General features: G+C 58.1%; 43 protein-coding genes and 4 pseudogenes (1 of these 47 running past the window's edge). 20 read left to right on the top strand and 27 right to left on the bottom strand.

Annotated features, from left to right (window positions below):
* From IB277_RS36440 to IB277_RS36420, 5 genes are all read left to right on the top strand, one after another.
* Window positions 1-718, top strand: the 3' portion of a protein-coding gene (locus tag IB277_RS36440; protein ID WP_192373217.1) for a phosphotransferase family protein. The gene continues 311 nt to the left of window position 1, outside the view; the window shows 718 of its 1,029 coding nt (coding positions 312-1,029); its start codon lies off the left edge, out of view; its stop codon occupies window positions 716-718.
* 17 nt (window positions 719-735) lie between these two features.
* Entirely contained in the window at window positions 736-1,965 is a 1,230-nt protein-coding gene (locus tag IB277_RS36435) for an acyl-CoA dehydrogenase family protein (RefSeq protein ID WP_192373215.1), read from the top strand.
* A 17-nt stretch (window positions 1,966-1,982) separates the two neighbouring features.
* Window positions 1,983-2,822, top strand: a complete 840-nt coding sequence (locus tag IB277_RS36430) for an enoyl-CoA hydratase-related protein (protein WP_192373213.1) — start codon at window positions 1,983-1,985, stop codon at window positions 2,820-2,822.
* Window positions 2,819-3,703, top strand: a complete 885-nt coding sequence (locus tag IB277_RS36425; protein WP_192373211.1) for a crotonase/enoyl-CoA hydratase family protein — start codon at window positions 2,819-2,821, stop codon at window positions 3,701-3,703. Before IB277_RS36430 ends, IB277_RS36425 begins: the two co-directional genes overlap by 4 nt.
* 95 nt (window positions 3,704-3,798) lie before the next feature.
* Window positions 3,799-4,710 carry a LysR family transcriptional regulator gene (locus IB277_RS36420; protein WP_192373209.1) on the top strand — a complete coding sequence of 304 codons (912 nt, stop codon included), beginning with the start codon at window positions 3,799-3,801 and terminating at the stop codon, window positions 4,708-4,710.
* 201 nt (window positions 4,711-4,911) lie between these two features.
* On the opposite strand, the gene IB277_RS36415 is transcribed toward IB277_RS36420, so the two are convergent.
* Window positions 4,912-6,207, bottom strand: coding sequence for an aspartate aminotransferase family protein (locus IB277_RS36415; RefSeq protein WP_210339724.1), 1,296 nt, complete (start codon window positions 6,205-6,207; stop codon window positions 4,912-4,914).
* A gap of 328 nt (window positions 6,208-6,535) precedes the next feature.
* Between IB277_RS36415 and IB277_RS36410 the strand changes: the two genes are divergently transcribed.
* The 4 genes from IB277_RS36410 to IB277_RS36395 all read left to right on the top strand — a co-directional run bounded on the left by IB277_RS36410 (window position 6,536) and on the right by IB277_RS36395 (window position 12,253).
* Window positions 6,536-8,566: a 3-hydroxyacyl-CoA dehydrogenase NAD-binding domain-containing protein gene (locus IB277_RS36410; RefSeq protein ID WP_192373207.1), complete on the top strand. Its 2,031-nt coding sequence runs from the start codon at window positions 6,536-6,538 to the stop codon at window positions 8,564-8,566.
* A gap of 114 nt (window positions 8,567-8,680) precedes the next feature.
* Window positions 8,681-9,877, top strand: a complete 1,197-nt coding sequence (locus tag IB277_RS36405; protein WP_192373205.1) for an acyl-CoA dehydrogenase family protein — start codon at window positions 8,681-8,683, stop codon at window positions 9,875-9,877.
* A gap of 1 nt (window position 9,878) precedes the next feature.
* A complete protein-coding gene (locus IB277_RS36400) occupies window positions 9,879-10,991 on the top strand; it encodes an acyl-CoA dehydrogenase family protein (RefSeq protein ID WP_192373203.1) in 1,113 nt (370 codons plus the stop codon).
* A gap of 89 nt (window positions 10,992-11,080) precedes the next feature.
* Window positions 11,081-12,253: an acetyl-CoA C-acyltransferase gene (locus tag IB277_RS36395; protein WP_192373201.1), complete on the top strand. Its 1,173-nt coding sequence runs from the start codon at window positions 11,081-11,083 to the stop codon at window positions 12,251-12,253.
* A 299-nt stretch (window positions 12,254-12,552) separates the two neighbouring features.
* Here IB277_RS36395 and IB277_RS36390 read toward each other — a convergent pair whose 3' ends face one another.
* The 8 genes from IB277_RS36390 to IB277_RS36355 form a co-directional block, all read right to left on the bottom strand.
* Window positions 12,553-13,797: a multidrug effflux MFS transporter gene (locus IB277_RS36390; RefSeq protein ID WP_192373199.1), complete on the bottom strand. Its 1,245-nt coding sequence runs from the start codon at window positions 13,795-13,797 to the stop codon at window positions 12,553-12,555.
* Window positions 13,798-14,047: 250 nt separating this feature from the next.
* A complete protein-coding gene (locus IB277_RS36385) occupies window positions 14,048-15,886 on the bottom strand; it encodes an ABC transporter ATP-binding protein (protein WP_192373197.1) in 1,839 nt (612 codons plus the stop codon).
* A gap of 2 nt (window positions 15,887-15,888) precedes the next feature.
* Window positions 15,889-16,755 (bottom strand): ABC transporter permease, encoded by an 867-nt coding sequence (locus tag IB277_RS36380; protein WP_192373195.1) that lies wholly within the window; start codon window positions 16,753-16,755, stop codon window positions 15,889-15,891.
* Window positions 16,756-16,766: 11 nt separating this feature from the next.
* Entirely contained in the window at window positions 16,767-17,876 is a 1,110-nt protein-coding gene (locus tag IB277_RS36375; RefSeq protein ID WP_192373193.1) for an ABC transporter permease, read from the bottom strand.
* 619 nt (window positions 17,877-18,495) lie between these two features.
* The gene (locus IB277_RS36370) at window positions 18,496-20,058 is read right to left on the bottom strand and encodes a long-chain-fatty-acid--CoA ligase (protein ID WP_192373191.1); all 1,563 of its coding nucleotides are present in this window, start codon (window positions 20,056-20,058) and stop codon (window positions 18,496-18,498) included.
* 467 nt (window positions 20,059-20,525) lie between these two features.
* Window positions 20,526-20,987 carry a MaoC family dehydratase gene (locus IB277_RS36365; RefSeq protein WP_192373189.1) on the bottom strand — a complete coding sequence of 154 codons (462 nt, stop codon included), beginning with the start codon at window positions 20,985-20,987 and terminating at the stop codon, window positions 20,526-20,528.
* A 109-nt stretch (window positions 20,988-21,096) separates the two neighbouring features.
* Window positions 21,097-22,062, bottom strand: coding sequence for an arginase family protein (locus tag IB277_RS36360; protein WP_210339723.1), 966 nt, complete (start codon window positions 22,060-22,062; stop codon window positions 21,097-21,099).
* A gap of 417 nt (window positions 22,063-22,479) precedes the next feature.
* Window positions 22,480-23,391 carry a LysR family transcriptional regulator gene (locus tag IB277_RS36355; protein ID WP_192373187.1) on the bottom strand — a complete coding sequence of 304 codons (912 nt, stop codon included), beginning with the start codon at window positions 23,389-23,391 and terminating at the stop codon, window positions 22,480-22,482.
* Window positions 23,392-23,571: 180 nt separating this feature from the next.
* Between IB277_RS36355 and IB277_RS36350 the strand changes: the two genes are divergently transcribed.
* A complete protein-coding gene (locus IB277_RS36350; RefSeq protein ID WP_192373185.1) occupies window positions 23,572-24,345 on the top strand; it encodes a type 1 glutamine amidotransferase domain-containing protein in 774 nt (257 codons plus the stop codon).
* A gap of 75 nt (window positions 24,346-24,420) precedes the next feature.
* Here the strand turns inward: IB277_RS36350 and IB277_RS36345 are convergent, their stop codons facing one another.
* The 6 genes from IB277_RS36345 to IB277_RS36320 all read right to left on the bottom strand — a co-directional run bounded on the left by IB277_RS36345 (window position 24,421) and on the right by IB277_RS36320 (window position 32,653).
* Window positions 24,421-25,527 (bottom strand): glycine hydroxymethyltransferase, encoded by a 1,107-nt coding sequence (locus tag IB277_RS36345; protein WP_246812909.1) that lies wholly within the window; start codon window positions 25,525-25,527, stop codon window positions 24,421-24,423.
* Window positions 25,528-25,623: 96 nt separating this feature from the next.
* Window positions 25,624-26,535 carry a 2-hydroxy-3-oxopropionate reductase gene (locus tag IB277_RS36340; protein WP_256436371.1) on the bottom strand — a complete coding sequence of 304 codons (912 nt, stop codon included), beginning with the start codon at window positions 26,533-26,535 and terminating at the stop codon, window positions 25,624-25,626.
* 60 nt (window positions 26,536-26,595) lie between these two features.
* Window positions 26,596-28,371 (bottom strand): glyoxylate carboligase, encoded by a 1,776-nt coding sequence (gene gcl / locus IB277_RS36335; protein ID WP_192373180.1) that lies wholly within the window; start codon window positions 28,369-28,371, stop codon window positions 26,596-26,598.
* 44 nt (window positions 28,372-28,415) lie between these two features.
* Complete coding sequence (locus IB277_RS36330; protein ID WP_192373178.1) at window positions 28,416-30,581, bottom strand: phosphate acyltransferase; 2,166 nt, start codon at window positions 30,579-30,581, stop codon at window positions 28,416-28,418.
* Window positions 30,582-30,594: 13 nt separating this feature from the next.
* The gene (locus IB277_RS36325) at window positions 30,595-31,374 is read right to left on the bottom strand and encodes a 2-keto-4-pentenoate hydratase (RefSeq protein WP_192373176.1); all 780 of its coding nucleotides are present in this window, start codon (window positions 31,372-31,374) and stop codon (window positions 30,595-30,597) included.
* Between the two features lie 82 nt (window positions 31,375-31,456).
* Entirely contained in the window at window positions 31,457-32,653 is a 1,197-nt protein-coding gene (locus IB277_RS36320) for an alanine--glyoxylate aminotransferase family protein (RefSeq protein WP_192373174.1), read from the bottom strand.
* A gap of 323 nt (window positions 32,654-32,976) precedes the next feature.
* Here IB277_RS36320 and IB277_RS36315 point away from each other — a divergent pair, with 323 nt between their 5' ends.
* Window positions 32,977-35,832, top strand: a complete 2,856-nt coding sequence (locus IB277_RS36315; protein WP_246812908.1) for an FAD-binding and (Fe-S)-binding domain-containing protein — start codon at window positions 32,977-32,979, stop codon at window positions 35,830-35,832.
* A 477-nt stretch (window positions 35,833-36,309) separates the two neighbouring features.
* The gene (locus IB277_RS36310; RefSeq protein WP_192373172.1) at window positions 36,310-38,394 is read left to right on the top strand and encodes a CocE/NonD family hydrolase; all 2,085 of its coding nucleotides are present in this window, start codon (window positions 36,310-36,312) and stop codon (window positions 38,392-38,394) included.
* Between the two features lie 157 nt (window positions 38,395-38,551).
* Here IB277_RS36310 and IB277_RS39085 read toward each other — a convergent pair.
* Window positions 38,552-38,671, bottom strand: a pseudogene (locus tag IB277_RS39085) (DNA polymerase-like protein); the annotation flags it as partial.
* Here IB277_RS39085 and IB277_RS36305 point away from each other — a divergent pair.
* Window positions 38,661-38,957, top strand: a pseudogene (locus tag IB277_RS36305) (DUF982 domain-containing protein); the annotation flags it as partial. The pseudogenes IB277_RS39085 and IB277_RS36305 overlap by 11 nt on opposite strands.
* On the opposite strand, the gene IB277_RS36300 reads toward IB277_RS36305, so the two are convergent.
* The 7 genes and pseudogenes from IB277_RS36300 to IB277_RS36270 form a co-directional block, all read right to left on the bottom strand.
* The gene (locus tag IB277_RS36300; protein WP_192373171.1) at window positions 38,886-39,428 is read right to left on the bottom strand and encodes a hypothetical protein; all 543 of its coding nucleotides are present in this window, start codon (window positions 39,426-39,428) and stop codon (window positions 38,886-38,888) included. The pseudogene IB277_RS36305 and the gene IB277_RS36300 overlap by 72 nt on opposite strands.
* Window positions 39,429-39,460: 32 nt before the next feature.
* Complete coding sequence (locus IB277_RS36295; protein WP_192373169.1) at window positions 39,461-39,946, bottom strand: hypothetical protein; 486 nt, start codon at window positions 39,944-39,946, stop codon at window positions 39,461-39,463.
* Window positions 39,947-40,084: 138 nt separating this feature from the next.
* Complete coding sequence (locus IB277_RS36290; protein WP_192373167.1) at window positions 40,085-40,495, bottom strand: SyrB-like regulator; 411 nt, start codon at window positions 40,493-40,495, stop codon at window positions 40,085-40,087.
* A gap of 210 nt (window positions 40,496-40,705) precedes the next feature.
* Window positions 40,706-41,910, bottom strand: a pseudogene (locus tag IB277_RS36285) (acyl-CoA dehydrogenase).
* A gap of 231 nt (window positions 41,911-42,141) precedes the next feature.
* Complete coding sequence (locus IB277_RS36280) at window positions 42,142-42,981, bottom strand: ABC transporter permease (protein ID WP_192373165.1); 840 nt, start codon at window positions 42,979-42,981, stop codon at window positions 42,142-42,144.
* Window position 42,982: 1 nt separating this feature from the next.
* Window positions 42,983-44,215, bottom strand: a complete 1,233-nt coding sequence (locus IB277_RS36275) for an ABC transporter permease (protein ID WP_192373163.1) — start codon at window positions 44,213-44,215, stop codon at window positions 42,983-42,985.
* 64 nt (window positions 44,216-44,279) lie between these two features.
* Window positions 44,280-45,422, bottom strand: a complete 1,143-nt coding sequence (locus IB277_RS36270; protein ID WP_192373161.1) for an ABC transporter ATP-binding protein — start codon at window positions 45,420-45,422, stop codon at window positions 44,280-44,282.
* 377 nt (window positions 45,423-45,799) lie between these two features.
* Between IB277_RS36270 and IB277_RS36265 the strand changes: the two genes are divergently transcribed.
* On the top strand, window positions 45,800-46,906 hold the full coding sequence (locus tag IB277_RS36265; RefSeq protein WP_192373159.1) for an extracellular solute-binding protein: 1,107 nt from the start codon (window positions 45,800-45,802) through the stop codon (window positions 46,904-46,906).
* A 193-nt stretch (window positions 46,907-47,099) separates the two neighbouring features.
* The gene (locus tag IB277_RS36260; protein ID WP_192373157.1) at window positions 47,100-48,206 is read left to right on the top strand and encodes an extracellular solute-binding protein; all 1,107 of its coding nucleotides are present in this window, start codon (window positions 47,100-47,102) and stop codon (window positions 48,204-48,206) included.
* 55 nt (window positions 48,207-48,261) lie between these two features.
* Here the strand turns inward: IB277_RS36260 and IB277_RS36255 are convergent, their stop codons facing one another.
* Window positions 48,262-49,185: a LysR family transcriptional regulator gene (locus tag IB277_RS36255; protein WP_192373155.1), complete on the bottom strand. Its 924-nt coding sequence runs from the start codon at window positions 49,183-49,185 to the stop codon at window positions 48,262-48,264.
* A gap of 80 nt (window positions 49,186-49,265) precedes the next feature.
* A complete protein-coding gene (locus tag IB277_RS36250; RefSeq protein ID WP_192373153.1) occupies window positions 49,266-50,048 on the bottom strand; it encodes an IclR family transcriptional regulator in 783 nt (260 codons plus the stop codon).
* 213 nt (window positions 50,049-50,261) lie between these two features.
* Here IB277_RS36250 and IB277_RS36245 point away from each other — a divergent pair, with 213 nt between their 5' ends.
* Together IB277_RS36245 and IB277_RS36240 are read left to right on the top strand one after the other, a co-directional pair.
* Complete coding sequence (locus IB277_RS36245) at window positions 50,262-51,089, top strand: creatininase family protein (RefSeq protein WP_192373151.1); 828 nt, start codon at window positions 50,262-50,264, stop codon at window positions 51,087-51,089.
* A 117-nt stretch (window positions 51,090-51,206) separates the two neighbouring features.
* Window positions 51,207-51,974 carry an SDR family NAD(P)-dependent oxidoreductase gene (locus IB277_RS36240; protein ID WP_246812906.1) on the top strand — a complete coding sequence of 256 codons (768 nt, stop codon included), beginning with the start codon at window positions 51,207-51,209 and terminating at the stop codon, window positions 51,972-51,974.
* A 227-nt stretch (window positions 51,975-52,201) separates the two neighbouring features.
* Here IB277_RS36240 and IB277_RS36235 read toward each other — a convergent pair whose 3' ends face one another.
* Window positions 52,202-53,473, bottom strand: coding sequence for an aspartate aminotransferase family protein (locus IB277_RS36235; RefSeq protein ID WP_210339721.1), 1,272 nt, complete (start codon window positions 53,471-53,473; stop codon window positions 52,202-52,204).
* Window positions 53,474-53,849: 376 nt separating this feature from the next.
* Here IB277_RS36235 and IB277_RS36230 point away from each other — a divergent pair, with 376 nt between their 5' ends.
* The 3 genes from IB277_RS36230 (at window position 53,850) to IB277_RS36220 (ending at window position 57,228) form a co-directional block, all read left to right on the top strand.
* Complete coding sequence (locus tag IB277_RS36230; RefSeq protein WP_246812905.1) at window positions 53,850-54,695, top strand: enoyl-CoA hydratase/isomerase family protein; 846 nt, start codon at window positions 53,850-53,852, stop codon at window positions 54,693-54,695.
* 4 nt (window positions 54,696-54,699) lie between these two features.
* Window positions 54,700-56,241 carry a class I adenylate-forming enzyme family protein gene (locus IB277_RS36225; RefSeq protein ID WP_192373147.1) on the top strand — a complete coding sequence of 514 codons (1,542 nt, stop codon included), beginning with the start codon at window positions 54,700-54,702 and terminating at the stop codon, window positions 56,239-56,241.
* 108 nt (window positions 56,242-56,349) lie between these two features.
* Window positions 56,350-57,228, top strand: coding sequence for an arginase family protein (locus IB277_RS36220; RefSeq protein ID WP_210339720.1), 879 nt, complete (start codon window positions 56,350-56,352; stop codon window positions 57,226-57,228).
* Window positions 57,229-57,528: 300 nt separating this feature from the next.
* Here IB277_RS36220 and IB277_RS38515 read toward each other — a convergent pair.
* Window positions 57,529-57,671, bottom strand: a pseudogene (locus IB277_RS38515) (protein sbm); the annotation flags it as partial.

The raw sequence follows: 57,671 nt of genomic DNA, 5'->3' as shown, positions 1-57,671 counted from the left end.
GCCATTTTACGTGATGGAACGCGTGGAAGGCCGGATCTTTGCAGATAGCGCCCTCAGCGCCGCGTCTCCTGAGGACAGGATCCCAATGTATGTCGCGGCAGCGGGAGTGCTGGCCGCTCTCCATTCGGTCGATTTCGATCGAATCGGCCTTGCCGACTACGGCACGAAAGGCAGCTTCTATCAGCGGCAGATCGGTCGCTGGACCAAGCAGTGGCAAATGTCGAAGACCCGTGACGACCCAAACGTCGAAAAACTGCTCGCCTGGTTGCCGAAGCACGTGCCCGACAGCGATGAAACCGCGCTGGTACACGGAGACTTCCGTATCGGCAATTTGATCTTCCACCCGACGGAGCCGCGAGTTGTTGCTGTCCTCGATTGGGAGCTATCGACACTCGGTCATCCTATGGCCGACCTTGCTCATATGTGTGTTTTCACCTGGTCGATGAACGCGAACGAATATGGCGGCGTCCGAGACCTGCCACTCGATGCGTTGAGGCTCCCGTCGCTCGATCGGTTTTTGGACAGTTATTATCATGCTGCGGGAAACAGACATCGGGTCTCCGAGTTCGACCTGGCACTGGCTCTCTTTCGCAATGCTGTCATCTTCGAAGGGATTGCGGCCCGGGCACTTGCCGGCAACGCAACGTCCGACGACGCAGAAGCTGTAGGCGCTTTGTCGCCAGTATTCGCACGTCGTGCGGTCGAACTCATCGACTAGCTCTGGGAGGTTTCGTCGTGGAATTCAGCTACTCGCTCCGCGTGCTTGATTTAATCGGGGAGCTTAACGCGTTTATAGCAGCCCATGTTCTCCCCGCTGACGCCGCCTGGAATGAGAATGCGGCGAGAGGAACCTACCCCGGGCAGCTCATGGGCGAGCTCAAGCAGAAGGCGAAAGCTGCGAAGCTCTGGAACCTGTTCTTACCCACCCTCCGCCCAGACGAGCCCGGCACCAGCCTTTCAAATCTCGAATATGCTCCGCTGGCCGAAATCATGGGACGGGTACCGTGGTCGTCCGAAGTGTTCAATTGCAGTGCGCCGGATACCGGGAACATCGAGATACTGCATCTGTTCGGTACGCCCGAGCAGCGGGATCGATGGCTAACGCCTCTGCTGGAAGGCACGATCCGCTCGGCTGTATCGATCACCGAGCCGGACGAAGCCTCTTCGGACCCGACCAACCTGAAGACCACCATTAGGCGCGACGGGGATCATTTCGTCATCAACGGCAGAAAGTGGTTCACCACTGGTGCGCTTCATCCCAATTTCGCGTTCACACTCGTCATGGGGATATCCGATCCGGACCCTGAAGTTGCAGCGCATGGCCGGCATTCGTTCGTTATCGTACCCAAGGACAGCCCTGGCTTTCGAATAGTGCGGGATGTTCCTATTTTCAGCCACCACGCCCTTGAGGGGCATTGCGAGGTCGAATTCAAGGATGTCTGCGTTCCTGTCCAGAACCTTCTGGGCGAACTTGGCGCCGGCTTCGCGATCGCTCAGGCCAGGTTGGGGCCAGGCCGCATCCACCATTGCATGCGCACGATAGGCCAGTGCGAGCTGGCGATTGAGCTGATGAGCAAAAGGGCCCTAACACGCAATGCCTTTGGAAGTCGTTTGTCGGACTACTCGAACGTCGCAGATTGGATTGCCGAGTCACGGATAGAGGTCGAACAGGCCCGTCTCCTGGCCTTGAAGGCAGCGTGGATGATGGACACCAGCGGCAACAAATCGGCAAGGAACGAAGTGTCGATGATCAAAGTCGCGGCTGCCCGGCTTCAAACGAGGGTAACTGACCGGGCGATTCAGGTGTTCGGAGCAATGGGTCTAACGAACGACACGCCGCTTGCGTATCTGCACACGTGGGGACGCGCGCTTCGGTTCATCGACGGTCCCGACGAGGTCCATTTGCGCGGCATCGCGCGCCAGGAATTGAAGATCGCCGCACAGTGCTTAGGCAACCAGTCTTAGTAAATCGGGAGAGTGGTATGGATCGCGAACGAAACCCCGAAGACACGCCCGAACTCTTTGTTGAGCGAGACGGGCCAATCTGCACCATAACATTGAACCGTCCGGAACGTCTGAACAGCCTCAGCCTCAATGGGATTAAGGCGTTGTTGGCTTCGCTCCGGTCGGCAAGCCGCGACGGCAGCATTGGCGCACTTGTGATTTCCGGCACAGGCCGCGGCTTTTGCGCCGGTTGGCACCTTGACGAGGACGGCGTGCCGGGACTGCCCGACGAGACTCTTGGTGTGCGGCAAGCCCATCTGATGGCTGAATATTTCAACCCCGTGATCGAGGCTATGCGCGACATGCCCGTTCCGACCATCGCCAGCATCAACGGTGTGTGCGCCGGCGCGGGTGTCAGCCTGGCGCTTGCCGCCGATATAGCAATCGCGGCACGATCGGCGTCGTTCGTGCTTACTTTCGCTCCGAGGCTCGGCATCATTCCCGATCTCGGCGCCACATGGATACTCCCCCGCAGCATCGGTTGGGCAAAGGCCCAGGCAATTGCCTTGCTCGGTGAGCGGATTGGCGCACCGACGGCTGTCGATTGGGGCATGATTTTCGATGCTGTTGAAGACGATGCGCTTGCGAGTAGGACGAAAGCCCTGACGGACCGGCTGGCGGCATCGCCTCCGCGCGTTGCGCTTGAGGTGCGCCGCGCATTCCATGCCGCGCAGCGAAACAGTCTGACTGCCCAGTTGGAATACGAACGCCTGAGACAACGCGATCTCTTGGACACCCCCGCCTTCGCAGAAGGACTGCTCGCTTTCCAAGAGAAACGCGAACCGCGATTCCACCAACAGACCCCGGCCGACAAATGAGCTTCGAAACCATAAGATGCGAACTTGCTGATCACATCCTCACCATAACGTTGAACCGGCCTGAAAAACTCAACGCATTCACCGTTCTGATGGCAGAAGAGTTGGTCGAGGCTTTCGAGAATGCGAGCGTCAATCCCGCCGTGCGTGTTATCGTGGTAACAGGAGCAGGCAAAGCTTTCTGCGCCGGAATGGACCTTTCCGTACCGACACCGACGAAGAACGTTTTCGGCCTGGACGAGACGCTGAACCCGACGCTGGACGAGTTGGAGATACGCTTCGACGATCCAGTGCTGGTGGGTGGGGTACGTGACACAGGCGGCCGTGTTGTGCTGGCCATCTACAATTGCAACAAGCCCGTGATTGCAGCAGTGAACGGTCCGTCCGTTGGGGTCGGTGCCTCTATGCAGCTTGCAATGGACATCCGTTTGGCCTCCGAAACCGCTCGCTTCGGGTTCAGCTTCGGCAAGATCGGCATTGTGCCGGATGCTTGTTCCAGCTGGTTTCTGCCAAAGGTGGTCGGGATAGCCAAGGCACTCGAATGGACGTACTCGGCCGAGATATTCGATGCCGCTGAGGCATGCCGTTCGGGGCTCGTGAAGGAGATCGTGCCTGCCGACAAGCTGCTCGACCGTGCGTACGAAATCGCCCGCGTGCTTGCAAATGAGCGTTCTCCGATGTCGACGGCGTTAATTCGTCAGATGATGTACCGCAATTCCGGCGAACCTAATCCCCGGCGGGCCCACATCGTCGAGTCGATCGCGATGCTCTACGTGAGTCAGAGAGACGGAAAGGAGGGCGTGGCGAGCTTCAACGAGAAGCGCAAGCCGAATTTTCGCGACGATACATCAAACATGCCAGACTTTTATCCGTGGTGGCCATAGTGGCACGCGAAGCGTACGGGTCAGCCGATCGTATTGGCGGTAGGACATTTGGCATGGCGTCAAAGCTGAAACCCGTGAATAGAAGTTCTTAGCTCATGTCAAGATTTGGTCAGTTGCACGATATTGATCTGAAGACCCTTCGGGTTTTCTGTACGATCGTCGAAGAAGGCGGGTTCACGGCTGCGCAAACCAGCCTCAATCTTTCACAGTCCAGCCTCAGCGAGTACTTGAAAACGCTCGAAGTGCGGTTAGGCCTGACACTCTGTCAAAGAGGTCCGAAAGGCTTTCAACTCTATGAGGACGGAAGGAAGGTCTATGCTGCCGCACGGGAAATGTTCGCTTCGCTTGAGGCATTCAAGAACCAAGTCACCAACATAAACGACGGCGTTGTCGGTCAGATCAGCATCGCGATCCAGGACGGCATCGTCGCAAACCCGAGCTCCCGTCTGCCGGAGGCGCTAGCCTTGTTCGAGCAAGCCTATCCCGGCGTGCGGGTAAAGCTCGAAGTAATGCTCGGATTCCAGGTCCTGGGCCGCGTGGCGGATAACATGCTGCCCCTTGGGATCTGCCTTGCCCAAGCAAGCCTCGGTCCGGTGGTGTCAACGCCTCTTTTTGATGAAACTGTCCATCTTTATTGCGCGGAGAGGCATCCCCTCTTCGAAGAGGATCCCACCAAGTTGAGCGAAGACCTGGTGCGTGGATACCGCTATTGCAGCCGCGGGCACCTAGAGTGGACCCATCCCGAGTGGGGTGACGAGGGCAACTACGGAAGCGACGTCGGTTTTGGGGCCGAGGCACAGCTGGCGCTGATCCTTTCGGGGCGCGTTCTCGGGTACATCCCCGACCACGTCGCCGAGCCCTACGTCCACACCGGGGTACTGAAAAGGGTGTCCCCCGAGATTGGGCCACGTACTTCACCTGTGGTATTAGTAAAAAGCCCGGGCGCAGCCAAATTCCGGCTGGCAGGTAAGCTTTGGGAGTTCATCGTCAAGGTACATGAAGTCTGAGAGCCGGGCTCAGCCAAGAGCCTATATCCGTGCCTGTGCATCAAGCCGCCGCGGTTTGAACGACCAACAAAACATGACGCCCCACCCGCCGACAGGTCAGTGGGCGGGGCGTCCGCCTTGGGAGCGCGGAGCGCCAATTCTATTGTAACGATCGCAGTTTAGGCGGGACACATTCCCGCCTGCCCGAAGCAACCTCAAGACCTAAGTGTTCAAGGCGGCTTCAATCGAGTGGTCGAGGATTTGTACGACCTGGTCGATGTCGTCGTCCGAGTGCACGAGCGAAAAATAGAACTTGCCGTGCGTCAATGCGCCTCGTCCGAGCATCTCGTGCAGGATCTTCTTAAAGAGCCTGGTATCGCCTGCACAGAAGCTACGGTGATCGAAAACAGGTTTGTCGGTTAGCGTGATCATCGCCAAGGGACCGTTGCCGACAATCTGAGCCGGTACCCCGTGCCTGGCGAAGGCCTTTTGCGCACCCGCTTTGAACCTCTGGCCAATAGCTGCCAGACGATCGTAGACCCCTTCCCTCTTAAGAACGCGCAACGTCGCCAATCCTGTCGCAGATGCAACGGTGTTCCCGCTCATGGTGCTGCTGATGTACGAATAAGAGGGGCCGGGATTCCTCGGGTTGGTAAGCCGCATGATATCCTGTCTCCCGGCGACAACTGACAGCGGGAGCCCGCCGCCGATGATCTTGCCATATGCGGCGATATCCGGAACGACGCCGTAACGTTCCTGAGCGCCACCCCAGCCGAGCCGGAAACCTGTGACGACCTCGTCGAAAACCAGCACAATGCCGTGCTTTGTCGCCGCTTCACGGATCGCTTCAAGAAAACCAGGCTTCGGCTCGATGCAACGCTGCTGCGCTTCGATGATAATAGCAGCAAGTTCGCTCTTGTTGCTCTCAATGAGGCCAAGTGTCCTCTCGAGATCGTTGAAAGGAGCGATCAATACGTCGTCAAGAATCGCTTGCGGGATGCCGGCGCTGTCGGGAACTGGCCTCGGATAAGGCGCGTCAAGCGGAGGATTGACACCACTCATCAACGCGTAGTCGTTGACACCGAGGAACCCGCCTTCGAACTTCAGGACCTTGTCGCGCCTGGTGAACGCTCTTGCCAAACGAAGTGCAAAAAAGGTGGCATCGGACCCCGATAAGCCGAACTTGATCTGCTCGGCGCAAGGAATGGCTTCGACCAGCAAGTCGGCGAGTTCAATGCCCCTGTGGTTCAAAACGTAATAGTTTGACGGCGAGGAGACGGCCTGGGAAAGTGCTTCCACCACCTCCGGATGAGCGTGCCCGAGGATCATCGGCCCCGAGCCGTTCAGGCAGTCGATGTATTCTCGGCCATCTACATCATACACCCGAGAGCCTTTCCCGTGTGAAATCACGACATCAACGTCCTCGGGAAGATAGGCTGAGTTAAAAGTGCCGCCCGGCATGCACCGACGTGCGGTTTCGAGAAGAGCTCGGCTTTTTGAGTTCGGCAGGATGTTCATCTCAACGTCCATTCTCTAGTTCGCGCTACCCTGGCAGACTGAGCTGAAACGACCCGAAGACCATTCCCAAAACCAGAAGCGATGTTCGGCCGCAACGATGCAGTACCGGTGGCCGGCAGAACTCGTCCACAAACAACGCGCATAACTGCAAAGCGATCAGCAAAACGGAAAGGCTCGTTTTCCAGAAAAAGGACGGACCCAGCTGCGACAGCGAGAAAACGAAACACGTTGCAGCAACTGCAAAAAGCGATGCGCGTTTCGTTTCTTTCCGATGTCATGACGCGGCGCAGTCGGTTAGGCCTTCCATGAGGACGAATGGGAGGGACACATGCTAGGCGTTGTGCACCATGACGATGTCGTAGAAATCGTTCTTGCAAACCCGCCTGTGAACGCATTGTCCGTTCAATTGCGCTCGGCTTTGGCAAAAGCGCTCAGCGACGCCCTTTCCTTTCCCCATGTGAGGGGCGTCGTAATACGCGGTCAGGGAAGTTTTTTCTGCGGCGGGGCAGACATCAACGAACTTGAGCAGCATAACGATCCGTGGTTGCCCGACCTCATCGACAGGATCGAGGCAGCAGGCAAACCAGTTATCGCCGCGATTCAGGGAGACGCACTGGGTGGCGGTCTCGAACTGGCAATGGGCTGCCACTATCGACTGGCGACACCATCCGCCAAGCTTGGCCTTCCCGAAGTCAAGCTCGGCATTCTTCCGGGCGCGGGCGGCACGCAACGTCTCCCACGTCTTGCAGGCGCCGAGACCGCGCTGGACATGATCGTATGGGGAGAGCCCATTTCAGCCTTGCGGGCGCTCGAGCGTGGGATAGTTGATCGCATCGTGGATCAAGATCGTATCGTCGCCGAAGCTGTCGCATATGCCCGATCGGGGCAAGGCATTAGGCGCACGCGAGAACTGCCCTTTGTTGCCAGTGACGAAGCCTTTGACCTCTTCAAATCCAAAAACACACGCCGGCTGAGAGGCTTGCACGCCCCTGCAGCCTGTGTAGAGGCCGTTCGGGCAGCCGCGCAGCTATCCTTTGACGAAGGACTGCGTCGAGAGCATGAGCTTTTCATCGGACTGGTAAAGGGCGAGCAATCCTTGGCCCTGCGCCATCTCTTCTTTGCGGAACGCTCAGCCAGGAAAATCGAGGGGCTGGGTAAGGACATAGCCCGCCGAACGATCCGAAAGGTGGGGGTGATTGGCGGAGGTACCATGGGCACGGGTATTTCAATCAACTTTCTGTCCCGTGGCATCCCGCTCACGATCATCGAGATGGATCCGGATGGGGTCGCACGTGCGCGCAACTTCATAACGGCCAGTTACAACACGGCCATCGCAAAAGGAAACCTGTCAGAAGACCAGGTCGAGAAAGCGCTCTCTCTGCTTGAGGTAACGCACGACTTCTCCGCGCTCAGCGGCTGTGATCTCGTCATTGAGGCGGTCTACGAAGACATCGAGCTCAAGAAGGATGTCTTTCGCCGTCTTGACAGAATTGCCGACAGCAGCGCGATCCTCGCCACCAATACCTCATTTCTAGATGTCAACAAAATCGCAGCTGTCACATCGCGGCCAAACGACGTGCTCGGTCTCCATTTCTTTTCGCCAGCGAACATCATGAAACTCGTGGAAGTGGTGCGAGGAACCGAAACAGGTCCCGACGTGCTGGCGACTGCGATCGAGGTAAGCCGAAAGATCGGTAAAGTTCCGGTCGTAGCCGGCGTTTGCGACGGCTTCATCGGGAACCGGATGTTGACGCCGCGCCAGGCGAACGCCGAAGCTATGCTTGTCGAAGGAGCAACGCCCGAACAGATCGACCGAGTACATATCGATTTCGGCATGCCGATGGGGCCCTTCCAGATGCTGGATTTGGCCGGGTTGGACGTTGGATGGCACCGCAACCCAGCGCGCATCGACAATATCAAGGATGCTATCTGTTCCAGAGGCCGGCTTGGACAGAAAACGAAGGCGGGTTTCTACGATTACGGTGACGATCGCAAACCTCGCCCGTCAGAAGTCGTAGAGCAGATCGTGGGTGAATTCCGGGAAAGAGCAGGTATCCCCCTGCGCCGGATCGCTGACGAAGAGATTGTCGTACGGACGCTCTACACGATGGTGAATGAAGGGGCGAAAATCCTTGAGGAGGGAATAGCGCAGCGCGCCTCCGACATCAATGTGGTCTGGGTCTACGGGTACGGCTGGCCTCGGCACAAGGGCGGGCCCATGTATTGGGCGGAGCGTATTGGCCTGCAGACAATAGTCGACGGCCTTACCCGCTATCGGGACCGGCTGGGCTCCACCTTCACCTTGTCTCCGCTTCTGAAGAAACGCGCCGCAGAAGGCCGAAGTCTGAACAACGAATAGTTGCCAGCACTTGGCAGCCGATCTCCTCACACGAGATCGGCGGGTTCTGGGACGCAAATCGGCGACTTGCGAACACGTTTCCTGATCCGCTTACCTTTCATGGAAGGACCGAAAATGGATCTTAGTTTCTCTGGCGACGATGAACGGTTCCGACAGGAAGTACGTCAATTCCTGAGCGAAAAGCTGCCGGCACGCATCGCCGATATGGTGCGCAAGCGCAAGCGTCTCACAAAGGCTGATCAGGAGGAATGGCACGGCATCCTGCACGAGCGCGGCTGGATGGCTGGCCACTGGCCGAAACAATACGGCGGCCAGGATTGGTCGATCATGCAATGCCAGATCTTCGACACGGAAAGGGCGTTGGCGCACGCGCCGTGGATCGTTCCTTTTGGCGTGACCATGCTGGGTCCCATGCTCATGAACTTCGGATCCGACAGGCAGAAACGCCATTGGCTGCCGCGCATCCTCGAAAGCTCCGACTGGTGGTGTCAGGGCTACTCGGAGCCGGGCGCCGGATCCGACCTCGCGAGCCTTCGCACGAAAGCGGTACGCGACGGTGATCACTTCGTGGTCAACGGTCAGAAGACCTGGACGACGTTGGGCCAACACGCGAACATGATGTTCTGCCTGGTGCGCACCTCGAATGAAGGCAGGAAACAGGAGGGTATCTCCTTCCTGCTGATCGACATGAACACGCCGGGGGTCGAGGTTCGCCCAATCATCCTGCTCGATGGCGAACACGAGGTAAACGAAGTGTTCTTCACGGACGTGAAGGTGCCCGTCGAAAATCTCGTCGGCGAAGAGAACAAGGGGTGGACCTACGCGAAATACCTTCTGAACCACGAGCGCACATCGATCGCCGGAATAGGCGTGATGATGGCATGGTTTGATCATCTGAGATTCATTGCGAGAAACCAGAAAAAGAGCGGTCGTCCACTCATCGATGACCCCTATTTCGCAGCGCGACTAGCGCGCGTCGAGATCGAACTCGAGAACATGAAGACGAGCAACTTGCGAGCGCTGGCCGCCGCAAGCGACGGTGCAACCCCCGTGGCGCAGAACTCGATGCTCAAGATCCGAGGCACGGAACTGAAGCAGGAAATCACCAGCCTAGCACGGCGCGCGCTCGGCCCCTATGCGTCGCCCTTCCTGCCAGACGCGCTCAACGAGGGCTGGAACGGCGAACTGCCCGGTCCAGAATACGCAGTTCCGGTCAGCATCGAGTATTTCAACAATCGCAAGCTCTCGATCTTCGGTGGTTCGAACGAAATCCAGCGCGAAATCATAAGCAAGACACTTCTGGGAGGCTGACATGGACTTCAACCACAGCCAGGACAGGCAACTGCTCGCAAATACGCTCGAGCGCTATTTGCAGCAGAACTATTCGACCGAAACCCGGCGGACTATCGCCGGATCCGTTGAAGGCTGGTCGCCAGACAAATGGCACGAGCTCTGTGAGCTCGGTGTCATAGCGGCCCTCGTCGACGAGACACATGGCGGACTGGGCGGAACAGGTTTCGATATTGCGGCAGTCTTCGAACAGTTGGGCAAGGCGCTCGTGGTAGAGCCCCTGCTGGGAACGCTTGCGGCAGTATACGCACTTTCGAAGGGGAGCCCGCAGGCCGACCTGATGACCGCCGTCGTTTCCGGAGATAAGGTAGTGGCCTGGGCCTATGAGGAACCACAAAGCCGATATGACCTCACCGAGGTTGAGGCGAGAGCTGAAAAGGGGCCCGATGGCTGGCGACTGAGCGGAAAAAAAGCAGTCGTCTCACAATTGAAAGCGGCGGACTATGCCGTCGTTTCAGCCCGCATTTCCGGGCCGGCCGGCAGCGAGACCGGCATTGGTCTGTTTCTCGTCGACTTGTCCGCCCAAGGGGTCCGTATCCAGGATTATGCCGTCATCGATGGTGGCCGTGCAGGTGATCTGACGGTGGCCGACACGCCGGCGAAACTCGTCGTCGAGGATGGCTTTCCCATCGCGGAAGAAGCGGTGGCTGCAGCCATCGTGGCGCTTTCGTGGGAAGCCATCGGCGTGATGGACCGGCTATTGAACGAGACAATCGGATACCTGCAGACGCGAAAGCAGTTCGGAGTTCCGCTTGCAACGTTCCAGGCCTTGCGCCACAGGGTTGCGACGATGGCGCTTGAAATTGAACAGGCTCGCTCGTCGGCGATTAATGCAGCCGCATCCCTTGGCAATCCGCGCCGCGAGCGCGAACGGATGGTATCAGCCGCCAAATTCACAATCGGCCGGGTGGGAACAATCATCGCCGAGGAAGCGATCCAGATGCACGGCGGCATAGGCATGACGCGGGAACTGTCGGTCTCACACTATGCAAAGAGGCTCATGATGATCGACCATCAGTTCGGCGACGAGGACTATCACCTGGAACGCTTTATCAGGCTGAGTTCGCCATATTGAGTGTACCCAGCCGAAAGCTCGGGGCCAAGGAGCCACGGCGCAACATTTTCGACCACCAACCGTGACCTCCCAATCCTAGGAGAAATGTCGTGCGCGACGCTGTTATCGTTTCCACTGCAAGAACCCCGATCGGGCGTGCCTATCGCGGCGCGTTCAATGCGACCCCTGCTCCCACGTTGGCCGCTCATGCCATTCGCGCGGCCGTGGAGCGCGCGGGCGTAGATCCGAACGAAGTCGACGATGCAGTCTTTGGCGCGGCATTGCCGCAGGGCGTCCAGCAGACAATCGGGAGAACCGCCGCACTGCGCGCCGGCCTGCCTGTGAGCGTGTCCGGCATGACGATCGATCGACAGTGCTCGTCTGGTCTGATGGCGATCGCGACCGCCGCAAAGCAGGTAATCGTCGATCGTATGGACGTCGTTGTTGCCGGCGGCGTCGAGTCGATTTCGCTGGTTCAAACGCCTGCCCTTCGCGTCGAGCCGGATCCTGAACTCGTCAAGATGACGCCTCACATATACATGCCCATGCTGCACACAGCCGAAACCGTCGCCAAACGCTATGGTATCTCGCGCGAACACCAGGACGAGTATGCTCTGCGCTCGCAACAACGAACGGCAAGCGCTCAAGCGGCCGGCGCCTTCGATCATGAGATCATTCCAGTCACGGCGACGATGTCCGTGACGGACAAGGTGTCTGGGAAGACTTCCACGCAGGAGGTTACGATTGCAAAGGACGAAGGCAATCGACCTGAAACGACCATGGCTGGCCTGGAAGGGCTGAAGTCAGTTGTCGATCACGGCGTCGTTACTGCGGGGAATGCGTCGCAACTGTCCGACGGTGCGTCTGCTTGCGTCGTTATGAGCGCGGATCTGGCGGAAAAGCGTGGTTTGACACCCCTCGGGCGCTATGTCGGCATGGCGGTCGCCGGCACGGAACCTGATGAAATGGGCATCGGTCCGGTATTTGCAGTGCCCAAACTGCTGAACCGCTTCGGGTTGTCCGTCGACGACATCGGTCTTTGGGAGTTGAACGAGGCGTTCGCCGTGCAGGTTCTCTATTGCCAGTACCGCCTTGGAATTCCCGAGGAAAGATTGAACGTCAACGGAGGCGCGATTTCAATTGGCCATCCTTATGGCATGTCGGGCGCCCGCATGACCGGCCATGCCCTGATCGAAGGAAAGCGGCGCGGCGCTCGCTTTGTGGTCGTGACGATGTGTGTCGGCGGCGGTATGGGCGCTGCCGGCTTGTTCGAGGTTCTCTAGGACAGCAAGATGGTGCTGACCTACGCGCGTTCGTTGGCACCACTCACTCCTTTGACGGATGGCCGGACCAGGTTTCGCCAACGTAAAGCGCGATTTGGCGACGATGCCAGGTCCTGCGAGCCGCCTGGCGACGAAAGCGTTGCGGGTGGCAAGCACGAGCCGGCGTCTGTAGATGGAGCCGACCCTGTCCAGTGAGCGTTTGCGAATTCGGCACTTGGAACCGATGCTCACGTTCGCCGTTCACATGCCCAGAAATGGTCGAGGAGCACCGTTGTCACGCACGCAGTGTGTCGTACGTGTCATTCCGCTTTCTCAACAGCCGGGTTCGGCGCCGTGTTGTCGTGACGGCCATCGCCGTATTTGACCAGCCCGAACGAAGCGATCCCAAACAGCAAGCAAACCGAGAGGGCGCCGATCAACGGCCACACGCTCGTTGTGAGCATCTCTCCGACAATTGCGTTACACAGGCCGGAAAATCCTATCTGGAAACTTCCCGAAAGCCCGGCAGCGGCGCCGGCGAGCTCCGGCTTTACACTGATCGCACCCGCGACGCCGTTCGGCATAACCAGACCATTGGCCGCCCCAACGACGAACATCGGGATACTGATGGACAACGGATGGACTATATCGCATGCGAATGCCAGTGCCATCAATCCCATCCCGAGAAGCGCGAGCAAGGTCCCCGCAAACACCATGCGGTCGGGCCCTGCTTTGACCACAAAACGACCCGACGCAAAACCACCGAAGAGGTATCCGACCGGCATGGATGCGCAATAGAACCCAGCTTCGGCCGGCGTGTTGCCCATTAACTCGATCAAAATGTACGGAGCGCCGGCGACCAGAACAAAGAAGCTGGCAGAAACGAATGCGACCACTAGCACGTATCCCCAGAACACCTGGGATTGCACGAGATCGACATAACCGCGCAGTATCTCATGTGTGGAGGTGATGGAATGCCCGCTTCGCCGGGTTTCATGAAACCGCCAGTATGAACTCGACAGGGCGACTGCTCCACAAATGGTCATGCATAGAAACGAGGCTCGCCATCCAAAACCGTCGAGCAGACCTCCAATCAGTGGACCCACCATGGAGGATACCGACATCCCCATTGTCACATAGGCATACATGCTCGCGGCCTTGTCCCGCTCGTAAACATCTCTGACGACCGCACGACACAATGGAACAACAGCGGAGGCGCCGAGCGCCTGAACTATGCGGCCGAAAATCAAAACCTCGAATGTCCGCGCCGTCGTGCAAAGACCCGATCCAAGAGTGAACACCGCAAGACCGACCAGGAGGACGGGCCGCCGGCCGACACGATCGGACAGCGGGCCAACGATCAATTGACCGATAGCGAGGGTACCCAGAAATACTGAAAACGTCAGTTGGATGGCCGCGAAATCTACGCTCAGGGAGCGCGCCATGCCGGACATGGACGGGGCATACATGTTGATGCCGAGGGGACTGACCATCGCGACCCCGACAAGAAGTGCAAGGGGAAGCACCCGACCGGCTTCCTCGACTTTTGTTGCGTTGCTGATCATAACTTGCTGTTCCCAAGTGGAGAGGACAACCCGCAGCCAAGGCGAGCCGAAAGGCCGATACGTCCGCCAAATTAGACGATGTTGAGGGGAACGTGCATGAGAGATCCGCAATGCGATCTTTGCGAGAAGGCGATGCAGGTGGCATCGATGGCATTTCTCTCTTGTAGCGTGACGAACACGCCAGAGCGCTGCGAGACACCGCCTTTGCTTGTTTGCCTCTTCGACCTTCTTTGAAAACGTCAGAGGTTGCTCATGCGTTCGGCGCGCTGCCCGTCGGCGTTGTCAGCTCCGAACCCGCACGCAAGGAAGGGATCGCGGCGAGAAGCTCGCGCGTATATCCTTCCGCAGGGTGTTCAAAGAGTTCGGTGGCCGAGTTCTGCTCCACGATGCGTCCATTTTGCATAACGATGACGTGTTCGGCCAGCGTACGAACAACTGCGAGATCATGACTGACGAAAATGATAGCGACCGCCGTCTCGACTGAGAGCTCGGCAATCAGTTGAAGCACCGCCGCTTGAACGGAAACGTCCAATGCGGAGGTAATCTCGTCACATAGCAGGAGTTTCGGTTTCGCGAGAAACGCCCTCGCAATGGCAACACGCTGCCTCTGTCCGCCGGAGAGATCGCGAGGAAGGCGGTCCAACAGATGCGCCGGAAGCCGAACCTTCTCCAGCATTTCCTCGATAGCAGCGTCGTACCTTGCGCGTTCCAGTTCCGGCCTGAACAACGTCAAGGAGCGCCGGAGCAAAGAACGGATGGTGTGGTGTGGGTTAAGCGATTGGTCCGGGTTCTGGAAGATCAACTGGATGGCCGCGCATATGGAACGAGGTCGCGATCGCGCGAACTTATCAAGCGCTTTGCCCTCGAATTGGACGTCACCCATCGTAGGAGCGCGCAAACCGGCTATTATCTTGAGCACGGAGGACTTTCCGCTCCCACTTTCGCCGACAATGCCTATTCTCTGGCCTTGCGATATTGTTATGTAGACATCCGAAACTGATGCAAAGGGCACTCCGGGATATTGCAAGCCGAGATTTCTGGCCGCAAGCAGCCTATCGGTCTTGAGCGAGGGCGCAGCATTCAGGAACGTGCGCTCGGGAAGCATGTTTTGAAGTTCCGCAGCCCGGACGCATCTAACCTCCTCTCCAAGCAACGTGGTGAGCGGCACGCTTCCGTTTCTGCATCGCTCGTCGCTGTAGACGCAGCGTGGTTCAAAGGCGCATCTGTTGAGGATCACGCCTTGAGGTGGAGCACCGGGAATGCCCGGAAGTAGCCGGGGATCATCGATCCTGGGGCTTAAGCCGAGCAAATTTTTGGTGTAGGGATGCAATGGCTTGCCAATGACGGCCGCGGTAGGGCCCTGCTCGACGATCTGCCCCGCATACATGACCATCAAGTTGTCCGCCAGATTGCTCAGCAGCGCGAGGTCATGGCTGACGTACAAAACCGCGACTCTGGTCTGATCCACGATTCCTTGAATGAGGTCAGAGATTTGTGCTTGGGTCGTCACGTCCAGTCCTGTCGTCGGCTCATCGAGTATGAGGACCTCCGGTTGGCAGGACAACGCGATGGCAAGAGCGATGCGCTGTTGTTGGCCGCCGCTGAACTGAAACGGATACCGTCGCAACGCCCGTTCCGGCTCGGTCAGCCTCACCATTTGCAACAATTCCACCATACGCGTCTGCAGGTCCTTGCCGGTTAGCCCGAGATGCTTCGTCAGAGGTTGCGACAACTGACGACCGACCGTCAGGGCAGGACTTAGAGCCAAAGCGGCGGATTGTGACACATAGCAGATCTTCCGTCCCCACGGGTTTTCCTGGGAGATCGATTTGGAATCCAGCAGGTTGATTTCGCCCAAAAGCGATTGCCCGCTGACCGTTTCGCTGCCCCGCTTGTAGCCGATCGCCGCGATACCGGCGGTGGATTTGCCGCATCCCGATTCTCCGATGAGACCGGTGATTGTTCCTGGATGCAGGTCGAAGCTGACCCCCCAGATCGTGTAGGGTTTGTCCTCTCGCCCAGGATATCGAACAGAAAGGTCTCTGACCGTGAGCGCTGCGCCCGTGGTGGTTTTGAGGTTGTCTTGCATGGTCAATATCTACCTATCTGTCCGGACTGGAGCCGAGACAAGGCGTCGCCGATAAGACAAAGGCCAATTGACAGGGAAGCCAGGGCAACCGCGGGCGCAATCAGAACAAGCGGGGCCGATTGCAGGAAGCCCCGGCCCTCCTGAACCATAAGCCCCCAATCAGGATGCGGTGGCTGTGCGCCAAGTCCGAGAAAGCTCAAGGTGGATAGCCCGAGGATCGCCCAGGTTATTCGCAGCGTGAAATCTGCAAGAATGGTGTCCACGATGTTGGGGAAGATCTCACGGATGGCGATGGTCACAACATTCTCGCCGCGAGCTTCAGCCGCGTAAATGTAGTCCAACCCCAATTGGCTCAAGACTGCTCCACGCACGATACGCGCGGCACCCGGAAAGCTCGCAATGGCGATCGCAAAGACCAAAACCGTGGTCGAGGGTCCGAACGTCGCGACCATCAGCAGAGTGACGAAGATACCGGGCAGCGTCTGCAATATTTCAATCGCGCGACCAAAGATAACATCGGCGATGCCGCCCTTGTATGTCGATATGATCGCCACCAGAGCCGCCGCTACATATGCAAATGTCACGGACAGAAACGGAATGATGATGATGTTCTTCCCGCCGAGGAGAAACCTGCTCAATACGTCACGCCCCAGATGGTCTCCGCCAAGCAGGTGCCCGGCGGTCGGGCCCGAATTGGCCGTCGTCACGTTCACGGCGGTGGGCGGATATGGAGCCACAAGCGGCCCTACAAGAATGATCAGCAGGACCGCAAAAACCAATCCCAGACCAAGCTTCGCTTCGAATGTGCGCAAGAGCAAACGAAGTGAACTCAAAGGCGTCGGGCCGCTAGCAAGACTTCTCAGCATCATGAGACTGGTCCCTACTCGGTAAAGCGAATGCGTGGATTTAGCCAGAATGTCGCGATATCGACCAACAAGTTGATCGATATGATAATGACTGCGAAAACAAGGATGATGCCCTGGCTTACGAGAACGTCGCCGCTGCCCAGTGTTTGAATAAGCAGGGAGCCGATTCCCGGGAAACCGAACACGACCTCAACCGTTACCAGGCCGGAAACCGCATATGTCATCGCCAAGCCGATGGCGCTGACGACCGGCACGGCAGAATTGCGGAACGCGTAATCCCAGACAACCGTCCGCCGATCCAGTCCACGAAGGCGCGCTGCGTCTACGCAGGGTGCGGACAAAGCTTCCACCGTCGTCGCGCGTGTAAGCCTGGCGACATGCGGCATAACCAGAAGCGCCACGGTGGCGGCCGGCAGGATCAAAGTCAGTGCCTTGTCCCACAATCCTCCGAACGAGAATGCGAGGCCCGATTGCGTGGGGAACCACTTGAGCCAAATGACGAAGACGAGATAGAGGAGCATCGCGACAAGGAATTCAGGTACTGCGGCTACGCCAAGATTGGCACCCGTGATTGCCACGTCGAACTTCGAGCCGAAGCGTCTGGCCTGCAGAACTCCGATAAAGACACCCATTGCGACACCCAGTGTCCCTCCGATGGCAGCCAGAAGCACCGTTCGCGACAACCGCGTACGGATTTCCTTAGAGACGGGGCGCCCCGTCAAAAGTGATTCGCCGAAGTTGCCGCCGACGGCTCCTGCCGCCCAAACTGCATACCGCTCCACCAACGGTGCGTTGAGTTGGTGCTTCTCGATGAACGCATCAAGCTGTTCATGGGAGACCTCGCGCCCGAGAACGCTTCGAGCAACATCTTCAGGTGTCTTGAAACTCATTACAACAAAAACGAGGAAGGAGATGATCGCGAGCGTCGCCAGGTTCGCCGAAATTCGAACGACAATCCGGAACGCGACACGTTTGCCGGCGCCTCGATTACTTTTGAGAATGGGCGTTGTCGCGGCGTGATCCCCATCTGACATGGTATCTCGCTCCGTTGATGCATTCGCTACTGATCGTCGCGCATTTCGCGATGCCGTTTCAACCATGCCATCAGCGTTTTCGTGCAGCAATCTGAACTCCCCTCATCACGGCAGGATCGCAGTAGGTGCGTCGTTGAGATCCGCGACATCGTTCCGAAAACATCGGGCGAAGTGTCATGCATATCCAGGCGTGACGCACGATGCAGTTTGGGGAACCTCGCGCATTCCTGTCCAACGCCGCATGCTGTTTCTTCGCGAAAAACTACCGCAGCACTGACGCAGTCAGCCCTAGTAGGATTGCCTTCCACTAAGGAACCCGGTTCATCCGACGATCGAGAAGTTCAGATCAGGCCCGTGAGCGGTCGCATCGCTACGGCCCTCGCCGACGTGACATTCCACTATGGACGACGTCGACGCTGTGGCAGTGGATGTCGTCGAATGTTCTCGCATCCCGGCGCCATTTTTCATGTTCATTCCCCTTAGAATTGTTCGTTCTCGAGATTAAAGCAGTCGTAAGTCGCGTTGAGCATCTGCAAGATGTGAAGCATGTATCGGAAAACTCAGACCATCCAGAGTGCCTTTGGTCGCCCTCGCCCCTCTGGCCCGGAGTACCTCGGTAATCGCCGGGCACGTCTTCCGCCGACGAGACTGCGCAATCGCCAGTTTGGCGGCAATCTCGTCGCGGGCCTCCCTGCTCAAGTTTGGCCAATCACGAAGTGATCGCAGTAGAGGAGAAACGCTCGCGCAGCTCGCGTTTCAGAACCTTTCCATAGGCGCTTTTGGGGAGGCTATCGACGAACACCACAGCTTTCGGCTTCTTGAACGAGGCTATGTGCTGGCGCGTGAACTCGATCAATTCCTCGCTGGTGATGCTCGAGCCCTCTCGTCGCACGGCCACGGCCAATACAGCTTCTCCCCACTTTTCGTCCGGCACCCCGATCACCGAGACTTCTGCGATTTCCGGATGCGAAAACAACACCTCCTCAATTTCACGAGGATAGATGTTGGAGCCACCGCTAATTATCATGTCCTTGACCCGGTCCGTCAGGAACAAGTACCCACCATCGTCAACGTATCCTACGTCGCCGGTCCTCAGCCACTTTCCATGCATCGTCGCCCTGGTTCCCTCGGGATTGTTCCAATACCCCTTCATCACCAGGTCACCGCGGACACAAATTTCGCCGGGAACGCCGGGTGCCACAGGGCGACCTTCTTCATCAAGGATGCGCAGCATAACTCCGACGGGTTCACGGCCCACGGAAGAGAGCCTGGCAATGCGAACCGGATCATCACCGCAGATGTGATCGTCCTTGTTGAGAATGGCGCAACTCGCCGCGGCTTCACCCTGTCCGAAGCCCTGTAAGAAAATCGGACCGAACTTCTGCATCGCTTCGTCAAGGACAGCCTTGTGCATCGGCGCACCGCCGTAGATGACCGTACGCAGGCTCGACACGTCATACTTCGACACTGCATCGCTGCGGCTCAACATCTGTACCATCGTTGGAGCCATCATCGTGGCGGTGACGCCAAACCGATCGATTGCTTCAAATACCTTCTCGGGTTCGAACGACTTGGAGAGCGGAAAGGCCTGAGCGCCGCCGCGCGCCAGATACACGAGACCCACGCTCGTAGTGCCGTGCGATATCGGTGCGAGATGAAGCATCACGTCAGTTTCGTTGGCATCGCCGAACCCGCTCGTCAGGAAGGACTGCACCATCGTCAGAAGATTTCGATGGGTTTCCATCGCCCCCTTGGGGCGACCCGTCGTGCCCGAGGTGTAGAACAGCCACGCGAGATCGTCGGGATCGATGTCGATGTCCGGCGCACCTACGCGTTCTCCCTCCAAAAGGCTTGCGTAGGGCCGCCCGCGATTGCTGGCATTCATGTCGCCGATGCAAAACACCTTGTCTGGCAGCGGCACGACGGTGGCAATCTCTTCAACCACGTCGACAAACTCGCTGGAGTATACGAGCGCGCTTGCTCCAGAGTCCGCCAGGATGTGGGCATATTCTCGTGCGTGCAGCTTGGGATTCATCGGCACCGAGGCCATGCCGGCGTGCATAGCGGCTAGATAAATCTCCATCCCCTCAAAGCGGTTGGTTGTAAGGATTGCGACACGATCATGTTGCTTTCCCTCCGCTAGCAAGGAGGTTGCGATCCGATCGATGCGTCGGCGGCCTTCAGCATAGGTGATCACACCATCCTTCAGCACCCATAGAGGTCGATCCGGATAGCGCGTTGCCGACCGAACCAGAAGATGTGCGACATTCATGTTGCTACTCCATAATCGTCTCGGATGAGCTTCGCGCTGCTTGAAGGCGAGCTATCAGCCATGGATGAGATGCCGAATTGGAGATGGGGGCAGTCGAGGGTGCCGGGTCGGCGCCAGCGCGCCGTCAGAGCCTGTTCCCCTCGCCATCGCCTGTTCCACTCCCATTCGTTGACTAAATTCACTAGATTCCCACCACAATTGAGTGCGCTGCGCAGAGCTGTGCGCAGGTTCCACATGACCCTTCTCTCCAGTTATGGCGGGCGGATCCTCCGGTGAGGCTAGGGCCAGTTGATGGATAGAAGTATTGGAAAAAGCTGAACCAGAGATCGCCATCCTCAAAATCGCCTGGTCCAGGTAAGGGGGAAGTGATGGCTTGAGCTCGACTGCTTGGCCGCGACCCTCCACAGAACTCTGTCGGCCGAGCGAGCCGACCTTGCTTCCCCGAGGTGACCTTTGATCGAGGGGCTCTATACGACCGACATGCAAAGCCATTCAGCAACCAGCGCCGGCTTGCGTTCGTTCTCGATCTCAACCGATATTTCAATCGTCGCAAGCCAATGGGCAGGTTTGCGCTCCGTGAAGCCCTTCAGTAGAAAGCGTCCCCGAATTCGACTGCCCGAACGGACCGGAGAAAGAAAACGTATGTACGAGAACCCGTAGTTGATTTCCGTCGTCCGCCCGCGCACGCCGGGCACGACTTGATACGACATGTCAGACATCAGGGAGAGGGTGAGAAATCCGTGTGCCACAGTACCTCCGAAGGCTGAGGTTCGCGCCTTGACGGGATCCGTATGGATGAACTGGTCATCCAAGGTCACGCGCGCAAACTCGTCAATGCGCGATTGATCGACGACGATCCAGTCCGACACTCCGAGATTGGTGCCGATGGCTTCTGTTAATTGAAGCGGCGACCATTCACGTTTACGCATCCGTGATCTCCTGTCATTTTTGGCAACGCGAACTTCCGACCGTGACCGACAAGGCGTTTGAAAAAGGGAGCCCGGTGGCCAACTCCTCGATATACAGCGGAACGCTCAGTCACCCTTTGCGACTACGCAGGATTTCTCCGATGGCGGTGGTCGCCAAGCGGGACGCAGTAATCGCTGCCGTACCGGTGATGTCCCGATCTTCGACAAATTCGACCATCGCAAAGCTGACGATCTTTGCTTTCCTTGCCACTCCCCGGATCAGCTTGGACGCCTGCCAGTAACTCAGCCCGCCAGGTGTGGGCACCCAAACAGCCGGCATGATCGAAGGGTCCAGACTATCAAGATCGAAATTGATGTGGACATTTGCACCCTCGCGGATGCTGTCGATCACGGGATCGACACCGTGATCATGGATCTCTTCGCCCGTGAAAAACTTGACCCCCCATGCCCTGGCGTCGGCCACTTCCTTGGGGCCACCCGAGCTAGGCCCGCGCATCCCGACCTGCACGATACTCTTGACAAAGGGTAGCTCCGACGCCCGGCGCATGCCGCTCGAAAGCCCGAACCGTTCACCGTTCACTTCGTCGCGCCAGTCCATATGTCCGTCGACCTGCAAGATTGTCACATCTTCAAGGCCGGCCAGCCCCTGTACGACCGGGATGGGTATGGAGTCTTCGCCACCCAACACAACCGGAACCGCTCCCTGCCTTACGATTGCTTCCGTGGTCGATTTGATGAGAGCTCGATTTTCTGCGGCTTTTTCGAAGGATACGTCCAGATCGCCAATGTCGACGACCCGATCCCGCGACCCAGAGAACATCGTATCGGCAACGTCCCAGTCAATTCGGTCGTGCGACTGAGCAAACATGGACGTTGCGCGTCGTATGGCCCGCGGCCCTGAGAGATTGGCGCGTCCGTACTCGGGAATGTGAAGATACGGCGTGGCGCATGGAATGCCCATAACAACGACATCCGCATCCAGGTTCGAGATGTCCGAAACATGCCGAACATCCAAGAATGTCAGCCGCTCATCGCCATTGGGGTGCGCCTGGGGCTCCGTTGTTTCTTGACCCATTTCGCTTGTCCTCCTTCAATTTATCGAACAGACCGGAAACCGGTTCCATCAACCCACGCAGGTCGGTCGCTCGTCGTAGGTTCCTTCCCAAGAGGACAGCGTAGTCTGAGCGAAGCGTCCTGAACCAACGGTGAAATGCGATGTGTGCTTCGCGTTGTTCGATGCAAAGCAGCGTCGCCGGTCGTCCCTCCTCGGCATAGGTCGCAAAAGCTGGGGCCCTTGCTCGGCAATTAAAAGCAAAGAGCGGCCCCACCGCGAACCCTGCATGCCGACAAGACGGCGTTCTCGGTATCTTTCCGACCTAGGCTTATCCCGAAAAACTAACCGTTGCCCGGCGAGCAAGAAAGCAGTCATAGGACACGACCCGAGAGGCTTGACGGACGGAAGGATGCGAAACGCGCGAACGCATCTGTCGAGTCAGCTCGCTTGGGTGCGGCGCAGCTTCGAACAAAGCTCTATGAAGGCGCGCAACTTTGGCTGGCTTTGCGCCGACCGGGTAAAGTAGAGGAAAAGCCCGTCTTCACCGGGCGAGCAATCCAGCAAGGCTGGCTCCAGAAACCCGGCGGAAAGTTCACGCGATGTATGAAAGGTCGAGGAGTAGATTAGGCCGAGGCCCTGTACGGCGATTTTGCGCAGGAGCTCACCATCATTCACCGTGATCGGCCCATTGGGTTCTATTCGAACCGTTTGACCCTTTTCAACGAACTCCCATCGATAAATGTCACCCTTCTCCGGTCGGCGAAAGCGAACACAAAGATGGTCTGTGAGGTCTTGAGGCGACGCAGGCCTGCCAAACTTTCTGAAGTAGGCAGGCGGACCGAACACGGCCCATTTAAATGGGGGTGAGATCCTTATCGCGACCATATCCTGCGCGATGTAAGAACCGATCAATATGCCCGCATCGTAGCCACGCGATATGAAATCGTCATGCCGGTTGCTGACCGTAACATCCACTTTGACGAGCGGCCAGGCTTCTCGGAACGCCGGCAAGATTGGCTCAATCACGTGGGGTAAGGCCAGGCGCTCCACGATGAGCCGCAGCGTGCCAGAGGGCTCGCTCGTCGACTGCAAGGTTTCCTCAAGGCTGGTCTCAATCAAGCCTGCCGCAGGCCCGATCTTTGCCAGAAGCGTTTGACCAGCCTCCGTTAAAGATATTCTGCGCGTGGTGCGATGAAACAGGGGCGTCGCCAGGCGCCGTTCAAGTCTCTGCAAGGCTTGGCTGATTGCTCCGGGTGTCAGGCCCAGCTCCACGGCAGCCTTCCGGATGCTCTGGTGTTTTGCAATCGCCAGGAACTCAGAAAGACCGTCGAATGCATCGTGGCGGGCCATAAATTCGTTCTCGCTTCCGGAAAGGTCCGCCCTCGGTCGCGCAAGAATAAGGAAATTCCTAGGCTGAATGCAAGCTGATTGAACCGATTTTCTAAACAATCCATTTAGCAGCAGGTGGCTTATTTGCCGTCTCCGGACCGGCGATATCTTGTATGTCGTAACCATCCAAAAGGATAAAGCATGTCCCTCTTGAAGCATGTCGCTGGACTGTGTGTTGGTATCGCTGCGTTTGCCGCTCTTCCTGCGCAGTCGTTTGCGCAAGACGCTGAGAATGCGAAAAAGAAGATCCTGATTGTTGTCTCAAGCCTCGACAAGAAGGCACCGGACCTCGTAGGCGGCTACTGGTTCCCCGAACTTACGCACCCGGTCGAGGTTTTTGACGAGGCGGGGTTGGATTTTGACATCGCAAGCCCGAAAGGCGGCCTGTCGCCATTTGACGGTTTCGACCTCAAGGATCCCGCAACGCTCAATTTCTGGACCAATCCGGAGCACCGGAATAAGATTGCCAACTCGATCAAGCTTTCTGAAGTGGACACATCGCAATACGCCGCTGTCCAACTCGTTGGTGGCCACGGTCCGATGTGGGACTTCGTCAACAACAGCGAACTTCAGGACATCGTCAGAAAGATCTACGAGACAAACGGTATCGTCAGTGCCGTTTGCCACGGTCCGGCCGGCCTCATTAATGTAAAGCTGAGCAATGGCGAGAGCCTGATCAAGGACCGGCATCTGACCGGCTTCACGGCCGAGGAAGAGGCGGCGCGAAACTACGACAAGATCGTACCTTTCGAACTTGAGGCCGCGCTTAAGAATTCCGGGGCAAGGTTTGAGGAAGCCCCAGTCTTCCAAAGCCGTGTCGTGGTGGATGGACGCTTGATCACGGGCCAAAACCCGGCATCGGCAAAAGAATTTGCAGAAGCAATCGTCGCGGCCTTGGAAAGCAGGACACAGTGAGCGGGTGACGTGCCGCTCGCGACATCGCAGCTATCGAAATTACCGCGACGGAAATAATCGGTAGCGACCAGTGAGTCAGCTCGGTGCGCAGGATGCCAATGCCTTGGCCAAACTTCTGGCGGTACTTCGTAGCGCTTCGGCATCATACCCCTGGCGGGCAACAAACTGCGTACCGATCCTGAGCGCTCTGCGTTCCGGCATCGACGGATCTGAACAAATGCCGGCGAGTATCGAGTGCTTTTCAAGCGCTGCCATCACGTCTCCATCGGCAATTTGGGCTGCCAAGGGGATCAGGATTTGGTGCGTGCCCAGTTCCGCGTCGCCTGCTGCAAGAACCTCGACGCCTTCACGCACCAGGGCTCGCTTCAAAACACGCGCGGTTTCGACGATATGCCGCGCATACCGCAACCCGTCTTCGCGCACCTCCCGCAGCGTCACCAGGAGCGACGGAAGTTTGCCAGCGTCATAGTTTGCAAGCAGCTTGCCCTCGATAATCTCGGCAAGGCGCCATGCGTCCGCGACGTCGCGCCCTACGGTGAGGGCATGCGGGCGGCCGGGTAAGGTCTTGTAAGTCGAGAAGGTCAGGACATCGACGCCGAAAGACAAGGGGTTGGGATACTGCCCCCCTGCGATCAATCCGGCCACATGGGAGGCGTCAAAGATCGTCTTTGCTCCGACCGACCTGGCCGCCTCGACAACGGGCGAAACGTCGTCGGGCTTTATCATCACGGAGCGGCCCAGCATGATGAGTGCTGGTTTGCGGAAACGGATCATGTTTGCGGCCGCAGCCGCGTCGAGGCGGCAACGTTTCGTGTCGAAAGGCAGATCCTCTACGGCCAGGCCGGCGAGCTCTGGTGTCCCTCCGCTTCGCTGGCTGAAGTGCCCTCCATGGTCTGCTGCTGGCGCCAGCAACAGTTCCCCGGGCTTGGTGAATGCGTGATAGGCTGCAAGGTTGGCGATCGTGCAACTCGGCAGACGCGGCTCAGCCCACTCGGCTCCAAAAAGCGAACAGGCCGCTGCGCTGACGGCTTCTTCAAGGCGCGAGACAAGGTCGGTTTCCGGCTGTTCTTTAAAATAGCTCGGCCCCATGGCGGGATACGCACTCAAACCGGGTGCATAGGCCGCAATCGCTTCCTCCGACGGAAGATTGGCACCTGCGTAAAGCAGGACCCGATCTTCCATCAATTGCCGGCGGCGCCCGGCCGCATGTGAGAGCAGCTCCAACTCGTCACACATCCGCATGTTCGCCGCTCCCTGGATTAGTCGGGCATCTCCGTTTCATTCGGGCGTGACCGAGTGGGCTGCCATTAATTCCAGGGCGCGTACGATACCGGAGTGGTCCCAATTTGCTCCGCCATTTGCGACGCACACACTGAACAATTGTTGGGCCGTGGCTGTACTCGGCAGGGCGACCCCGATGGTCCGCGCGCTTGCCAAGGCAAGGTTTAAGTCTTTCTGATGGAGGGCGACGCGAAAGCCCGGATCGAAAGCACGCTTGATCATGCGCTCGCCGTGAACCTCGAGGATCCGCGAAGTGGCAAGCCCGCCCATCAGGGCCTGCCGCACCTTAGCGGGATCAGCGCCCGATTTGGAGGCAAACAACAGACCCTCTGCAACCGCTTCGATCGTCAGGGCAACGATGATCTGATTAGCGACTTTGGCTGTCTGACCGGCACCGCTGGGGCCTACCAGTGTGATGTTCTTACCCATCAGCTCAAGAACTGGTCTGATGCTTTCGAACACGTCTTCTGGGCCGCCGACCATGATGGAAAGGCTTGCAGCCTTCGCTCCCACCTCACCGCCCGAGACTGGCGCATCAAGGTAATACGCGCCAAGGGCGTTTATCTTGCTCGCAAATTGCTTGGTCTCGACAGGAGAGATCGAACTCATATCGACGACGATTTGGCCCGCCGAGAGGCCAGAGGCAACACCATCCGAACCGAAGAGAACCTTTTCAACGTCAGGCGTATCCGGAACCATCAGAATGATAATATCCGCCTTGGTGGCGACCTCAGCCGGCGTTGCGCAAGCCGAACCGCCTGCTTCGACAAGCGCCGACGGGACCTTGCTTCGCGTGTTGAGGAATAGCGTGTGGCCTGCCCTGATGAGGTGCTCCGCCATCGGAGACCCCATGATACCGAGACCTATGAATCCGATCTTCATCCGCTGTCGCTTCCTTTCCGTTTGCAACCGGCGAAGTCGGGCTTACCTTGCCCAGTCCGTCCGCGGTGCGTGGTGTGGCTTTTCCAGTTAGTCAAGCACCATCATTGAGGTCGGCGCATCTTCCGCCGTAATCGCGAGATCCTCGAATTCGTTTATCCGGTCGATCTCGGTGCCCATCGCTATGTTTGTGACCTTCTCGAGCATCACTTCGATGACGACCGGAACGCGATGGGTCTTCATCAACTCGTCGGCTGTCGCGAAGGCGGCGGCGAGATCGTTGGGGTCCGTCACGCGCAACGCCTTGCAGCCGAGCCCCTCGACCACCCGCACATGGTCGACCCCGTAGCCTTGCATGTGCGGGGCGTTGATGTTGTCGAAGGACAACTGCACGCAGTAGTCCATGTCGAAGTTTCGCTGGGCCTGCCGGATGAGCCCGAGATAAGAGTTGTTTACCAGCACGTGGAGATAAGGAATGTTGAACTGCGCGCCCACAGCCAGTTCCTCGATAAGGAACTGGAAGTCGTAGTCCCCGGAAATAGCGACCAACGGGGTATCGGGATTGGCGATGCGCACACCAATCGCGGCCGGTATGGTCCAGCCGAGGGGACCGGCTTGTCCACAATTAATCCAGCCGCGAGGCTTATAGACTTTAAGGAACTGCGCCGCAGCGATCTGGGACAGGCCGATCGTGCTGACATAGGTGACATCCCGGCCGAAGGCTCGATTCATCTCTTCGTAGACGCGTTGCGGCTTGATCGGGATGTCATCGTAATGTGTGCGCCGATGCATCGTGTCACGCCGCTGGCGGCATTCAGCAGCCCACGCGGTATAGTCGGCGAACCTGCCAGACGCTTTCCAGTCCGTCGCGATCGCGACGAAGCTTTCGAGCGCCGCGCCGGCATCTGAGACGATGCCGTAGTCCGGCATGAAGACACGGCCGATCTGGGTCGGCTCAATGTCGACATGAACGAACTTGCGCCCCTTCGTGTAGGTCTCGACGGAACCCGTATGACGGTTGGCCCAGCGATTACCAATGCCGAGAACGAAATCCGAGGCGAGCAGCGTGGCATTGCCATAGCGATGCGACGTCTGCAGGCCGCACATACCTGCCATCAGCGGATGGTCATCCGGGATCGTGCCCCAGGCCATGAGCGTCGGAATGACGGGTATCCCGAGAGTTTCGGCGAATTCGACGAGAAGGTCCGAGGCATCGGCATTGACGATACCGCCGCCGGCGACGATAACGGGACGCTCGGCCTCCGACAGCATCTGCAACGCCTTTTCGACCTGAGCGAGCGTCGCGCGCGGCCTGTAGACCGGCAGCGGTTCATAAGCTTCGATATCGAACTCTATCTCCTCCATCTGCACGTCGATCGGAAGATCGATTAACACCGGACCCGGACGGCCCGAGCGCATGATGTGGAATGCCTGCTGGAAGACATAGGGCACGAGACCTGGCTCACGCACCGTTACCGCCCATTTCGTCACGGGCTTGGCAATCGCCTCGATATCCACTGCCTGGAAGTCCTCCTTGTGCATGCGCGCTCGGGGCGCTTGGCCCGTAATACAAAGGATCGGAATGGAATCGGCTGATGCAGAATAGAGGCCAGTGATCATGTCTGTGCCAGCCGGCCCGGACGTGCCGATGCATACGCCGATGTTCCCAGGGGCGGCACGCGTGTAACCTTCGGCCATGTGGGAGGCGCCTTCCACGTGCCGGGCAAGGGTGTGCTTGATGATGTTGCGCGGCTTGAGGGCGGCATAGAGCGGATTGATTGCCGCGCCCGGAACCCCGAACGCTTCGGTGACATTCTCGCGTTCCATGACGAGGACTGCGGCCTCGACTGCTTTCATGCGTGCCATGTTTTTCCCTTTCGTTCGAAACGAGACTTGGGCGACCACGTCACTCAAGCGACGCGGTCCAGATCCGCCGGCATTGCCGCCCGCAGCGCCGTGACGGCGGCAATGTTGACGATGCCGCGCTCAGACGTGGATGATGTGATGATATTAACCGGGCTGCGTGTGCCCAGGAGCAAAGGGCCGACAGTTACGCGGTTGCCCGCCGCGCTCTTTAAAAGACCGAGCGCAATGTTGGCTGCGTCCAGATTGGCCAGAAGAAGCAGGTTTGCGCCCGAGGTGACGTCCCCTCCTGCGACAGCCGAAAGGACCGACCCGGCATCCTCTTCGCACACCGCGCGCAACTGTGGATGACGCTTGCGGAAGAGATCAATGGCGGTCCGCATCTTAATCGTCGAACGTCCGGGAAGTCCGCTACCGGGGGTATGGGAGAGAAATGCCGCCACGGGCTCTAGTCCGAAGCGGCGGATTTCGCCCGCGGCCAGAGAGGCGAATTGTCTGAGTTCGTCCGCCGAGGGCTCCTCGTTCAGGTAGGTGTCGCAAAGGAATACTGCTTGACCGTTGATGACGACGACGTTCATGGCCGCGAGTGGCCCTTCTCCAAGGGACGCTCCATTCAAAGCGCGAAATTCCTCGGCGAAACTGTGGTCGCCACCTGCTAGGAGCCCGTCGACATCGCCGCTGCGCAGCAGCGCCAAAGGGTTTCCCGTCACGATCTCGTAGTCGCGTCCTTCCTTGAGCCTTACTGAGGCCTTGCCGATCGCGTTGACGATCGCATCGCGTTGCCCGGCCAAAACAGGCCTGGCAAAGCCCTGCTCGACGACCATCTCGATCGCGCGCAGGATGCGCGCGTCGGAAGTAGACGTAAAAAGCAGACGCTTGCGGTCCTCGCGCCGCTCGGTGCGCACGGCCTTGAAGATCGGCTGCATTACGGCCGCCGAACGGTAGACAAATGCCTGAAGCGACGCTCGGTAAGCGTCGAAGTCTGCGATCGGACGGGTCGCAACGCCGGTCAGCACTGCCGCCTCGGCGACGGCAGGTGCAACAACCGTGAGGAGGCGCGGATCAAAGGCGCTCGGAAGAAGGTAATCCGGTCCGAAGCCCCGCAATGTCCCCTCGTATGCACGCGCAACAACGTCACTCGGACTTTCCTTTGCGAGTGACGCAATGGCGAGCGTTGCTGCGACCTTCATTTCCTCGTTGATCGTTGTCGCGCCTACATCGAGCGCCCCGCGGAAGATGAACGGGAAGCACAGAACGTTGTTGACCTGGTTCGGATAGTCGCTACGCCCTGTGCCGATGATGCAATCCGGCCGGACCTGACGTGCATGTTCCGGCCGGATTTCCGGCTCCGGATTGGCCATGGCAAAGATGATCGGTCGCTCCGCCATCGTGGCAACCATGTCGGTTGTGAGCACGCCACCCGTCGAAAGACCGAGGAAGATATCCGCGTCCGCAATGATATCGCCAAGTGAGCGGGCATCTGTCGGCTTGGCGTAGCGCCGTTTATGCTCGTCCATCGTTCCGTCGCGACCGGAATGAATGACGCCTTTGCTGTCAGTGACCCAGACTTTCAATGGATCAAGTCCGAGTGTCACGAGGATATCGAGGCAAGCGGTAGCGGCGGCGCCGGCGCCCGAGCAGACGAGTTTGACCGCGCCGATCGGCTTGCCAACCAATTCGAGCGCGTTCAGCACTCCGGCGGCGGCGACGATCGCGGTACCGTGCTGATCATCGTGGAAGACCGGGATGGTCATGCGCTCGCGCAGCAATCGCTCGATGACGAAGCATTCCGGTGCCTTGATGTCTTCGAGATTGATCCCGCCGAAGGTCGGTTCAAGACGCGTGATAATCTTCACCAACATTTGCGGATCTGTTTCGTCGATCTCGAGATCGAAAACGTCGACGTCTGCAAACTTCTTGAAGAGGCAGGCCTTGCCCTCCATCACCGGTTTTGATGCAAGCGCACCGATGTTACCAAGACCGAGCACCGCCGTACCGTTGGAGATGACGGCAACCAGGTTGGAGCGGCTGGTGAAGTCAGCCGCCAGAGCAGCGTCTTTGGCGATAGAAAGGCAGGGCGCGGCGACGCCCGGCGAATAGGCGAGCGAAAGATCGTCGCGGTTATCCATCGGCTTGATCGGCATGACCGCAATCTTCCCCGGGCGGCCGGAGCGATGGTAGGCAAGCGCCCTATCGATGATATCTTTGTCCATCCTTGTGCAGCCTTTACGATTGATCGGCCGCGGCATCGCCATTGCGGCGCGCGCTGACCGAACCGATGCCCACAACGGTGCCCGTTGCCGTCGTTCCGGGCAAAAGAGCATTCATGCCGGTGTAGGATCCCGTGGTAACGAGGTCGCCGGCCTTAAGGCCGCGTTTTTCCGCAAGCCAGGCGATGAGATCGATGGGGTCGCCGGCGGGGTTGCCCATCCCCTCCACTTCATCTTCCTCGCCAATGCGGATGCCGACCTTGGCGCCCATGAAGTCGAATGACGGGTCGAAGGGTATGGTGTCCCCCAGCACCATGCCGCCGTGCGACATGAGGTCTGCCAGGCTCAAAAGGGGTGAAATCTCCGGCCATTGCGCAAAACGGCTGTCTACGACTTCGAAGCAAACCAGCATCTCGCCGAGCGCAGCCGCCGTTTCGGAGCGGCTATACGCCTGGCTGCGGGCCGGCAGGTCGCGGGCAACGCGGAAAGCAATCTCCGTCTCAAGCCTCCAAAGCCGGAATGCGTCAGTGGCGATGCTTGCGCCGCTCTGGTAGGTCCTCGATCTGAACAGCGGCGCACAGGATGGCGCAACCTCCGGTGATTTGCGTCCCACCTTCCAGCCGATGGTCTTGCCGAATCCCGCACTGAAAGCGCTCTGCACCCGATAGGCTTCGTCAGTCGTGGCAGGTTCGCTGGCGGCGCCCACCTGAACTGCCTCACCGTTCGCCGCCGCAGATATAAGCGCTTCGGCAAGATTGGCCTGTCTTGCGACCCGCGCCGTATTGCTCTTTCCCATTGGTTTCTCCTCCCGTTTTTATGATGCGCGTCCGGCTAGCCGGTGGATGCGGGGGGGGGTAACCCCGCATCCTTGATCGCGATCACGCGACAGCGCGCTCCGGCGACTGCGCCGCCTCGCCGTTGCCGGTGAGTGAACGCATTGCCGCGTCGAGACCGCCCTTTTTGTGTGGTACGCCACACAGCTCCAGACCCATTTCGACGCCTGAAATTGCCCCAAGCAGGGTCAGTTCGTTGCATTCGCCAAGATGGCCGATGCGGAAAACACGGCCGGCTAGCTTGGTGAGACCTGCCCCGAGCGACATGTTGTAGTTTTCCAGCACGACCTTGCGGAACGCGTCGGCGTCATGGCCGTCAGGCATCACGACGGCCGTCAGAACAGGGGAGTATTCGCGCGGTTCCTGGCAGAGGATTTCAAGGCCCCAGGCATTGACCGCCGCGCGCGTTGCGGCGGCAAGGCGATTGTGGCGGGCAAAGACATTCTCAAGGCCTTCCTCGAGCATCATGTTGATCGCCTCGCGCAGGCCGTAAAGCAGGTTTGTCGCAGGCGTGTAAGGGAAGAAGCCGCTGGCATTCGGCTTCAGCATCTCGTGCCAGTCCCAGTAGGAGCGCGGAAGATTGTTCGTTCGCGAGGCTGCAAGTGCCTTTTCCGACACGGCGGTGAAACCGAGGCCCGGTGGCAGCATCAACCCCTTCTGGGAGCAACTGACCGTGACGTCGACGCCCCACTCTTCATGCCTGTAGTAGGCCGAACCGAGCGAGGAGATGGTGTCTACGAGAAGCAGCGCAGGATGGCCTGCCTTGTCGATAGCCTTGCGGATTTCCGCGATCCGGCTGGTGACGCCCGTCGAGGTCTCGTTGTGCACGACCATGACGGCTTTGATCTCATGTCCCTTGTCCTCCACAAGGCGGGCGCAGATTGCATCCGGGTCAACACCGCGGCGCCAGTCGCCCGACAGGAATTCCGGCTTGATGCCCCAACGCAGGGCCATCTGGTGCCAGAGCGTGGCGAAATGGCCGGTCTCGCTCATAAGCACCTTGTCGCCCGACGACAGCGTATTGACGATCGCCGATTCCCAAGCGCCGGTGCCCGAGGAGGGATAGATGATGACCGGGCCCGACGTCTGGAATACGGCCTTGCAACCGTCCAGCACCTCGCGGCCGAGCTTTGCGAACTCCGGACCGCGATGGTCGATGACTGGCATGTCCATGGCGCGCAGTACGCGCTCGGGAACCGGACTCGGTCCGGGGATCTGTAGAAAATGGCGACCAGTGGTCATTGTGCACTCCTCCTGATGCTGGATCGGGCCTTTCGATCCTTCCATCAAGTTTTTGCATTCATGGTTTCGACGCTCGTTGTCTTCGCCTTCGTGTTGTTGCTGTGGGGTCCCCTTTCGGATCTTCTCGCCAAGCTCAAGCACTCCCCCGCCGGAACGTCGCCGGCGGCCTGATAAGGAACCGCCGCCCGGCCAGACCGGGCGGCGCCCAAAAATCCCTCAGAAGCGAGAGCCCCATGAACACCAACGTCAGCATCTCTCTCCCGGCAAGGAAAGCCCCGGCCGCGCACCGTAACATTGCGCTCGAGCGCTAACTCGCCAAGGCTCTGGTAGGTGAGGTTCGCTTCGACCTCTTCACCCGTGGACGATACGCCACGGACGCTTCGATCTACCAGATTTTCCCCGAAGGCGTGGTCTTTCCCAAGAACGAGGCCGATATCGCGGCTAGCCTTCAGATTGCCGCCGAACACGGCGTACCCGTCATCGCCCGCGGCGGTGGAACGTCGCAGAACGGCCAGCCGATCGGCGAGGGCCTGATCCTCGACATGAGCCGTCATTTCAACGGGATCAGGCACTATGACCCCGAGGCCCGCACCATCACCGTAGCGCCCGGTATCGTGCTGGAAGCGCTTAACAATCGGGTCAAGGCCAACAACCTGTTCTTCCCCGTGGAACCGTCGACGGCGAGCCGCTGTACGATCGGCGGCATGACCGGCAACAATTCCTCCGGCGCCCGATCCTTGCGCTATGGCAAGACCGTCGAGAATGTTCTGTCGATCGATGCGATGTTCCATGACGGCGAGGCGGTTACGCTTGGCGCCGACAGCATCGGCAACAATGCCTCGCTGCGGGCCCGTGATCTGATGACGCGGCTCGTTGCAATGGCAGGTACCTTGCGGGAGGATATCGATGCGATTTTCCCGAAGGTGCAGCGCCGGGTCGGCGGCTACAATCTCGACGAGCTCCTGCCCGCCAACCCGAACCTGTCGCACCTGCTGGTCGGCTCGGAAGGCACATTGGCGCTGACGACCGGCGTGACGCTGAAACTGTCGACGTTGCCCAAGCACAGGGTCATGGGCGTTTGCCATTTCCCCGATTTCCGCTCGGCGATGGAAACGACCCAGCATGTCGTCGCTCTCGGCCCGGTCGCGGTCGAACTTGTGGACCACAACGTGCTGGTGCTCGGCGCCGATATCCCGCTCTTCAAGCGCACGCTCGGCGACATCACCCGCGGCCAACCGAACTGCCTTCTCCTGGTGGAGTTTGCCGGCGACGAGCTCGACGTGCTTAAGGCCGACCTCAAGCGGCTCGACGAATGCATGGACGAGTACGGTTTCCGCAATGCGGTGGTCGAGGTGCTGGAGCCCGCACGTCAAAAGCCCGTCTGGGAAGTGCGAGAGGCTTGCCTCAACATCATGATGTCGATGAAGGGCGACGGTAAGCGGATCTCCTTCATCGAAGACTGCGCCGTGCCGCTCGAGCACCTCGCTGACTACACCGATGCCGTAACGGACGTCTTTTCCAAACACGGTACACGCGGCACCTGGTATGCCCACGCCTCGGTCGGCTGTCTGCATGTTCGCCCGATCCTCAACATCAAAACCGAGGACGGCGTTCGCAAAATGCGCGCGATCGCGGAGGAAACTGCAGAGTTGGTGCGCAAGTACAAGGGCTCCTATTCCGGCGAACACGGCGACGGCATCTCCCGTTCCGAATTCAATGAGCCGATGTTCGGATCGAAGCTTGCCCGTGCCTTCGAGGCGGTGAAAGACGGCTTCGACCCCGGCAACCGGCTCAATTCCGGCAAGATCGTGCGTCCCTTGAAGATGGACGACCGCAGCCTGATGCGTTTCCAGCCCGGCTACGAGACCTCACAGCCGAAGCGCGCGGCCCTCGACTGGAGCGAATGGGGATCCTTCGGCGGTGCGATCGAGATGTGCAACAACAACGGCACCTGTCGCAAGATGAATGCCGGAACGATGTGCCCCTCCTACAGGGTGACGAAGGAAGAGCAGCACTTGACGCGCGGGCGGGCAAACACTCTGAGGCTCGCCATTTCAGGACAACTTGGCCGTGACGCGCTCACCTCGCCCGAGATGAAGGAGACCATGGACCTGTGCGTGTCCTGCAAGGGCTGCAAACGTGATTGCCCGACCGGGGTCGACATGGCGCGCATGAAGATCGAGTTCCTGCACCACTATCATGAGCGCCACGGCCTGCCGTTGAAGGAGAAGCTGATTGCGCACATACCGCGCTATGCTCCACTGGCGGCGCGCCTTTCCTTTCTCATGAACCTTAGAGACCAGATCCCGGGCCTTGCCAAACTGTCGGAAAAGCTGCTCGGCTTCAGCGCGCGACGCACCTTGCCGAAATGGCGTAGACCCTGGCGAGAGACGGGCGAGACGGCAACCCCTGAAGATGTCGTCGGCGACGGGCGCGACATTGTGCTGTTCGGAGACACGTTCAACCGCTATTTCGAGCGCGAGAACCTGGAAGCTGCCGAGCGCGTGTTGAAAGCTGCAGGCTACCGCCTCCATAAAGTCGCGACACCGGACAAAGGCCGGCCACTTTGCTGCGGGCGCACCTATCTTTCCTCCGGACAGGTCGACGAGGCCCGCAACGAGGCGCTGCGCACGGTGACGGCGCTGGAACCCTTCGTTGCCCGCGGCGCGCGCGTGCTCGGCCTTGAACCGTCCTGCATTTTCACCTTCCGCGACGAGATGACTGTACTTCTGCCTAAGGAGAAGATCGAAGCCCTGTCCAAGGCGTCGTTTCTCTTTGAGGAGGCATTGGCCTCTGACCTTGCCAAGGGCCTTGTCACCTTACCCGTGGAAAACCAGAGCGGCCGCATCGCCCACGTTCACGGCCACTGCCATCAAAAGGCCTTCGGCGCGATGGGGGCGGTCGAGAGCGTATTGAGGGCCGTCCCCGACCTCGACGTGCGCATGATAGAGTCGAGTTGTTGCGGCATGTCGGGCGCTTTCGGCTATGGCGCAAGCACGATCGACACGTCACTGGCGATGGCCGAACTCTCTTTGCTGCCCGCCGTTCGCAAGGCTGAGCCCGACGATGTCATCGTGGCCGACGGTACCAGCTGCCGCCACCAGATCCACGACGGCAGCGACCGCGAAGCGGTCCATGTCGCCCGCGTTTTGGATATGGCACTGAAGGAAGCCAACTGACGAGGGCCTGCCTGCAAGAGTGACGCCCGGGTTGGCATCGACAATGTCATCCCGGGCTTCAACGTCCTCATTGCGATTTGCGATGGGTATCTCGCCCGGCGACATGATCTGTTGCTCGAAGGCGAATAGACTATGACGATGGCCACGCAGGCCCCGTTCGATCATCGATTTTTCACCGCGCTTGTTCCCAATAAGGTCCGCCATGTCGCCGAGGACTGGAGCTTCGGCCAGCGCGTTCTAAGCTGCAGCTTGCTGTGTGTGGGCTTTCTGCAGCCTTGCTCCTTTCTGCTTGCTTGGCCGATATCGGTTTTTCACCTGCCAGCTTCGGAGAAATCGAATAGTCGCCATTCTTGGCTCCTGCCAGATTTGCCGTCGCCGCGGTGAATTCGAATGCACTCATCCGAACAGGTTTTGACCAGTATTGACAGCACCTGAACGGTGACCAGTGCACCGTGCGGGTTTGCCAGGGAGCGAACGATGCAAGAAAGTTTGTTCACACGGAGAGTTGTTCTTGGCGGTTTGGCTGCAGCCGGCATTGCAACATTTGGCTCATTAAAAGGAGCAGCGGCCCAGGCAAGGTGGTCGCTCCCTCCCAAGCGAGGTTTCCAACGAATAGAAAAGGGCTGGATACCGCTTTCAGGGAAGGTGAACCTGTCTGCGCGCTTCTGGATCCCCGATGGCGCGGACGCGGCTCCGGTCGGAGTGGTCTTGGAATACATCCCCTATCGGACGCGCGATTTGACGCGAGGCGACGATGACGAATGGGGAGCGAATCTCGCAAGTCACGGTTTCGCATTCGTGCGCATCGATATGCGCGGTTCTGGCGATTCAGATGGTGTGAAGTATGACGAGTTCGAGACCGTCGAGCGGACTGACATCTTGGAAGCGATCGACTGGCTTTCCCGCCAGCCTTGGTGCAACGGATCGGTCGGTATGCGTGGTCACTCCTGGGGTGGGAACGCTTGTTTGACGACCGCTGCGAAAAATCCGCCCGCTTTGAAGGCGATACTGCCGAGTTGCGCGTCCGGCGACCGGTTCCGCAAGGATCTCCATTGGGTGGGCGGGTCGCCGACGATGTCGACGCTGTTTTGGGCAGCAATGCTAAAGACGGTCATCGCGCTCCCACCGGATCCGAACATCGTCGGTGACAAATGGAGCGAGATGTGGGAGACGCGCCTCTCGGGGGCTGCACCGGTCGCCGCACAATGGCTTTCTCATCAACGGGCAGACGAATATTGGGCGCGCGAATCAGGCGCCCTTGAATTCTCAAACATCCGTTGCCCTGTCTACGCCGTCAGCGGATTGCAGGACGGCTTCACAAACGAGGTACTCGACATCCTCGCCTTGCTCGACGTTCCCCGCAAGGGAATGATCGGAACATGGGGCCACTTCTATCCCGGGAAGGGTGTCCCCGGGCCCGCGCACGAAGACTGGTTGGCCGAAGAGCTGCGCTGGTGGTCGCAATGGCTTGCCCGCGAGGAAACGGGGATCATGTCCGAGCCCATGCTGCAGGTCTATGTCGAGGATGCTGCCCCGGTGCAGGTGGCTCCGGCTGATGTGCCTGGCAGCTGGATAACCCAGCCGGTTTGGCCAGAACGCGACGTCCCGCCACTTCGCCTTCATCTCGGGGATGGGCGGCTTTCGGACATGCCAGGGGCTGATATCGACCAGACGATCCCCAACGATCACATCGTTGGGCTTGGCTGGCGAGAAGCGATATCCGCGGGTGCGCCTGAAGATCTTCCGCGCGAACAGTCCGACGACGACCGCTATAGCCTCGTGTTCGACGGTGACGTGCTCGACGCGCCAGTGACGATCATCGGCCGGCCGCGCCTGGAAGTCAGGGTGAAATCCGACCAGCCAATTGCAGCTCTTGCTGTGCGGATAACCGAACTGAAACCGGACGGTTCGTCCTGGCCGATCACGTTCGGAGGCCTGAACCTGACACACAGGGCCGGATCGGAGAAGCCGCTGCTGGCTGAAGCGGGAACCTATTACGACATCGCGGTCGACCTCAAGTTTGCAAGCCGACGCATTGATGCGGGATCGCGCATCCGGGTGGCACTGTCGAATACGCTCTGGCCGATGGTGTTGCCTTCGCCCAGACCCGCCCAATTGGTCGTCCGAGCAGGCGAGTCTTCGAGGATTTTGCTGCCCGTCAAGGAGATCGCGGGAAGCCCTGTCCCGGATCCGGTTAAAGCCGAAGACGCTCCCCAGACTGAACCCTCCGCGGTCATCGAGAAGGTCGACCGAGGCGGGAAAATCACGATCACGAAGCGGACATCGGCTTCGTTCGTGATTGACGGGGTCGGCACGACCGCCGGGTTCGAGAGTGAGCAGATCATGCAGATAGACGAAGCCGATATTTCGCGGAGCTCGTATTCCGTGCGCTATTCCACCAGCCTCTCAAGGGGGGACTGGCAGACCCGCGTGACAGGCCAGGTGGACCTCCAACTCAGCGCAAGCGATTTCCAAATCTCGGAAATCACCCAGGCGTTCGATGGGACGAAACAGGTCTTCGAGAAGACGTTCTCCGACAAGATCGCCCGACAGTTCTGTTGAAGCATCTTAAGGTTCGGGCCGGGCTATACGCGTCCCGGCCCCGACCAACCCGGACAAGCGGCTCCAGCAGCCCCAACCCGGTCTCTCACCCTCACGTTCTCTATTCGACGGGTCGAGGTCAGGCGTCGGCCGAGCATGCCCGCGCCGAGCACGACACGATCTGCGTCGCCCGCCTGCAGACGATGCGGCGTCTCGAAAGATCGGGGTGCAGAAGCGAGAGAGGGTGGCTGCGTAGCGTCAGACCGACATGGCCATAGTCTTCGACCACCTCGCTGCCCGTTTACGGCGCGCTGGATTTCCTAGAACATGAATGGCCGGTACGGCACGGAGCAGGATATGAACGAGGCATCGTGACGTGCCGGGACGCGCTGAACCGTTCGGTGTCATCGGCGGTCGCACGAGAGGCCTTCATCGGCGTGTGCCTTGAGGCAGGCATGGCAACGTCAACAGTTGCTGCGATGCCCCGTCGAAGCCGGGACATCGCGTGCAGCCTAGTTGGCACCGAACCGCTTGAGCATCGCTCGCAACTGGATGTTCTCTTGCCGCAGCCGATCCGCCAGTAGGCCTTTGAGCCGGCGGTTTTCCTCTTCTAGGGCTGCAAGCTCGTCAGGAATTATTTCGGGAGCAGAACCGGCCACAATCGACCGGGAAACAACGTCACGACCTCTGCGCGGTGGGCCCTTGCGCTTCGACTTCTTTGATACGACCGTCGTTGGGTGGTCTGCTTCTGACGCTGGGACAACGGCAGAACCGAAGGCAACCTCGTCAAGAATGTTGCCTTCTCCCGTGCTCGCGGAAATGGCGATCTGGTCAACGTCAGGCCCGTTGTCATCACTTGGACCAATTTCCACACTTGGCCCCGAAACGGGCGCAACTTCTTGTGCTGTCGGGTCGAACAGATGCGGCGCGTCGGCCTTCGCCTCGCGGGCCAGGGCTCTAAGATCCGTGTCGCCCCATATCGAGGAGGGTCTGGTCGTCGTCCGACGCCGGGACGACTTGACTTCGACGACAAACTTTCGCTGCTGTGGCCTCATATGGATCCAGTATTTACTTGCGAGACGTCACGCTATGAAGCGTCGTAGCGCTTAAGCATCTTCTTGAGCTGCGTGTTCTGTAGCAACAACTTTTCTGCCAAACGTCGTCGAAGTTGCCCGACTTCCACGTCAAGCGCTCTCATTTCTTCGTCGAAGGCAATCGGTGGCCTGGGAACTACGGAGCCCGCATCTCCATACTCGACGACGTCGGACGCTGCAACAGCGCCAGTGCCCGTTTTCCTGCTGCGCTTTTTGCTTCCTTTTGGCAGAGGTTGGGGCCGCGGCTTGTGGCCAGGCAACAAAACCCGATCGTCGGCACCGGGCTGAACGACTGTGGTAGTAGGCGTCTCAGCAGCCCCGGTGACCGTGGCGTAGGAGGTTGCTAGATCGTGGTTGTCAGCGACCTCACTTGAGACCTGTTCTGTTGGATCAGCAGCTTCTCCAACTCCTTCCTCTACCTCGATTTCGCGCAGGCTTTCCTGCTCCTTGGCCGCTCGCTCAGGAGACACCAGTTGCACCAGATATTTCCAAGGTGATTTCATAGCGCGCCGCAGTCTCGAGGAATGGCACCAGCAACCTTCATGCAGCTCTCCACGAACTCCAGCGAGGAAGCGATGGCGAGGCTGATCGTTTCCGATCAGCCGTTCCCCCAAAGATCAGATCAGTCCCAATCGCTTGCGCAGCTCGGCATTCTCGGCCTGCAGTTTTTCAGCCAGTGTCTTGCGCAGCCGTGCATTCTCTTCCTCAAGCTGAAGAAGCTCAGCTATGCCATCAAGCGCTGGAGCCGATGCGGCTGGCGTCTGTTTTGCCGCGCGTGTTTTTCTGGTGCCCTTGGCAACATTCTTTGCCTTGGCAGCGACCGACGCCTTTGCCGAAGCATTCCCCTCCGCCGACTTATCCAAGCGTTTTCTGCGCCCTTTCAGTGGCTGAGCAGATTCTGCTTCTGGTGTGTCGACAACTGTGTCCGCAACGACATTCTTCGGTCGCGGACCCCGACGTTTCTTTGGTGGGGCTAGGTCCGCCGGCGGTGCGTTCTCTGCAATCTCGGTGTTGCTCTCGTCTGTCATGAGTTATTTCCTCTCCAAAGGTGCATCTTTTTCCGATGAGCCAGAACAGAGTCAACAACCGCAGCTGCCGGGATTGAACGAGGCGGCGCAAGTTGATCGGACGAGAGCTGTTGTCGTGAGTGCCATCGGTGATAGCGATCCCATGGAGTTTGTCGAGCGCCACGATGCACTTCGGTTAGGTTTTCCACCAAAGCCTAAAATCGGTAGCTGTCAGAAGAAGGCTTGGATGCCTGTTTGGGCGCGGCCGAGGATGAGCGCATGCACGTCATGAGCGCCCTCATAGGTGTTCACGGTCTCCAAGTTCTGCGCGTGACGCATGACGTGGTAGCCAATCTGGATGCCGTTACCGCCGTGCATGTCGCGGGCCTGACGGGCGATGTCGAGCGCCTTACCGCAATTGTTTCGCTTGACGATGGAGATCATCTCGGGAGCCATCTTACCCTCGTCCATCAGACGGCCGACACGCAGGCTGCCCTGAAGTCCGAGTGAAATCTCGGTGAGCATGTCGGCGAGCTTTTTCTGGTAAAGCTGTGTCGCCGCCAGCGGCTTGCCAAATTGCTTGCGGTCGAGTCCGTATTGCCGTGCGCGGTGCCAGCAGTCCTCGGCCGCACCCATCGCCCCCAGGAAATGCCGTAGCGGGCACGGTTGAGGCAACCGAACGGGCCCGACAACCCCTTCACGTTCGGCAGAAGTGCGTCCTCGCCGACCTCCACGTTGACCATCACTACCTCGCCGGTGACCGAAGCGCGCAGGGAGAGCTTGCCGCCGATCTTCGGAGCGGACAAACCCCTCATGCCCTTCTCGAGTACGAAACCGCGGATGACGTCCTTGCCGTCTTCGCCCTTCAGCTTCGCCCAGACGACGAAGACGTCGGCGATTGGCGCGTTGGAAATCCACATCTTAGATCCGTTGAGGCGATAGCCGCCGGCGGTCTTCTCGGCTCGGGTCTTCATGCCGCCGGGGTCGGAACCGGCATCGGCTTCGGTCAAGCCGAAGCAGCCGATCCATTCGCCCGACGCGAGCCTGGGCAGATACTTGCTGCGCTGTTCTTCGGAACCGTAAGCGTAGATCGGATACATGACGAGCGAGGATTGCACGCTCATCATAGAGCGATAGCCTGAGTCCACGCGCTCGACTTCACGGGCGACGAGGCCATAGGTAACATAGCTTGCGCCGAGCCCGCCATATTCCTCTGGGATCGTCACACCGAGCAAGCCGGCATCACCCATTTTCCTGAAAATCGCCGGATCAGTTGTCTCATTGAGATAGGCTTCCTCCACATGGGGGGCGAGCTTGTCCGCGGCAAAGGCCGCAGCGCCGTCTCGGATGGCACGTTCGTCTGCCGAGAGCTGATCCTCGAGCAGGAAGGGATCGTCCCAGACAAAGGGTGTGGCGGTTGAGGTGATCACGTTCATGGCAATTCCCGATCATGTTTGCTTCAACTGATTTTGGCGTGAGGACGATACGAGCTTTTGACCCACCACCTCCAATCGGGCGAATAGGCCCTACTCCCGCAGCCTTGCGTGAGGGCTTGCAATGGGCATTTTGACTTCGGCTGCCCTTCGACCGATCGGCCGAGAAGCCTGCATTGGAGGTGGCTGCGGATGAGAATTTGCGCAACCCACCAACGGCATACGCATCGAATATCACTTCCCGGGGAGGCGTGCTGACCGACGCAACAGCTGGGTCAGGATCAGTGTTCCGATAGCCAGGGCTGCCATCAAGGAAGAAACGGCAAGAACACGTGGGCTTAGGTCTTCGCGAACACCGGTCCACATTTGTCGAGGTATCGTCGTAGTTTCAACCCCTCCCACAAAAAGCACGATTACAAGCTCATCGAATGAAGTCGCGAAAGCCAGAATTGCACCGCCGATGATTCCTGGCATCGCAAGAGGAAGTGTCACGCTCCTGAATGCGAACACGGGTCCGGCCCCCAGATTGGCAGCAGCCCGCATTAACCTGCTGTCGATCATCGACAACGAAGCACGCACGGAAAGCATCACGAAGGGAGCGGAGATCGTTGCGTGAGCGAGAATGATCCCCAACTTCGTGTTGAGCAGGCCAAGTTCCGCGTAGAGAAAATATAAGCCAGTCGCCAGGACAATCGTCGGCGCGAATATGGGGAGCAAGAAAATGGCGGAGAGAACCTCACGCCCGCGGAAAGTACTCTTCTCAAGCCCTAGGGCGGCGAGCGTACCGATTGCGGTTGCCATGACTGTGGACCACAACCCAATCTCCATGGTGTTAAAGAAAGCGGCTCGCCACTCCGTCCCAAACAGGACCTGCTTGTACCACTGAGTGGAAAAAGCTGACGGCTCAAGCCTGAGCATTTCCGGCGTATAAGCAAAAAAGGGCAAGGCGCTGAATGACAGCGGCACCACTGCCAATATTGGCATTATCAGAAATGCAAAGATCAGTATGCAGAACGTTTTGTACGCATACCACGCAACTTTGGTACCAGTGGTTGTGGGGCCGTGATCTTGCATATTAGAGTGCCTTACCCGTCTGATTGATTGCCCTGCTCTGGAATATGTAAATGCTTACAACGAGCGCAAAAAGCAGAGCAGACATCGCGGCCGCAAGGCCCCAATCGAGGGTCTGCTGCATGTGAAACGCGATGACGTTGCCAATAAACGTCCCACTGGTTCCGCCTACAAGCGCTGGCGTCACGTAGTATCCAACAGACAGCATGAAGACCAATGTGATGCCCGCCGCGATGCCTGATCGGGTTAGAGGAACGAATACATCTATGAAGGCGCGAAACGGGTGCGCACCCAATGAAACTGCAGCTTTCACTTGAGTTGTCGGGACGCTGAGCATCGAATTGTAAAGCGGCAGTATCATTACCGGCAGCAAGACATGAACCATCACGATCATCGTGCCGGTCGCGTTGAAGATCAGTTGGAACCTGGCCGAATCGTCAATGACGCCCAATGAGACGAGGATGTTGTTTAGCAACCCCTCACGCTGTAGCAGCGCCATCCAACCGGTGGTTCGCACCAGAACGGACGTCCAGTAGGGAATCAGCACGAGTGTCATGCATATTCCCGCCCAAACTGGTTTCACGCGGGTCAGGAAATATGCTGCCGGGTATCCCAGGATCAGGCACACGAAGCATATCGCGCAACTCATCCATATCGTGCGCCAGTAAATTCCGACGTTTACCAGCGAGCCGTCTCCGAGCACCTTTATCGTCCCGTCGCTGGCATACGCTAAGTCAACAGCAGCCAGGTATTTGTCCTCGGATAGCACGCGCAGCGATGCTTTCAATGTATCCCAGGTAAAGGGATCACCCCACAATGCGCTTGTTGAGAGAAGTGTTTGTTTGGCTGGCGCTTGGCTTGCACGGAGAGATACCGCACTTCTATTCAGCAGCGTGGCGGCTCCGGGGATCCGATCACCCATTCGCGACGCTACCTTGTTGATATCCCTGGAGGTAAGAACATCAACCAGTTCGTGGCCAAACACTTCAAAGACATGATCATCGGGGAGCCCTGTGGTCACAGACCAAATGGAAAGCTCCGACTTGGTCTTTGCCATGATCTGGCCGGGCGCCGCGTCATAGAAGCTGCGGCTCAGCATCAGCCCAATTGGCCACACGAAAAACAAGCAAAGGAACATGATAAACGGAGCCAGCAACAGCAGATTGCCGCCTCGGCCGAAGGCAGGAGTCGAGATTTTTGACAGCGGTGGCTGAGCCACCTGGATTGAGATTGACAATTCAAACGCCTCTAAATTGACAGCCTGCAAAAGCGCTTGACGAGAAGCAAGCGCTCGTCCTTGCTCAAGCCTTTGACAATGTCTCGTCGTATCCGAACGCAAAGGCTTCGGATCTCGCCCAACTCACGTTGACCACCTCGTCGACCGAAAACGGCTCCGACTGACCGGTATTCTGCATCTTCGCAATTAGCGAACCACCTCCCTCGAGTTCGAGTTCGATTCGGAAAGCCTCACCGAGGAAGGTGACCCCCTTGATGCGCGCCGGAAAACAGTTTTCTCCCTGCACGCTCACGCTACGTTTCGAAACGTGGGTTCTCTCTGGCCTGACCGTGATATAGACCTGATCTGAGGAAGCATTCAGATCCCCTGCGACGCAGTGCACATCCCCGGAGCCCGGCATCTCCACTGCGCAATGATTGCCCTCGAGCCTGCGTAGGCGGCCAAGCAAGCGGTTATTCTCGCCGATAAAGTTCGCAACAAAGGCATTCGATGGCGCCTCATATAGCTGCCTCGGCGGCGCCAATTGTTGGAGCTTCCCACCTCGCAGAATCGCCACCCGATCGCTCATGACCATCGCCTCGGATTGATCGTGGGTCACATACACAATCGTGACACCGACCTCAGTATGAAGCTTCTTGATCTCATACTGCATTTCTTCCCGCAGCATCTTATCCAATGCTCCGAGCGGCTCATCCATCAGTACCAGGTCAGGATTGAACACCATCGCTCGAGCCAGTGCGACGCGCTGTTGTTGGCCGCCGGACATGGCGCCCGGCTTTCTTTCTCCAAACCCAGAAAGTTGGACCATATCCAGCGCGCGTGCGACGCGCTTCGCAATTTCAGCCCTGCCCAACCCCCTGACGCGAAGTGGATAGCCGATGTTATCTGCCACAGACATATGCGGAAAGAGCGCGTAGTTCTGGAAGACCATTCCAATGTTGCGCTTGTGAGCAGGAAGCTCGCTTACCGATCGACCGCGAACACTTATTTGCCCTCCGGATGGCATCTCGAATCCCGCCAACATTGTCAGCAGGGTCGTTTTTCCTGAGCCGGAAGGGCCAAGCATCGTCAGGAATTCGCCGGCGGCAATGTCCAAAGCGAAGTCTTTGATGGCATAGAACCGTCCATCATACGTTTTGGATATCCCCTCGTAACGTACGAGGGGGCCTGTCCATTTCTCTCTGCTCATGACGTTTTCCTGGCTCATGCTTCACTCAACACAATCAGACTCCCAAGCAACCGCGTTTCAGAATACTGCGTTGCGCACGCGATGGCGTACTGGAGCGCATCTCGGTGCGACCCAGGTTTCGTCTTGAACCTTACGAGGCCCAACCTCCGAAAGCGGAGCAATCTCGCACCGCCTCCCGCCGAACGACTACGGACGCTTGCTGACCATTCGCGCAAACTTCAATTTGATGGAAGGCTAACAGATCACGCCGCTGTGCGTATCGGCAAATGGTGATGCAAGCATCGACGAATGGCTTTGGCGCTCGCGGGTAGTTGAAGGGAATAATCATCACGCGATCATCATATCGGCAAGCATGCCGAGAACTCGGCAGGCCTGCCCAACAAAGGGGAAGTCTAATGAACCGAAACTTGTTGAGGTCTTTGGCCTTGGCCGCCACAGTGGCATCGTCGGCGACTGCCTCTGCGCAGGATTCCATTACCGTGGTGTCGTTTGGTGGCGATACAAAATTACGGGAAGAAACGTCGTTCTATAAACCATTCGAGCAGGAGACCGGCATCAAGGTCGTCTCGGTAGATTATTCTGGCGGCATTGCACAGATTAAGGCCCAAGTTGAAGCTGGAGCGGTTTCCTGGGACGTCGTGGATGGCGAGAATGCGCTGGCCAATCAGGGCTGCGACGAAGGTTACCTTGAGGATCTCTCGGGTATCGTATTGCCGCCTGGCCTGGACGGCACTCCAGCGAACAAGGACTACCTGCCGGGTGCCATGGTGAAATGCGGAATTGGCATGACCGCCTGGACGACAGCCATCGGCTACCAGGAAAACCTGCCTGTAAAGCCGACCACCATGGCGGACGTGTTCGATACCAAGAAAATTCCTGGCAAGCGTGGGTTCGTCAAGTCCGCGGCTTATGTCCTCGAGTTTGCGCTTGAAGCCGACGGTGTGCCCGCCAAGGACATCTACTCAGTGCTTGCCACCCCGGAGGGGGTCGACAGGGCTTTCAAGAAGCTGGACACCATCAAGAATGACATCGTCTGGTGGGATAGCTGGTCGCAGGGCATGCAGCTGATCGTCACGGGCGAGGTCGCCATGGGCATGTCCAGCTCTCAGCGACTACTGGTGGCCAAGGGGCAACGCGCGTTGCCGATCGGAATACTGTGGGATGGCCAGATTGCGCTGATGGAAGTTTACATGGTGCCAAAAGGCACGGCGAAGATGGACCTCGTTAAGAAGTATCTCGAGTTCATCTCACGCCCCCAGATCCAGAAGAACCTCTATGTCCCTGAAGCCGAATTCAAGGGCGCACCCGACGCGTTCCGCTCGAAAGCGTTTCCGGCGCGCATCTCGGTCTTGAAGCAAATCAAGTTCGATGAAGTGGCGCAGCCTGCAGTCGACCCGTTCATCGGCAAAGCTACCAGCGCTGTGGTCTTTGACGACGGGACCTTCTGGCCGGCGCACAGGGAGGAGCTCGAACGCCGCTTCGCGGGCTGGCTGCAGCAATGAATTGCCATGCAGCCTATCACTGAAATGCGACCCGGCACGTGATTGTAGTGCCATCCGTATCGGCAAAGAGGCGAACCAAGCATCTATGAATGGCTTTGGCGCTCGCGGGCAGCTGAAGGAAATAACGCGATCATCACGTCGGTAAGCATGCCGAGACACCCTCGGCATGCCTGCCCAACAAAGGGGAAGTCTAATGAATCGAAACTTGTTGAGGTCTTTGGCTCTGGCCGCCACCGTGGCATCGTCAGCGATCGCCTCTGCGCAGGATTCCATCACCGTAGTGTCGTTTGGTGGCGATACAAAATTACGGGAAGAAACGTCGTTCTATAAGCCATTCGAGAAGGAGACCGGCATCAAGGTCGTGTCGGTAGACTACTCGGGCGGCATTGCACAGATTAAGGCCCAGGTTGAAGCGGGAGCGGTGTCCTGGGATGTTGTAAATGGTGAGAACGCGCTGGCCAATCAGGGCTGCGATGAAGGATACCTTGAGGAGCTTTCAAGTATCACGCTATCACCGGGGTCGGATGGAACTCCTGCCGACAAAGACTACCTACCAGGTGCCGTTGTTAAGTGTGGAGTTGGAGTCACCGCTTGGACCGCGGCCATCGGCTACCAGGAAAACCTCCCTGTAAAGCCGGCGACGATCGCGGACGTTTTCGATACCAAGAAAATTCCCGGCAAGCGCGGTTTTATCAAATCGGCCACCTATGTGCTTGAGTTTGCGCTTGAAGCCGACGGCGTTCCTGCCAAGGATGTCTATGCGGTCCTCTCCACTCGGGAGGGCGTCGACCGGGCATTCAAGAAGCTAGACACGATCAAGAATGACATAGTCTGGTGGGATAGCTGGTCCCAAGGAATGCAGCTCATTGTTACGGGAGAGGTAGCCATGGGCATGTCCAGCTCGCAGAGGCTCTTGGTGGCCAAGGGTCAGCGCGAACTCCCGATCGGCATCCTTTTCGACGGCCAGATAGCCCAAATGGACGTCTACATGGTGCCGAAAGGTACGGCCAAGTGGGAGCTCGTGAAAAAATATCTCGAATTCATCTCGCGTCCAGAAATTCAGAAGAACCTCTACGTATCTGAAGCCGAATTCAAGGGCGCACCCGACGCGTTCCGCTCGAAAAGCCTCCCGACGCGGGTTTCCGTGCTGAAGGAGATTAAGTTCGACGCAGTGGCGCAACCAGCCGTCGATCCGTTCATCGGTAAGGCTAGCAGCGCTGTGGTGTTCGACGACGGCACCTTCTGGCCAATGCACCGGGAGGAAATTGAACGCCGGTTCGCAAGCTGGCTCCAGCAGTAGTTCAAAGCTGCCTCTTCCCGATCCGGGGAGAGGCAACCTCTCAGTTTCTAACGATTCAGCGCACCGAGAGCGGTGCATGCACGTCGACGAGCGTGCGCAGGAAGTTTTTTACCAGCTTGTTCTGGGCCGACCTCGGAGTTCTCATCGCCGCGACACTTCGAATTCGTCGGACCAGATCCGGTTTGACGCTACGCAATTGCTTCGATTTGACGTAGCTCTCTGCGGTATGTGCCGGCAAGTAACCAAGGTTTCGCCCGGACAATATCAGCGCCAGTTGCGCATGTGCGCCAAGACCGATGTCGCCTGCAAACGGGCTGGTATCAACGCGATCAGGGTGGGTCGCTTCCAGATGTCCCCTGCTGCAGTAGGGGTAGCTGGCGATCTGGGCGGCAGTGATTTGGCCGTCAGGAACGTCGAATAATCGATGCGCGCTGCTGCAATAAAGCTCAAGGCACTCGCTGAACAATGCAGTGTATTCGAGCTGACTAAACGACGGGTTATAGAGCCCAATACCCAGCGGTATGAGTCCGTCTGCCACCCGGCCGATGACTTGCGCGCCCAACATAATCTCGACGCGTATTTTCACCCCTTCCGTAATCTCTGAAAACCGCTTGATCGCCAGCGGCAATCGACATTCTGGATTGTCGACAATACTGTCTTCCACGGCCATTACGAGTTCACCGCGATAGCCATCGCCAAGGGTATTCACACTATCTTTGAACCCCTCGATAGAGGCAAAGAGGTCGCGTGCGGCAAGATAGACTACCCGCCCTTCATCAAACAGTTTGAACCCCTTCGGCCCGCGTTGGCATAACTTGACTCCCAGTCGAAGCTCCAATGTTTTCAAGTATTCACTGAGGCTTGGTTGGGATAAGTTCAGCGCTACCTGAGCCGCAGTGAAGCTTCCCTCTTCGACGATGGTGCAGAAACATCTCAGGAGCCTCAAATCTATGTCTTGGAGTTGCCCAAGTTTCGACATCTTGTCCTTCCTGGCTGATCGGGTATTTTCAACTGCATTTCGCCGTATGAAGCCGCGTTGGAGGCAGCGAACAGCAACCGTCAACCGCTCTTGAACAGGGCTGACACAATAGCCGATAGATCTGCCGCGATTTTTCTTACGTGACCCAGTATTCTGGGTTCGCCATCTTCGGCCAAGAGATCCGGCTCGAAGCCGATTACCCCCGCTACAAACGCCAAAGGATTTCCGGCCAGCTCGACCGGACAGGCGAGTGAATAAACGTTCTCGTCAAACTCGTCCCGGCACGTTGCGTAGCCTGCCGCCCTGACCCGATCAATCTCCCGACGGAGTTCGTTCGGATCCGTGATTGTTGAGGGCCGATACTGTTCCAGATAGCAAGTACCGAAAAAATCCTCCCTCTTGTCGGGGGCCATTCCGGCAAGGAAAAGTTTCCCGGATGCGGTGGCATGAAAGGGAGCGTCGCTTCCCAACAACACCAGAGAACCTGAGATTTTCTCCGGAATCGCCTGCACCGCCGTGACGATGCGACGGCCGCTGGTTCGTGACAGAAAGACAACCAGGTTCAGTTCGTTGGCAGCTCTCTGCAGCAGCGGGCGACATATTGAGCTAAGCTCGTCCCTGGTGACCCCACGCTCAAGCAACCCGTAGAGACGCGCTCCCAGCCGATAGCCACCGCGTCGTCCCCCTTCCAGGTATCCGACAGCAACGAGGCTCTGAACGAGTCGATGTGCCGTTGCTAACGGGAGCCCAGCATTTTGCGCGATTTTTGCAACTTCGAGACCATTGGGTTCGACGCTCGCAACAGCTTCGAGAATGGTGGCCGCCCGGCTCAAAGGTTCCGGAGGCTTACTTGTATTCGACATCGACTTACTTGCTCCGCCTGCCACAACGCCCCTCGCCTTCCCAGTGAAACAGTCTTGTCATTGCGAAAGCCAGCTGGTAAAAGCGAATTATCGTTAAACGGGATAATTCTCATTTATTGAGAATAAATATCTGCCTCGGAAGGATAGGTCAAGGGAAAATTATCGTTGTGGTGCCGTCACGCGCCGCGTCTTACTTTTAAGGGAGGGAAACACATGTCTGACGACTATTTAAGGCTGCGCAGCCCGGAACTCTCAGCCGCTCTGCAAGACGATGTTCCGGTGATTATTTGTCTGGGCGCGATCGAACAGCACGGCGATCATTTGCCGGTGGGAACTGACACCATTCAGGCGGAAGGCCTCGCGCGGAAAGCGAAAGAAGTTCTCGATGCAAGGGGTATCCGGTTGCTTCTCGGACCATCGATAACATTCGGATTGCGACAGTTCCCCAGCGAGGCCCCACGCGACCGTGTCGGCACCGTCAGCATCTCCAGCGGTCTCTTTCAATCTCTGGTCAAGGAGGTTGCCAACGAGCTGATCCGTCACGGATTTCGAAGGCTATATCTGTTGATCGGGCACGCCGAGAACGATGCGCCTGCGCAGCTCGCGGCCAAGGAGCTAAGTGAAGAGACAGACGCTGTTGTCACCACTATCAACTGGCTCGTTGTCAGCGGACGTTTGAACAAGGGCTCTTCTGCTTTCTCCTCACCCCAGGGACACGGCGGTGCCGGCGAGACATCGAGAATGATGGTGCTCTTGCCAGATTCTGTCGATCTCAGGGCGGGAAAAGCCTTCTACCCAAAGCGGTATGGGGAGACATACGAGGGAGCAGACCCTCCCTATGTTGGCGGAGCCGTAGGTCGATACAAAACGCCTCCAGATTCATTCTCATCGGATTTCGCTGGCATCATTGGCAGCCCCGAAGAGTCTTCCGCGGAGGCGGGCGTTCGCCTCATCGATATGATCGGCACCTGGATTGCCGACGTCGTCGAATTTGAGGAATCCATTTGGAAAGGGCCGCCCCGGTTGGCTTCCCGGGTGTAAAGCAACCCTTCTTGAGAGCAAGGCTCGCGCCGCCATGGCGGCAAACGTTCCCACGCGTTCCAGGTGTGTAACTCGGAACCGTCGACAACCGGCAGAATGCCACGGGAGAACATTCGCATGAGAGGCTTAAACGGTAAGGTCGCCATCGTGACCGGATCAGGCGGGAGCATAGGCAGGGCAAGCGCCTTGCGTTTTGCGGCGGAGGGCGCACTGGTTGTCGGCTGCGACATTGCCAGCGATGCTGCGGAGGAAACGGTTCGTCACGTCACTGCGGCAGGAGGAACGATGACATCGATCCATCCTTGCGACCTCACAAAACGAAGCGAATGCGATCGACTTGTCGCCGCCGCTGTCAAAGAGTTTGGAAAGGTCGACGTTCTCCTCAACAATGGCGCCATGGCATACTTTGCCTGGATCGAAGACATGGATGACGACGCGTGGCATAACACGATAAATGAGGAGTTGAACTTAGTCTTCCTGTTAACTCGAGCTTGTTGGCCGGAATTGGTGAAGACAAAGGGGGCAATCGTCAATGTCGCCTCCATCTCGGCTTGGCAAGGATTGCAGCTTCTGCCTGGTCTCGCCCACACTGCCGCTAAGGGCGGTGTGCTGTCGATGACGAAGCAGCTGGCGATGGAGGGACGTCACCACGGGATCCGTGCAAACTCAGTATCACCCGGGTCGATCCAGACCAACCAGAGTCGTTTCAAGCCCGGTGAGCCCGGCTATGATGAATGGTGCCGGATTCAGCTGGGACGCGCGATGATGAACCGAATCGGAAAACCTGAAGAGGTTGCCGCCACAGTGGCCTTCTTGGCAAGCGAGGATGCCTCGTACATTACTGGCGAAGACATCGCGGTTGACGGTGGTATTCGCTCCTGGTGACGATGCCGGGGCAGAACGTCGCTCGCGCCTGCTTCATTCGCTCGAGTGGGAAACGGTCTGCCCGCATGTCAGGTAATTCGTGAAAAATCCAGGTGGTCTGGCCACCTGGATTTCGCCGGTGAGGTTCCCGGCGAGAACACGACAGGATTGGCGCTTCCGCGCATGTGGCTTTTTTGTTCGTGTCGCTGCGAGCGCCCGGCGTGAGCTGTTGATCTTTGCCAAATGTGTCAAGTCATCACGGCTTTGACAGAATCCTCCAGGGTAGAAAGAATTCTACCCATGTCATCATCCGTGATTGCCAACGAAAAATAGAACTTTCCGTGATTCAGAACGCCGCGACGCACGATTTCGCTTGCGAGCTTCTTCTGTAAGGCCAGGTTTCCCGACATGCTGCTTCGGTAGTCAACCACTGGATTATCGGTCAGAACAATTTGCGCAATTGGACCTGCTCCAATTGCCTGGCCCGGCAAACCATATCTGGAGAATATCTCTTTCGCACCGTCGCGGAAGCGTTTCCCGACGTCTTCGAAACGTTGGTAAACCCCCTGTTCCTGAAGGACACTCAGGGATGCCATTCCCGCGACGGCAGCGAGCCCATTGCCGCAGGTCGTACCCCCGATAAAGCAATAGCGTGGATCTGCGGCACGACGGGGGTCAGCCAGTTGCATGATCTCCTTAGGTCCGGCAACGGCTGAAAGCGGAAGACCGCCACCGATTACCTTTCCGTACGCGGCGAGGTCTGGCACCACGCCATAACGCTCCTGGGCGCCACCCCAAGCAAGCCGGAACCCGGTCACCACTTCGTCGAAGATCAGCAATATGCCGTTTGCATCACAAAGGGCGCGCAGACCTTCAAGGAATCCGGGCCGCGGATCTATGGAGCGTTGCTGCGCTTCCACAACGATTGCGGCGATCTCCTGGCTACGAGATTTTACCAGCGCTTCAACAGCTGAAAGGTCATTGAATGGCGCGATAAGAACTTGCTGCTCAAGAACTCGGGGAATGCCGGCACTGTCAGGCTTTGGAGCCGGAAAATCAGGTAGAGGCTTTCCCGGCCTCATGCTCATCAGCGCGTACTCGTTACCTCCGAGGAAACCACCTTCGAATTTCAGGATCTTGTCCCGCCCCGTGAAAGCACGCGCGAGACGCATCGCGTAGAGCGTCGCATCCGAACCTGTCACACCATATTTGATCTGCTCGGCGCACGGGATGGCATCGACGAGTTTCTCAGCGAGTTGTATGCCATACTCGTTGAGTAGATAGGTGTTAGACGGCCACTCGACTGCCTCGCGAAGCGCCGCGACCACCGAAGGGTGGGCATGTCCCAGCAACATCGGGCCGGAGCCATTTACGCAGTCGATGTATTCTCTCCCGTTACTATCGTAGACTTTTGAGCCCTTACCTTTCTTGAGCACGAGATCTACATCCCGCTCAAGGGCGAAGGATCCGAATGTTCCGCCGGGCATCACCCGGTCCGCGGTAGCAAGTAACTCTTCCATACTGACCTCAATCAAAGTGCCATGGGACCTGAGCGTGGCGTTTCAAAATGTCCGGCTGATAGAAATCATGTCGTATCCGCTCTGGTCGGTTAAGTATCAACACCGGATATACCTACTGAATGTTACGGTAGGTAGATTTTCGAACCATCGGCCATTTAGGAAGCATGTTTCGGAAAAGAGACATCGAGGTCTTTGGAAGAAACGCCACACTTTTCGCTCCGCGCGGTGACCGCTGTCTTGCAGTTTTGCACGACTTACAAAGAAGCCGCCGAGCATTTTATGGCTTAGGCAAACGGACGCCCTCAGCTCTTATTCCTGATGCTTGTTTCAGGGCTTTCCGATGTATCGACCGATAGCGATGGCGGATAACAACAGCATGGATGCCAAATCGCACCCGGACAGCCGCCCGAAGGAGATCTCCGACATGCAGTATTCCGACTATCAGCATCTTAGGTTCGAGCATAAGCCAAATGGCGTTCTTCTAATCACCATAGACCGCCCGCCCATGAACGGGACGAATGCCGTCTTGCACCACGAATTGGCGGAGATCTGGATTACAGTCGGGAAGGACCCCAACGTACGCGTGTCTGTAATTACCGGGGCAGGCAGGGCGTTCTCGGTGGGAGGTGATCTTTCACAGGCGACGAAGAAGCTGGGAAAGATCGATCGGCACATAGAGACCGGCGAGGAAGCGCTTCGGATCGTTTACAATATGATCCACCTTGATAAGCCCATCGTGTCCGCGATCAACGGCTCCGCAGCCGGCGCAGGTCTCGCCGTCGCCCTCAGCGCCGATATCTCCATAGCGTCCACCACCGCAAAACTCTGCGATGCACATATGAACATCGGTGTAGCCTCAGGCGACCACGCAACGATGTTGTGGCCGCTTTATTGCGGGCTCCCCAAAGCAAAGCTCTACCTCCTGACAAGCGACGTACTTTTGGGGGAAGAAGCCGAGCGCATCGGTTTGGTTTCGATGTGCAAGCCGCAGGAGGAAGTCCTTGAAGCCGCTTTGCGTCTCGCCGATGAGTTGGGAAGAAAGCCCCAGCGAGCGCTTCGGTGGACAAAGCGTTGCCTGAACCATTGGGCCCGACAAGCGGCACCGGTTTTCGACCTGTCTGTGGCCTACGAGACCCTCAACTTCATGGAGCCGGATGCACGCGAGGGGCTGACTGCTTTCATGGAGAAGCGTGCGCCTTCGTTCCCGTCGACGAAGGAGTGATGCGTTGGATCTGGCTCATCTCTTCCACCGCGCCGCAATGGATTTTCCGGAGAGGCCACTCTGGATATCCCCAGCGACTAAGATTTCATATGGCAACGGCGCCCGTCGGATAAATCAGATCGCGCATTCCTTATTGGTCCGAGGGCAACAGCGAGACCGTGTCGCAATACTCAGCGTAAATCGCTTTGAGCATTTCGAGATCTATCTGGGTGCGTTGACTGCCGGAATGACCGCGACACCGCTTAGTCCAAAGTTGCATGTTGATGAACTAAGCTACATGGTGGAAGACTCCGAGCCACGGTTTTTCGTGTTCTCTCCGGAGTTCGCCGATGTCGCGAAATCGCTTCGCACGAGACATTCGTGCGTAGCCCATTGGATCTGCATGGAACCCCATCCAGAGTTCATGCAGTATGGCGACTTACTTGACACGGCACCTGATACGAGACCGGACTTATTGATCGATCCGGACGATGTGGCTTGGCTTTTCTACACCTCGGGGACTACCGGTAAGCCGAAAGGCTGCATGGAGACCCATCGAAACTTGCTAAGCATGGTGACTGGGCGCCTCCTCAACGTGCTGAGGGACATCGATGAAGAGGATCGTATGATTCACTTCGCCCCGTTGGCGCACGCGTCCACTAGCGCCGGATTGTGCCACCTGGCTCGCGGTGCGGCGCAGATTTTTCCGGAGTTGGGCAGATTTGATCCACCGAAGGTTTTGGATGCCATTGAACGTTACAGGGCCACATCCACTTACATGGCGCCGACAATGATCCAGATGTTGCTTCAATATCCCAACTTACAGCAGCACAACATCCAAAGCCTTCGTAACGTGCAGTTCGGTGGTGGCCCACTCTATGCTGAAGTTCTCCGGCAAGCCATCGAAGTCTTCGGACCGATCTTTGGGCAGGGTTATGGCCAGAGTGAAGCGCCTAGTGGGATATGTGGGATACACCGCTCCGAGTATGATCCCACGACTGACCTCGGGCTGAAGCGGTTGGGTTCGGTCGGCCGCGAGTGTCTTGGGGTCCGGGTTCGCATAGTGGATAGTCAAGGGAGCGAGTTGGGAGCCAATATTGCCGGCGAAATCACCGTGAGGGGCGACATCGTCTTCCCAGGGTACTGGCGCAAGCCGGAGGCCACTGCCGAAGTTTTGCGAGATGGATGGCTACACACAGGCGATGTAGGCTTTCGTGATGAAGAAGGCTTTGTTTTCATCACCGACCGCGTCAAGGACATGATCATCTCGGGTGGGTCGAACATCTACCCGCGCGAGGTTGAGGAAGTTCTGCTCCAGCACGACGCAATTGCCGAAGCCAGCGTCATTGGGATTCCCGATAAGATTTGGGGCGAGGCTGTCCGAGGGGTGGTCGTGCTCCGCTCAGGCATGGAAGCGACGGAAGGCGAAATAATCGAGTTCTGCCGCACCCGCCTTGCTTCCTACAAGAAGCCTAAGGCTATCACATTCGTCACCGACCTGCCCAAGAATGCCAACGGGAAAGTTCTGAAGAAAGAAATCAGATCCCGTCTCTTGAGCTTGTCCTAATGTCACCCACCAGCAAACAACCCGAGATCAGCTATGACGATATATTCTTCGAATACCTCCGCTAGCTCCCCGCCACTCACGTTTCTTGGGCTACCGTCATGCAAAGACTTGAGCGAAATCGATGCGGACATCGCGGTCATGGGCGTTCCATGCGCGACTCCCTATCTCCGCAATGAACAATACGGCCTGGCCAACCTAGCCGGGCCAGCTGCTCTGCGGAAGGCTTCTATGCGGCTCGGAGGGTATCATGATCGACACGACTGGGATCTGGATTCCCGGCTACTTCCGGCAAATCGTGCGGTTGACATCGGAGATCTCCCGCTAGACTTCTATCAATCTGAAACCAACAGGGCCACCATAAAGGCGGCAGTTGAACAACTGGCGGCACGTAGAGTAGCGGTGCTCGCGCTTGGCGGAGAGGACTCTATCCCGATCCCCATGGTGCAAGGATTGAGTTCGTACGAGGACGTGACAGTTCTTCAGATCGACGCCCACATGGACTGGCGCGATAGCAACTACGACGAGCGCTGGGGCCTTTCAAGTGGCATGCGCAGGGCATCAGAGCTCCCGTTTGTAAAGAACATAATCCAGGTAGGGACGCGCGGTCCCAGCTCCGGCGGCGACATAGAGGTCAGGGACGCTCTGGCCTGGGGCGTCAAATTCTTCACCGGAGAGGATATCCATGACAAAGGCGTTCAGCCGGTCATAGATGCCATCCCTCAGGGTGCCAACATACATGTCAATTTCGACCTTGATGGCCTGGATCCCTCAATCATGCCGGCGGTGTGGGTACCTTCGCCGGGAGGGCTAGGGTTCTGGCATGCAATGAAGCTCATCCGTGGCGTTGCTCACAAGGCGAACATCGTCAGTGTCGCTTTTGTGGAGTACGTCCAGGACCGGGATCCCAGCGGCGTTTGCGCGGGAGTAGCCGTCCGCCTCGCCTCGGCGTTCATCACCGAAATCCTGCGTAGTCGCGGAAGGTTCTGACGAGCAACCGATCGGACCCATCTACAGGCCGCCTGATATTCAGGTACCGAGTCACCCAGACATTCGGGTCGCTTCATGCGAGGCGACCCGAAAAGTCGCTCCTTGGAGACAAGGCTGCGTCACCAAGCGGTCGGAGCAGGCCGATTTCAGTGTTCGGGAAACGTCACGAACACGACGTCGGCTCCATGCTCCAAGTCCTCGGCCTCCAAATCCCTCGCAAGGACGGCACGCTACTGCATAAATGCTTGCTCTCGACCCGGGACCGCAAAAGTAATGGCCCGGCCAACTGATCATTGTCACTCACACGTTTCTTCTTTTGCCCTCGATCAGGTCGAGCACCGCGCGTGCCGCATCGAGCACGTTGGTGCCGGGGCCGAAGACCGCCGACACGCCGTTCTCCATGAGATAGTCATAGTCCTGGCGAGGGATGACACCCCCACAGA

It is taken from the genome of Ensifer sp. ENS07, from assembly GCF_014852185.1.
Lineage (GTDB): Bacteria > Pseudomonadota > Alphaproteobacteria > Rhizobiales > Rhizobiaceae > Ensifer > Ensifer adhaerens.
This window is presented reverse-complemented; position numbering and strand designations above follow the sequence as displayed.

Coding starts and splice junctions, on each gene's coding strand:
- IB277_RS36430 (WP_192373213.1), top strand. CDS start 1,983: ATGGATCGCGAACGAAACCCCGAAGACACGCCCGAACTCTTTGTTGAG.
- IB277_RS36425 (WP_192373211.1), top strand. CDS start 2,819: ATGAGCTTCGAAACCATAAGATGCGAACTTGCTGATCACATCCTCACC.
- IB277_RS36420 (WP_192373209.1), top strand. CDS start 3,799: ATGTCAAGATTTGGTCAGTTGCACGATATTGATCTGAAGACCCTTCGG.
- IB277_RS36415 (WP_210339724.1), bottom strand. CDS start 6,207: ATGAACATCCTGCCGAACTCAAAAAGCCGAGCTCTTCTCGAAACCGCA.
- IB277_RS36410 (WP_192373207.1), top strand. CDS start 6,536: ATGCTAGGCGTTGTGCACCATGACGATGTCGTAGAAATCGTTCTTGCA.
- IB277_RS36405 (WP_192373205.1), top strand. CDS start 8,681: ATGGATCTTAGTTTCTCTGGCGACGATGAACGGTTCCGACAGGAAGTA.
- IB277_RS36400 (WP_192373203.1), top strand. CDS start 9,879: ATGGACTTCAACCACAGCCAGGACAGGCAACTGCTCGCAAATACGCTC.
- IB277_RS36390 (WP_192373199.1), bottom strand. CDS start 13,797: ATGATCAGCAACGCAACAAAAGTCGAGGAAGCCGGTCGGGTGCTTCCC.
- IB277_RS36385 (WP_192373197.1), bottom strand. CDS start 15,886: ATGCAAGACAACCTCAAAACCACCACGGGCGCAGCGCTCACGGTCAGA.
- IB277_RS36380 (WP_192373195.1), bottom strand. CDS start 16,755: ATGATGCTGAGAAGTCTTGCTAGCGGCCCGACGCCTTTGAGTTCACTT.
- IB277_RS36370 (WP_192373191.1), bottom strand. CDS start 20,058: ATGAATGTCGCACATCTTCTGGTTCGGTCGGCAACGCGCTATCCGGAT.
- IB277_RS36365 (WP_192373189.1), bottom strand. CDS start 20,987: ATGCGTAAACGTGAATGGTCGCCGCTTCAATTAACAGAAGCCATCGGC.
- IB277_RS36360 (WP_210339723.1), bottom strand. CDS start 22,062: ATGGGTCAAGAAACAACGGAGCCCCAGGCGCACCCCAATGGCGATGAG.
- IB277_RS36355 (WP_192373187.1), bottom strand. CDS start 23,391: ATGGCCCGCCACGATGCATTCGACGGTCTTTCTGAGTTCCTGGCGATT.
- IB277_RS36350 (WP_192373185.1), top strand. CDS start 23,572: ATGTCCCTCTTGAAGCATGTCGCTGGACTGTGTGTTGGTATCGCTGCG.
- IB277_RS36345 (WP_246812909.1), bottom strand. CDS start 25,527: ATGGAAGATCGGGTCCTGCTTTACGCAGGTGCCAATCTTCCGTCGGAG.
- gcl (WP_192373180.1), bottom strand. CDS start 28,371: ATGGCACGCATGAAAGCAGTCGAGGCCGCAGTCCTCGTCATGGAACGC.
- IB277_RS36330 (WP_192373178.1), bottom strand. CDS start 30,581: ATGGACAAAGATATCATCGATAGGGCGCTTGCCTACCATCGCTCCGGC.
- IB277_RS36325 (WP_192373176.1), bottom strand. CDS start 31,374: ATGGGAAAGAGCAATACGGCGCGGGTCGCAAGACAGGCCAATCTTGCC.
- IB277_RS36320 (WP_192373174.1), bottom strand. CDS start 32,653: ATGACCACTGGTCGCCATTTTCTACAGATCCCCGGACCGAGTCCGGTT.
- IB277_RS36310 (WP_192373172.1), top strand. CDS start 36,310: ATGCAAGAAAGTTTGTTCACACGGAGAGTTGTTCTTGGCGGTTTGGCT.
- IB277_RS36300 (WP_192373171.1), bottom strand. CDS start 39,428: ATGAGGCCACAGCAGCGAAAGTTTGTCGTCGAAGTCAAGTCGTCCCGG.
- IB277_RS36290 (WP_192373167.1), bottom strand. CDS start 40,495: ATGACAGACGAGAGCAACACCGAGATTGCAGAGAACGCACCGCCGGCG.
- IB277_RS36280 (WP_192373165.1), bottom strand. CDS start 42,981: ATGCAAGATCACGGCCCCACAACCACTGGTACCAAAGTTGCGTGGTAT.
- IB277_RS36270 (WP_192373161.1), bottom strand. CDS start 45,422: ATGAGCCAGGAAAACGTCATGAGCAGAGAGAAATGGACAGGCCCCCTC.
- IB277_RS36265 (WP_192373159.1), top strand. CDS start 45,800: ATGAACCGAAACTTGTTGAGGTCTTTGGCCTTGGCCGCCACAGTGGCA.
- IB277_RS36260 (WP_192373157.1), top strand. CDS start 47,100: ATGAATCGAAACTTGTTGAGGTCTTTGGCTCTGGCCGCCACCGTGGCA.
- IB277_RS36255 (WP_192373155.1), bottom strand. CDS start 49,185: ATGTCGAAACTTGGGCAACTCCAAGACATAGATTTGAGGCTCCTGAGA.
- IB277_RS36250 (WP_192373153.1), bottom strand. CDS start 50,048: ATGTCGAATACAAGTAAGCCTCCGGAACCTTTGAGCCGGGCGGCCACC.
- IB277_RS36245 (WP_192373151.1), top strand. CDS start 50,262: ATGTCTGACGACTATTTAAGGCTGCGCAGCCCGGAACTCTCAGCCGCT.
- IB277_RS36240 (WP_246812906.1), top strand. CDS start 51,207: ATGAGAGGCTTAAACGGTAAGGTCGCCATCGTGACCGGATCAGGCGGG.
- IB277_RS36235 (WP_210339721.1), bottom strand. CDS start 53,473: ATGGAAGAGTTACTTGCTACCGCGGACCGGGTGATGCCCGGCGGAACA.
- IB277_RS36230 (WP_246812905.1), top strand. CDS start 53,850: ATGGATGCCAAATCGCACCCGGACAGCCGCCCGAAGGAGATCTCCGAC.